This window comes from Meiothermus sp. Pnk-1 (assembly GCF_003226535.1).
GTDB lineage: Bacteria > Deinococcota > Deinococci > Deinococcales > Thermaceae > Allomeiothermus.
The window spans coordinates 1-55,677 of the sequence record NZ_QKOB01000007.1 but is presented as its reverse complement, the minus strand read 5'-3'; the positions used below and the strand labels follow the sequence as shown (position 1 = coordinate 55,677).

Here is a 55,677-nt window from a genome sequence, read left to right as displayed (position 1 = left end):
ATGGTAGACGACCGGAATTTGACTGCTCATACCTACAACGAGGAGCTTGCCAAGCTCATCTTCTCTCGTCTACCCGGTCATCTGGCCCTTATGCGCCGCCTCCTCGAGGCCCTGGGGAGGAATGTGTGAGCGTGGTGGGCCAGCTTCGCCTATGAGCGACTTTGGTGAACAAACCTCTTCCTTGCGAGACCTGGGTCGCCAAGCAGTTCGGAGTGCTGCTGCTTTGGTGGTTCGTCAGGTGCTGGTGCAGGGATTAAATGTTGTAGGTGGAGTTTTGCTCGCGCGCCTGCTAACTCCCGATGAGTTTGGTCTTTATGGTATCGTCACATTCTTTTTGGCTTTTCTCATCGCATTTGGTGGTACTGGCTTAGCATCTAGCTTAATCCGACAGCCGAGCGAGCCAGACGAGCTGGACTACAGATCGGTGTATGCTGTTCAGCAGATCTTTGTTGTCATTTTGGCGGTGGCTTTGTGGGCTGCTTCACCATGGATTGCTCAATTGTACCGGTTGTCACCGGATAGCGCATGGGTATTTCGCCTGGTTGCCGCATCGTTACTGATGACATCTTTCATGGTAATCCCACAGGTACGCCTTGAGCGCCGCCTGGCGTTTGACCGGCTTGCGCTTGTGGAGATAACCCAAGCCCTTGTCTACAACACCACGGCGGTATTTCTGGCCTGGCGAGGTTATGGGCCACTATCTTTTGCTATAGCGCTGTTGCTTCGCTCGACTGCTGGAGCAATCCTGGCAAATTGGATCAGCCCCTGGAAAATGGGGTGGAGTTGGGACTGGAGTAGAGCTCGCAAACATTTAGGGTTTGGCTTGTTTCTACAAGGAGGACAGGTCGTATCTCTAATTAAGGACTCGATTACTCCTGTCTTCGTTGGTCTTTATTTAGGGGCTGGGTCGGTAGGTTACATCAATTGGGCCCAGATGGTCGCAAACTACTCTGTAATGACCCTAATGGTGTTTCAGCGCCTATATATGCCTCTGTTTGCCCGGCTTCAACATGATCGAGTATTGCTGACCAGAGCGGTTGAGAGAGTACTGTTTGCAACCAATGCTCTCACAGCCCCTATTTCCATCCTTACTCTAGTTCTCATAGAGCCCATCACCCGAATAATATTCGGGGAGAAATGGCTGGCAGCCCTGCCAATTTTCTACCTACTTTCGCTTGCCAACTTGGTGGTGGCCACGTCAACCCCATTACAGGGTTTACTCAACGCTTTGGGTAGATCCAAAACAACATTTTTGTTCACGGTTATATGGGCCCTTCTCACCTGGTTTCTAGGCCTCCCGCTCATTCACTGGTTTGGGGCTCTGGGCTTTGCTTTGGCGAACGTAGGTGTTCAGCTTAGCAATTTTGGACTTTTCGTGGTTGCCCAAAGGCTGGTTGCGGTTAAGCTTTGGCGTGCAGCCTCCCTGCCTTGGGTTCTGGCCATTTTGGTGGGAATGGGAATTTACCTTTTGGAGCTACTCGTTAACATACAAAACTTGTATGCCTTAGTGGGGGTGTTTGCTTTGGGGTTAGGGGTATACTCAGGACTTGTGGTTTGGAGTCGGGGAGAGGAATTGCGAAAGATTTACACGTTCTTTGGGAAGGGTGATAACGGTGGAAGACAGGGCTAAGATTTCTGTTTTGATCAACACCCTTAATGAGGAGAAAAATTTGCCACATGCCTTGCGATCTGTAAAGCCGTGGGCAGACGAAATTATAGTCGTGGATATGTATAGCACGGATCGCACGGTAGAGATAGCGCAAGAGTTTGGAGCGAAAGTTTTTTTGCATGAACGTGTGGTGGAATTCGAGATAGCCCGAAAGCTGGCCATAGAAAAGGCAAGCAACGATTGGATGTTTTTTCTAGATGCCGATGAGTTGGTGCCTTTTCCTTTAGCCCGGTGCTTATTGCAAATAGCCCACGAGGACGCGGTGGACGTGGTAAGGGTTCCCCGACTAAATTATCTGATCGGTGCGGCAATGCAATATTCCGGTTGGGGTCCCAACCAGGATAAACAGTATCGGCTCTTCCGAAGGGGGAAGCTCGGCGTTAGGGCAAACATGCACGATCATATAGAGGTTTTTCCCGGGGCGAAGGTGCATGAACTGTCTTTTCCTTCTGATGGGGCAATCATACACTTTAGCTACCTCGACTTTGAGCACTTTATCGCTAAGCTAAACCGCTATACCAACGTCCATGCCCTTCAAGCTGCCAAGACTGGAGAGCACCCCCACATTGTCAAAGCCCTATTCAAGGCAACAAGAAAGTTCCTCGCATACTATTTACTGCGAAAAGGATATAGAGATGGGTGGCGCGGGATATATTTAGCCCTGCTAATGTTCTTTTATGAAATAGCGACATTTGCTAAGCTTACCCAACTCCGGCTCGTGGGAGATAGGGAGGATATTCAAAACATGTACGCAAAGGAAGCAGAGAGGTATCTATCTGAATACGTGGAGTGTTGATGGAACATGAAAGTTGTCTTCTTCACACCAAGGCCATTCTCCCTAGCGTTTGGAGGCACAGAAGTTCAGCTGCTTGAAACCAAAGCTGCTCTCGAAGCCTTCGGAATTCATGTGGAATTTGCCGATTACTTTAGTCGCGACCAACTTGCTGGTAGAACCATTGCCCACCTATTTGGAAGTGACTATGTCCTTGCTCAAATCACAAAGCTCTTAACTGGTAAGAAAGTGCCTTATGTGACGTCTTCCATATTTTACCCAACGGGCACATCTCGAATGGCCCACTACTGTTTGGGCTTTTTGCCTTTATCTGTATCCTCGCTTAGAAAGGCTGTGCTAAGTGGAGCCCGCTACGTATTGCCCAATTCTTACAGCGAAAGCCGCTTACTACAGAAGCTATTTGGGTTGCCGGAGCGCTCCATAAAGGTGGTACCCAATGGCGTAAGAGATGATTTTATCGGACAAGATCCAGATGGATTTAGGCGTAAATATTTACCAGAGTTGACTAGTAACGATCGGTTTGTATTGAGCGTTGGACGCATTGAGCGGCGTAAAAATTCCTTGAATCTTCTTCGGGCTGCTGCTCGAATCAAAATCCCTTTGGTGTTTATTGGTGAGCCAGTGGCGCTATCAAAGGAGAAAGCGTATGTGCAACGATTTCAGGAAGAGTTAGAACGCTACCCTGACTACATAAAGCACATACCTTTTTTATCGAATGGTAGTAACGATCTGGCTGATGCATATGCTGCTGCCCATGCCCATGCTTTGATCTCGTGGATGGAAACGCCGGGACTGGCAAACCTAGAGGCTGGAATCAATGGGGCTAACTTGATTGTGGGAGAGTCCCCCCCTGTACGGGAGTATTTGGACAGATATGCCACCTTTGTCAATCAGGGTGACTTAAATCAAATAAGCCAAGCAATTGAACGAGCCCTTACACAATCCAGAAATATATACAATCAAAGTGCATACATCAGCAAAAACTACTCATGGAAGCGAGTGGCTCAACTAATGATAGATGTTTATAAAGAGGTACTAGAGTAATGGTGCTTCGGCGCTTTTGGTCTGTGCAAGGGCTAAGTGTTAGGCTGCTCCTGGCCATCTGGCTTATATACTTGGCATTGGGCAATCTTGCTCGAGTTGGTGATTTTTCTTGATGGCGATGAGAGGATTACAGCTTAACAGCTTGGGAAGGTGGTCCTGAGACAATGCTGATTGCAATAGCATTAGTTCTCTTATCAGTCGCCTCTTATCTTGTGTGGCCTAGCCGTTGGAATATTCCGGCTCATCTACAGATTGGCTTCTCTATTACCGCATATATTGTGCCGGTGGTTTTTGTGGGTGTGCTGGATTCCTACCCCTCTGAACTTGTAATGCTATACGAGCAGATATTGGTTTGGGGTATGTTGTTTTATATTGTGGGCATCGTTATAGGCTTTTATACCCCCCTGCTAAAAATAATGCCTTTACGCCATACCTTAAATGCTTCCACAAAAGAACTCTTGCGTTTCGTGGCTCCCAGGGTACTGTGGATAACGCTTATGGCTCTTGCAGGGGTAATGGTTAGTTTTGCTGTGATGGGGTTTATACCTATGTTTGCCGAAGACCCCCTTATGGCAAAGTTTTTTCGTGGCCCCTACCAAGAAGCCTATCGCCCGGTGGCTCCCCTCTATAGGGCTTCAATGTTCTTGCTGTATTTGCTGATCCCACTGAACCTAGTTTTATGGTTTCATATGAGCAAGAAAAGATTTCTGCTGCTTGCCTTGCTAAGTTTTGCAGTCATAGCGGCTTCACTTGTGCGCGGCCAGGCTATTTATGGCTTTCTCATATTCGTTGGCCTTTTGGCTGCTCGAAACCGCGTAGGCTTTCTTCTGTTCTTGGTATTTGTGGTGGCGGTTTACCCTTTGGGAAGCGCCTCTTATTATCTGCTAAAGGCAGTATTTGGTTTAGACGCATTGGGTGGGGTATACCAAGACACTGGTATCTGGCAGATCATAGCCTCGGGTGCACCAGATATTTCGGATCAGCTCACCTTCCTCGCTGCTTTCATCGAGCGTGGCTCATACACATATGGGCTAACCTTTGTGGGTGGGCTTGTGCCGTACAATTTTACTTGGAGTCCAGCAGTATGGGTACTGGCACTGGTCAACCCGGGAACCTCAGTTAGCGAGATTGCTTCGGGAGGATTTCGTTTGGCGGTGCCACTGTGGGGTTACGCTTCGTTTGGTTGGGTGGGGGTAATTATAGTTCCACTGATCTCAGGCTTTATTTGGGGCAATGCAACGCGCTATGCCAAGAAATATGTGGAGAACCCAAGCTCGCTGCTTCACGCAGCTCTTGCGCTAACGGTATACCTGACTATCGGTGTGCAGCTATCGCAGTTTTATTTGCTTAGCATGTATTCTTTACCCGGGATAGCTCTGGCGCTGTTCCTTTTGTATAGGTTCAAGTGGTTTGCAAGGGCTAAGCTGAACGCCTATCGTGGTTATGGACATAGTGGTTAATACCCGTACCCTGGCCTCCAAATTGACTGGAGTGCAGCGCTATACCAGTGAAATCGTTGACCGTCTGGGCGCCGGAATCGAGCGCATTGCGCCTCGGCCTGCGCTAGACGGGATTGCAGGTCATGCCTGGGAGCAGTTTGTTTTGCCAACCCAGCTTAGGGGAAGGCTTTTGTGGAGTCCAAGTAATACCGGCCCGCTGCTAGTCAGGCAGCAGGTGGTAACGGTGCATGATGTAGTGCCGCTTGATCATCCCGAGTGGCTCAATCCCAGATTCGCTGGCTGGTATAGGTTTTTGCTGCCTAAATTGCTGCCACGGGTACGGCGCATTATTACGGTTTCTGAATTCAGCAAAACCCGCATCCTAGAACATATCAGGCTGGAACCCTGGAGGGTAGTGGTGATTCCCAATGGCGTTGACCCGCGCTTTCATCCTCGAACACAAGAAGAACACGACCAGATCAAGGAGCGCTTGGGGCTGCCTTCATCCCACTTTGTGCTTAGCTTGGGCTCTTTGGAGCCCCGAAAGAACCTGGGCCGTCTGCTCAAGGCTTGGGCTCTAGTATCTACCCGCCTGCCGGAAGAGGTATGGCTGGTAGTAGCAGGAGCTAAGGGGAAAGCCCAGATCTTTCAAGAAGTTTCCTTGGAAAAGCTGCCACCCAGGGTACACTTTGTGGGTCATGTCCCGGATGAGTATCTGCCTGTACTATACAGCGCTGCGTCAGGGTTTGTGTATCCCTCTGTTTACGAGGGCTTTGGTATTCCACCTCTTGAGGCAATGGCATCAGGTACTCCTACCCTCACGGGCAACCGCACAGCCCTTCCCGAGGTTGTGGGGGACGCGGCTTTGACAGTAGACCCATTCGATGTAGAAGCTATAGCGGATGGCCTTTGGCGGTTGGTGACGGATGCGGAACTCCGGCAGAGGTTACGGCAAAGGGGCCTCGAGCGGTCCAAGCAGTTTGGTTGGGATAGTATAGCTAAGCACACTTGGTCGGTGCTTCAGGAAGCGGCTGCAGAGTAAAAGGGCAAAGACAATGCAGGGTTGGAATGTTGCTTTAGTAGTCCCCACTCTAAATGCAGGTGGTGAATGGGAGCGTTGGTTGGAAGCCTTCCGTGCCCAGACCTTTCGCCCTAGGCATTTGCTCATCATAGATTCTGGCTCCCAGGACAAAACTGTAGAGCTGGCTTTGGCCCATGGTTTTGAGGTTCGAAGAATTCCCCGTGAAGACTTTGATCATGGCAGAACTCGTCAGCTAGGCACTGAAATTTTAAAGGAAGCCGATTTGCTTATTTACATGACGCAGGATGCCATCCTTGCCCACCCAGAGGCCTTGGAGCGGTTGGTGGAGACTTTTGGTGATTCCACGGTGGGGGTAGCTTATGGTCGCCAGCTTCCACGCCCTGGGGCAGACCCCATTGAGTCACATGCACGCCTATTCAACTACCCGTCTCGCTCCGAACTGCGCAGCCAGTGGGACATTGCTTCCAAGGGTCTCAAAGCCGCGTTCAACTCGGACTCTTTTTCTTGCTATCGACGCAGTGCACTGGAGCAGATAGGGGGGTTCCCTAATAGGGTTATCCTGGGAGAGGACGTATATGTGGCTGCAAAGATGCTCCTCGCGGGTTGGAGGGTAGCCTACGTGGCCGAGGCTCAGGTTTATCATTCGCATAGCTACACGCTTGGACAAGAGTTTAAGCGCTATTTTGATATTGGGGTTTTTCATGCCAGAGAGCGATGGATAATTGAGGCTTTGGGGAAGGCAGAAGGAGAGGGGCTGCGTTTTTTATGCTCAGAGATGACCTACTTACGACAGAAGGCCCCGCTAAAAATCCCATCGGCTTTGCTGAGAACCCTACTTAAGTACGCAGCTTACCGTATGGGTTGCCTAGAGCACCGCATGCCTCAGCGTTTAAAGCGTTACCTGACCATGCATAAAGCATTTTTTACCCATGAACGCCGGTGATGCCATGAGGGCAAGTTATATAAGCGCTAAGCCTGAAAAGCAAATTGGCCTTCTCACCTTGGCCTCACCACGCCGGACTGTCACCGCACTGTTTGGCGCAGATTTGCTTTTGGTAGCAACCTCACTGTTTTTGGCGGTCTGGTTGCGCTACCTCTGGGACCGCACCCTCTTCTGGGATGTCTATCTTCCCCTGTGGCCGGCGGTGCTGCTGTTCCCGCTGGCCTACGGCCTGGCGGGGCTGTATGGTGTAGGCATCGCTCCCCCGGAGGAGCTGCGCCGGCTCTCTTACTCCACCAGTTTGGTCTTCGTGATCTTGGGGGCGGCTACCTTCATGTACAAGGCCGGGGCGGACTACTCCCGAGGGGCCTTTGTCTTCGCCTGGGGCCTAGCCTTGGTGCTGGTGCCGTTGGGCCGGGCGCTGGTGCGGGAGTTGTGGGCCAGGAAGCCCTGGTGGGGCGCGGCGGTGCTGGTGTTGGGGGCGGGCCAGACCGGCGAGGCGGTGGTGCGGGTCTTGCGCAAACAGCCCGCGCTGGGCCTCAAACCCGTGGCCTTGCTGGACGACGATCCGGCCAAACAAGGGCGGGAAGTGGAGAGGGTGCCGGTGGTGGGGGGCCTCGAGCGGGCCGGGGAGTTCGCCCGCATGGGGGTGCGGCACGCCGTCGTGGCCATGCCGGGGGTAGGGCGCGGCCGCCTGCTGGAGCTCTTGGAGCGGCACGGGATGGACTTTCCCCACCTGATCCTGATCCCCGACCTGTTTGGCCTGTCCAGCCTGTGGGTGACCTCGCGCGACCTGGGGGGGGTGCTGGGGCTCGAGGTGCGCCAGAAGCTCCTGTTGCCGGGGCCTAGGCTGGTGAAGCGGGCGATGGACCTGGGCTTGGTGATGGTTTTTGCTCTGCCGCTGCTCCTTTTGGTCGCCCTTCTCGGCCTGTTGATTCGCCTGGACTCGCCAGGGTCGTTGTTCTATGGCCACTCGCGGCTGGGATTGGCTGCGATTCGCTTTAGGGCGTGGAAATTTCGCTCCATGGTGCAGGATGCGGACCGCAAGCTGGCCGAGTACCTAGAGCGCCACCCGGAGCTGCGCGCGGAGTGGGAGCGCGACCAGAAGCTGAAGAACGACCCCCGGATCACGCGGGTGGGCAAGTTGTTGCGCAAGACCAGCCTGGACGAGCTGCCCCAGCTCTGGAACGTGCTCAAGGGGGAGATGAGCCTGGTGGGCCCCCGGCCCATCGTCGAGGAGGAGGTGGGTCGCTATGGCCCCCTCTTTGCCCTATACACCAAGGTCCGGCCAGGCCTGACCGGGCTGTGGCAGGTCTCCGGGCGCAACGACACCACCTATGACGAGCGGGTGGCCATGGACGCCTACTACGTGCGCAACTGGTCCCCCTGGCTGGACCTCTACATCCTGGCCCGCACGGTTTGGGTGGTGCTGTTCGGCAAGGGGGCTTACTGAGGTTGAGGGGGCTAAGGGCTGTTCTCTGGAGTGCCCCGTGGCTGCTGCTTCCGCTCGAGCCGGCCTGGGCCGGGGGGGTATTGGCCCTGGTAGGGGTGTGGAGCCTGGTTCGCGGGGGGCGGGTTTGGCTCTGGGGGCCTCTTCTGCTCTTTGCCCTACTGGGCTCGCTGGGCCAGCTCCTCTCGCCAAAAGAACTGTTTTCCCTGCCGCAGCCGGCCTTCCTGGGGACGCCCCCCGCTGGCCTTCCCCCTAACCAGATCCTCCCCTTCGAGCTGGGCGGGCTGCACGGCTGGAACCCTAAGGACGGGCCTGGGGGGCGGGCCGAGCGGGTGGAGGGGGGCTTCTGGCGCCTGCCGCGGCGGAACCCGGCCACGGGCCGCGAACAGGCCGAGTTCCTGATGGACCGCTGGTATCCCCTGAAGCCCGGCCAGACCTACACCCAGAGCTTCTACCTGCGCCACGATGGAAAGGAGGCCCGCTTCCAGATCACCTTTTTCACCGAGCGGGGCCATCATCCGGTTCCCACCCAGGTAGAACCGGTAGCCCCCGGGGTTTGGCGGGTTTGGGGGAGCTATATCGCCCAGGAAGGGGACCGGTCCGTGCGGGCTATTGATCTTCTCAATGGCGGAGGGGACTGGACTTATATCGAGATAGGCTTTGCCCAGCTCGAGGAGGGAGCGGCCCCTACCCCCTACCGCCCTGGCGTGATGGATCAGCCCAGCCTTTGGCAGCGGGTGTCCTGGTGGATCGGAACGGCGCTGCTGTCCGGGTTGGTGTTGCAGGGAAGTCTGTTCCTGCTGCAGCGGGCGAAGGCGGCCTGGGTGGCCGCAGCCCTGGCGGCGGGCCTGGCGCTCCACCTGGGGTATGGGGTGGTTCAACTCTCCCACCTCGAGGGAGCCGCGAGGGTCAGCGGCCTCTCCTCGCAGCCGAACTTCTTTGGGCACGGGGCGGTGATGGCGGCGGCGCTGGCCTGGCTGGTGGGGGGCTCGAGGGTGGGTGGCCTGACGCTGGTGCTGGCGGCGGGGGCGGTCTGGGTCTCCGGCAGCCGGGCGGCCTTTTGGGCCTGGGGGCTGTTGCTGGGGGCTTGGTGGTGGGGCTTGGGGCGCTGGCGCTGGGCGGTTCTGATCCCGCTGATGCTGTTGGGGGCGGCGCTGTCCGATCACCCTGAGTGGTTGGGGCGGTTGCAAGATGCGGCCAAGATAGACTCGAGCGCCGAGTCCCGGCTGCAATTTTGGCATATCGCCTGGCGGGCTTTTCGGGAGCACCCCCTAGGGGGGGTGGGGTTTGGCAATTTCCCCCTTTACTACCAGATCCATCTGCCTCCGGGGGCCATTGAAACTTATGTCCCCCACGCCCATAACCTGCTCTTGCAACTGCTGGCCGAGGGGGGGCTGCTGGGCTTGGCTGGGTTTGGGGTGCTGTGGGGGGGCGTGGCGCTCCTCCTGATCCGCCTGCGCGCCTGGAAAGGGCTCGCCTTGCTGGGGGTGGCCCTTTTGCTCAACCTCTTCGACTACACCTTCTTCAACGCGGCGGTCTACTACCCCCTTTGGGTGGGCCTGGCCTGGACTATCCTGCAAGCCGCACGGGATGGGCGCCTAGTGATGCCTGCACGGCGGGATCAGAACCATCCCGATACACTGACAGGGTGAGAGGCTGGCTTACCCTAATCACCCTGTTGGGCCTCGGCCTGGCCCAGACTTTGCCCACCTCGGGGTTTTTCCGCATCACCGCCACTCAGTCCAGCGCAGCGGCCACCCCCGGGGCCTGGCGTTACTCCATCAGCCCCAAGACCGATGAAGCCCGGCTGCTGTGGCGTCAGCACCTTCCCTTTTGGCAGCAGACCCTGCGCCAGGGGGGGAGGGTGCAGCTGGGGGCATACGCCTTGCGCTTTGTGGGCGGAAAGCTGGTGCTCGAGCCAGGCTGCCCGGCGCCCAACCCCAGCTGTTTTACCCGCACCGCGAGCGCGTTCCCTGCTTGGCAGCAGGAGGCGATTTTGCTGGACTTCTCCAACGCCCTGGTGCAGGCCATCCGCGAGGGCACCCGGCGGGCTAAACCTTACCCCACGACCCTTACCGTCTCCAAGCTGGTGCGCATCCAGCTCAACTCCGATGGCACCTACTCGGCCACCCCCAGCGGTTGGAGGCCATAGCGCTCAGGTGAACAGGGCAGAGACCGATTCGCCCCGGTGAATGCGCCAGATGGCCTCGGCGAACAGGGGGCCTACGGAGAGGGTTTGCAACTTGCGGCTTTGCTGGGTGGCGGTGGCGCAGGTGTTGGTGGCGGCCACTTCGATCACCGGGCTTTTCTCGATGCGCTCCACGGCGGGCCCTACGTACACCCCGTGGGTCACGGCGGCGTAGACCTGCTTGGCCCCGGCCTCCAGCACCGTGTCCACGGCTTTGACCAGCGAGCCCGCGGTGGAGATCTCGTCGTCGATGATGAGGGCGTTCTTCCCCCTCACGTCGCCCACCAGGGCCCTGGCCGCCACCTCGGTATCGGAGAGGCGCTGCTTGTCGATGAAGGCCAGCGGGAGGGCCAGCCGGCGGGCCAGCGAGGAGGCCCGTTTGAGGTCCCCGGCGTCGGGGGCCACGATCACCGAGCGCTCGAGGTCTTCCACCCGGGTGGCGAAGTAGTTGGCGATCACCGGCTCGGCGGAGAGGTGGTCCATGGGGATCTTGAAGAAGCCGTGCACCTGGGGGGAGTGCAGGGTCATGGTGAGCACCCGGTCGGCCCCGGCGGTCTGGATGAGGTCGGCCACCAACCGCCCGGCGATGGAGATGCGCGGGGCGTCCTTTTTGTCCGAGCGGGCGTAGGAGTAGTAGGGGATTACCGCGGTGACCCGGGCCGCGCTCGAGCCCTTGGCCGCGTCGATCATCATCAGGAGTTCCATCAGGTGCTCGTGCACCGGTGGGGTCAGCGACTGCACGATGAACACGTCGGCGGAGCGTAAGCTCTCCTCGAAGCGCACGAAGAGGTTGTCGTTGGCGAACTTCTCGGTGGTGGATTTGCCGAGCGGAATGCCCAGGTTTGTGCAGATTTCGCGGGCCAAAGCGGGGTTGGACTGGCCGGTGAAGACCATCAGGGGCTGATCCATGCCGTGTAAGAGCATAACAAGCGGAGCGCCAAACGCCAAACGCCTAGAGGGGGTCGATCTCGCGCTGCACGCCGGTGGTGATCTCCGGCCCGGCTTGGTGGAGGTAGACGTTGATCTCGCTCCTGAGCCCCCAAGGCCCGGGATAGACCCCAGGTTCTACCGTAAACGCCAGGCCAGGGATGAGGGGGCGGGTGTCGTGGGTCTCGAGGGCGTCCAGGTGGGTTCCGTTGCCGTGGGGGGCGGCAAAGCCCAGGTTGTGGCCGGTGCGGTGCAGGATGTAGGCCCCCAACCCGGCCCCCTCCAGCACCTCCCGGGCGGCTTGGTCCACCTCGAGCCCTTGGGGGTGGCGGCCCTCCCGGTAGGCCTGGGCTATGTACTCCACCGCCCGGTCGCGGGCTTGGGTGACCGCTTGGAAGGCTCGGTGGACCTCCTCCGGCACCTCCCAGCCGGCCATCCAGGTCACGTCGGCGTAGGGGCCGGAGGGCTCCTTGCACCACAGGTCGATGAGGACCACCTGGCCGCGCTCGAGCCGGGCCAGGCCGGGGGTGTGGTGGGGGTTGGCGGCGTGGGGACCAAAGGCCACCATCGGCGGGTGGTCGAAGGTAAGCCCCCGGGCCGCGAAGACCTGGCCGATCTCGGCCTGGACCTCGAGCTCGCTGGGCGGATCGTCTAGGCGCGAACGGATGAAGTGCAAAGCCCGCTGGAGGGCGCCCTCGATCCCCTGGGCGGCTCGTTTGTGCGCGGCCAGGGCTTCGGCGTTCCAGGTCTGAAACTGCAAGAGGATCTCCGCCGAGGAGACCACCTCGAGCCCCATCCCCCGCAAGAGTTCGATAGTCCCGGCGTCCACCCGGGAGAGGTAGGGGATGCTCCCGCCGGGCTGGTACTCCATCGCCACCCGGCCGTAGGGGGCCACCACCTCCTCGAGGGCGGCCTTGAAGGACGCGAGCGAGTGGAACACCCGCTTCTTGCCGGGCAGGGGAGGGAAGAGGCTTTCCTCGATGGCGTGGACGATCAGGGTGGGTTCGCCCCAAGCCGGGATCAAGTAGGCAAAGCGCCGGGAGAGGTGTAGCTGGGAAAGCCCCAGAAAATCCAGGGCCAAGGGGTTGCTGCCAAAGAAGCTATAGAGTAGCCAGGCCGGGGTTTTGCCCTGGCGCAGGACCGACTGAACCTTGGCGATCTCCATAGGGGCTATTCTATTCGGGTGTGCCGGGACACCTTTCCCCCAGGGTCGTGTGATACTTTTTAAAGTTAGGAGGATCGCATGGTCCAAGAGCCCAAGGCTTTCCAGGAAAGCGGCGGGGTAGAGCCGCCCGTTTTGACCATCACCGAGAACGCCGCCGCCAAGGCGCAGGAAATCTTGCAAAAGTACAACAAGCCCCAGGCTGCCATCCGGGTCTTCGTCAAGTCGGGCGGATGCAGCGGCTACCAATACGGGATGGCGGTAGATGAGCGTGAGCTCGAGGGCGACACCTTCGTGGAGATGCACGGGGTGCGCCTGGTGGTAGACCGGATGTCCTTGCCCTTGCTGATAGGCTCCCAGGTGGACTGGGTGGAAAACCTGATGGGCGGCGGCTTCACCGTCAACAACCCCAACGCCACCTCTTCCTGTGGCTGCGGCCACTCCTTCCGTACCGATGGGGCCAAGGCCCCCGCAGGCGCGGGGGGCTGCGGTGGCCATTAGGGCTCGCCCTTCCTGACCCCCTCCGACCCCGGAGGGGGTTTTCGCGTTGAGCCAAGGGCCTGAAGGCAGGGCTGGATGCCGGGCCGGTGGTTACGAAGGAAAGCGAGCCTACAATTCCGATCCGATCCACCGTTCGGTGGACGCCAATCAACCAAAAGCCCTATAGGTCATCAGATTGACGGTAATGCTCCTCTGGCTATAATGATGGCGGCAAAGAAAAAATGCCATCTGTATAGCTTCAAGGAGGCCTGATGAACCGTTTGAGTAAGTTCGCCGTGCTGGGCTTTGCCCTAGCCGGGCTGGCCTGGGCCGGTCCGCAGGACAACAGCCTGATCGTGGGGGCTTCGCAAGAACCCCGGGTGTTGGCGGGAGATTTCCTCAATGTGATCTCCAACCAGGCCATCAAGAGCGAGATGGAGCAATATCTGATCGCTCCCCTGATCGGCACCAATGCCGAAAGCGAAAACTTCCCGGTGCTGGTGACGGAGCTGCCCACCGAGCAAAACCGCCGCCTGCGGGTGACCGATATCGGTGGGGGTAAAAAGCGGCTCGAGATGGACCTGACCCTCAAGGAAGGGCTAAAGTGGTCCGACGGCCAGCCCCTCACCACCGACGACATCAAGTTCTACTACGACGTGGGTAAGGCCCCCGGCATGCCGGTGTTGAACCCCGACTACTGGCAGCGGGTGAAGTTGAGCGTGAAAGATGCCCGCAACTTTACGGTAACCTTTGAGCCCGCCTACTACTACGACACCTACGGCTCGCCCATCGGCTACGCCCCGGCCCACGTCATGAAGGCGGAGTTCGACAAGGCCCTGGCCCAGGTCAAGGGGCTCAACCTGGACAAGGACGCCGAGAAGATCAACGAGATCTACCGGGCTTTCTTCAACAGCTTCTCCACCCCGCAGGCCATCAACGCCCGCAAGATGGTCTACTCCGGGCCGTTCCGGGTTAGCCGCTGGGTGCCGGGGAACAGCGTGGAGATGGTGCGCAACCCCAACTTCACCGCCCTCACCCCTCAAGGGGGAGCCGATAAGTACGTGCAGAAGGTCACCTACCGCTTCATCCAGAACACCAACTCGCTCCTGGTGGCCATTCTGGGGGGCGGGATCGACGTCACCTCCTCGGTGGCCCTGACCTTCGACCAAGCCCGCTCCCGGCAGCTCACTAGCCGGGCCCCGGGCCGCTTCGACATCTGGTTCGTCCCCGGGCCCATCTGGGAGCACATCGACGTAAACAAGTTCAGCAACTGCCAGCAGGTCAAGGATCTGGGCCTTGACGACGTGCGCACCCGCCAGGCCCTCCTCTACGCCATGAACCGCGAAGGGCTGGTCAAGGCCTTCTTCGACGGCCTGCAGCCGGTGGCCCACACCTGGATCGCCCCGGTGAACCCTCTGTTCAACCCCAACGTGACCAAGTACGAGTACAACCTCAAGAAGGCCGAGGACCTCTTGGCCCAGCTGGGGTGGAAGAAGGGCCCGGACGGCATCCTGCAGCGCACCGTGGGAGGGCGCACCGTCCGCTTCGAGATCGAGTTTGTCACCACCGCGGGCAACGCCATCCGCGAGCGCACCCAGCAGTTCCTCGCCAACGACTTCAAACAGCTGGGCATCTCCGTCAAGATCAACAACGCCCCCAGCGCGGTGGTCTTCGCCGACGACTTCATCCAGCGCGCCTCAGAATGCCGCTGGACGGGGCTGTTCGAGTTTGCCTGGGTGTCCAGCCTGGCTGAGGGCGGCGACCTCTTCCAGTACAAGAACCTGAACACCGGGGCCATCTCGGTGCCGACCAAGGACAACAACTACCAAGGGCAGAACATCGGCGGCTGGCGCAACGACGACTTCGACCGCCTGACCAGCCAGGGCGTGCTCGAGTTCAACGAGGCGCGCCGCAAGCAGCTGTTCGCCCAGGCGCAGGAGATCTGGGCCAAGGAGCTGCCGGCCCTTCCGCTGTACTTCCGCTCCAACCCCTACGTGGTGCGCAAGGGTCTGGTGAACTACGTCTCCTCTGCCTACTCCGGCGGCAACGGCTACCCCGGCTGGAACGCCTGGGAGATCGGCTGGGAGAGCCGCGGCGCGGTGAAGCGCCTCGACCAGGCCAAGTACGCCAGCGCCTTCAACCAGTAAACCCCGATCGCCCTGTAGGCCCGCAGGCACACCTGCGGGCTTTTCTCTGCCCAACCGCCGCAGACCTCGAGGCGCGTTGAGCATTTTTACCGAAATGGGGGCATAATCTGAACGTGGAGGTTTGAGGCTTGTGTTTGCTTACACGGTACGAAGGCTACTCCAGATGGTGCCGCTGTTGTTTGCGGCTTCTGTCGTGATCTACGCGCTATTGGCGTTGCAGCCGGGCGATCCGCTGGACGAACTAAAGCGCAACAACCCGCGCATCACCGCCGAACAGCTCGAGCAACTCCGCCGGGCCTATGGGCTGGATCAGCCCATCTATATCCGCTATTTCAAGTGGTTGGGCCGGGCGGCGCAGGGAGACCTGGGCCAGTCCCGCACCTACGGGATTCCTGCGGGGGAGTACATCTTCGGGCAGCGGCTGCCTAAGACCCTGCTGCTGTCGGGGTTGGCGTTTATCCTGGCCCTGGCGGTGGCGATCCCGGTAGGCATCTTTTCGGCAGTGCGGCAGTACACGGCAGCGGACTACGCTATCACCTTCATCTCGTTCTTGGGGTTTTCCATCCCCATCTTTTTTTTGGGCATCCTGCTTCTGTATTTCTTCGCGGTGGTGATGCCGGAGAACCTGCGGCTGCCCACCGGAGGAGTGCCCCCGTACTTGCCCTCGGACATAGGCAGCACGGTGAGCCTGGGCGAGTACGTCGTGCAGTGGATTCGCCACCTGATCCTGCCGGTGCTGGCCCTCTCGCTGATCCAGATGGCGGCCTGGACCCGCTTCATGCGGGCCAGCCTGCTCGAGGTCCTGAACCAGGACTACGTGCGCACCGCCCGCTCCAAGGGGCTCTCCGAGCGGGTGGTGCTGTATAAACACGCCTTGCGCAACGCCCTGATCCCCATGGTCACGCTGGTGGGGCTGGCCATCCCGGGGGTACTGGGGGGGGCGGTCATCACCGAGACCATCTTCTCCTGGCCGGGCATGGGGCGGGCTATCTTTGACGCCTTGTTGGAGAAGGATTACAACGTGGCGATGGCGTCTTTGGCCCTGCTGGCGTTGCTGACGGTGCTCTTCAACCTCATCGCGGACCTGATGTATGCGGTGGTGGATCCGCGCATCCGCTACAATTAGGGGGCTTTATGGCAACGGTTGCAGCAAAACCCCAGTGGGCCCAGTCGCAGTCCACCTGGGCCTTGGCCTGGCGGCGCTTCAGGAAGCACAAGCTCGCCATGGCCTCCTTGATCTTCATTATCCTCCTGATCTTAATGGCTGTGTTAGCCCCCTACATTGCCCCCTACGACCCCACCGCCCAACCCACCCAGGGGGATCTGGGGGCGCAGTACTTCAACCCTCCCTCCTCCCAGCACTGGCTAGGCACCGATGACCTGGGCCGCGACGTGCTCTCGCGGATCATCTACGGCTCCCGGATTTCCCTGTTGGTGGGGTTCACTGCGGCTATTGCCAGCGTACTGATCGGCACCGTGCTGGGTACGCTGGCCGGGTATTTCGCCGGCAAGCCCTTCCGCTTCTACCTGGGGCCCTTGGCCCCGGCCAAAGAGGGTTGGCACCCGCTCCCCTTTGCGGGGTGGCGGGTGATCTCCTGGGGGCTTTACTACCTGGCGCTGTACCTGATCGCAGACCTGGCCTGGAAACTCTCCGGCGATGACGTCCGGGCGTACTTGGGCGGGGAGCGGAGCTTGGGCAACCTGCTCTCCGGGCTGGGCCTGCTGGTGGCCTGGGGAGCGGTGGCGGCGGCGGCCATATGGGGTATGTGGGGGACCATCCGGCTCGACTTGGACATCGTGATCAGCCGGGTGATCGACTTTGTGCTGACCATTCCTACCCTGCCCCTGCTGCTGGTGCTTTCGGCGCTGCTGCGCGACCCCAACGTGGTGGTGGGGCAGTGGGCGCAAGCCGCTTTCGGCGAATCGGCCTCGGTGTTCATCATCATCGCCATCCTGGTGGTGCTGGGCTGGACCGGGACCGCCCGCCTGATCCGCGGAGCGATCCTCTCCTTGCGGGAGCAGGATTTCACCGCGGCAGCCCAGGCCATGGGGGCCAGCGAGAGTCGGATCATGTTCCGCCACCTGGTTCCCAACGCGCTGGCGCCGGTGATCGTGAGCGTGACCTTGGGCGTGGGTGACGCCATCGTGACCGAGGCGGCCCTATCCTTCCTGGGCTTTGGCGTCCAGCCCCCGGTGGCGACCTGGGGTAACATGCTCTCCAACGCCCAAGAATATATTTTCTCGGCCCCCTGGCTGGCGTTGGCGCCGGGTTTTATGATCTTCGTCACGGTGCTGGCGTTCAACTACATGGGCGACGGCTTGCGTGACGCCCTGGACCCGCGTAGCCGGTTGTGAAGGATCTCTCCGTAGCCCCTATCTCACCGGGAGAGGGGTTCGACCTTCTCGCATGGGGGCTCTTACGTCCAGCATAGGGCGTTGAGCGTTTTGCGTTTTGCCTTTAGCGTAGGGGGGATGCGCCGTCTCCTGTTCGCTTGGATCAGCCTGCCGCTGTTGTGGCCGCAACTCAGCCTGGACCTGAAGCCCGAAGCCCTGTTCCGGTTGCACTGGGGGAGCACCGGGAACCTAGGAACCGCCGGGCTTAGCCTGCAAGCCAGTACCACCGCAGCCCGGTTTACCCTGCAGGGCAAGGGGGCGGTGTGGGTGGACCTCGAGCCCCAGGCCGACCTCCTGGAAGGGTATCTGGACGCCCGGCTCGAGCCCTACCGGGTGGTGGTGGGCAAGTGGGCCCGCTACGGCAATCCGGAGGACCTGACCCCCTTTGGTCCGGAGGGGGCTTGGGGGGTATACGGAAGCTATGCGCTGGCCGAGCCGGTAGGCCACCTTTCGCTCGAGGCCGCCTACTTGTGGGGTGGCCGGGTCTATCTGGGAGGCCGGAGCGGAGGGTTCTCGGCGGGGGCCTTCCTGGGAGGGTCGGGCTTCACCCCGCGCCTGGGACTGGAAGGGGTGTACGGGGGGCTGTATTGGCAGGGCGACCGGGGGGTGTTCGGCCACGGCAGGTGGGCCGTTTCCCCTCAGGACGCCCTCGAGGGCTCCTTCTGGTGGAACCCCGGGCGCAAGCTGCTGCTCGGCCTGGCCTACAGCTACGCCGATGGGGTACGGCTGGGGCTGGACGCCAGCTTCCAGCCGCTAGGGGCTTACCGGGTGTGGCTCGAGGTCTGGGGGAGGTAGGCCAGCGCGGCGATGTCCTCGGCGATGCGCCGGGCTGCTCCGGGCACCCCCATGGCTTTTTCCCCTTCCTCCTGCGCGGCTCGGTAGGCCTCGGGGTGAGCGAGCAGGGTCCGGGCGGCCTGGGCAAGCTCAGGAGGAGAGGGAGGGGTCAGGGTGAGGGCCCGGCCCAACAGCTGCTGCTGTGCCCGGGCAAAGCTCGCGGTGTACTGCGGGCCCGGGGTGGGGAAGCCGATGAGGGGTACTCCGTGCCCGGCGGCCTGCTCGGCGGCGCTGCCGGAGGTTGAGAAGGCCAGCCTGGACCCCAGCAGGGCCGATTTGAAGGCTCCCTGGGTGAGGAAGACCCGGGTGCCGTCGGGGTGGCTCAGGGTGTGGGTGATGCCGGCCTCCCGGCCAGCGAGCCGCTCGAGCCTCCAGCCCGGGGCGCGTAGCCGCTCCAGGTCCAGCCCTGCCCAAGCCACGAGCGGGGTCAGCCCCGGGAGGCGCAGCGCGCGCACCGCCTCCAGCATGATCGGCAGGCTGAAGTAGGCATCGCTCCGGGAGCCGGGGAGGAGGAGGAGATAGGGGGGGGAGGGCTCGAGGGGGGCCTCGCCCTCGAGGGCGTCGAGCAGGGGGTTTCCCAGGTACACCGCTTGCCGGACCCCCCGCGCCTGGAGCCAGGCCGCGCTCTCGGGGTCGCGGGGGTAGACCCGCGCGGCCCGGCGCATGAGTAGCCGCTCGGGGAGCAGAAAGCGTTGGGCGGGGAGGTGTTCGATGGCCTCGAGGCCCCTTCCCCCCGGGTAGCGCACCGAGACCAGCGGCTGCACCTGGAAAAGCGGCCTCCCCCCGTAGCGGCTGCCCAGAAAAAGCCCGTAGAGGTCGCCCACCACCAGCGTGGCCGCCCCCGCAGCCACCGCGCGCAATGCCCGCACCTGCGCTTGGGTCATCGCCAGCCAGCCGGCGCGCAGATCGGCCAGGAGGGCCCGGGGGTTGAGGCGCACGAACCCCCCCGAGGGCATCTCCCGGCGCGGCCCCAGCACCGGAAAACCGGCCCGCTCGTAGGCGTTTCCCCGGCCCACCAGCGGGAGGGGCAGGGGCTCGAGGCCTAAGTGCGCTAGCTCCCGGGCGATGGCCACCCCGATGGCGTCCTCGCCGTGGCCGTTGGAGAGGATAAGGATACGTGGTCCGTTCATGCTGCCCCCCACGGCGTGTAGCCCGCCCCGACAAAGTACAGCCCCTGGGGAGGGGCGGTCGGCCCGGCCTGGGAGCGGCGGCCGCCCTTGAGCAACTCCCGTACGCTCTGCGAGTCTCGTTTACCCAGTCCTATCTCGACCAGGGTACCTACCATGCTCCGCACCTGGCCCCGCAGAAACCCCGACCCTACGAACTCGAGGTGGATTTCCCGCTCGTTTTTGGCATCCTGGGCGATATCGGGGGTGAGGACGGTGAGGTGGGCCCGGTAGATTTGCCGTACGGTGGGCCGCTTCTCCTTGACCGCAAAGGCTTGGAAGTCGTGCTCGCCCACCAGGTGCTCAAGGGCGTGGCGCATGGCCACCAGGTTCAGGTTTTGCGGTAGCCACCAGGCGTAGTGGCGCAAGAGGGGGCTGGGCATCTTGCGGTTCAAGATACGGTAGCGATAAGCCCGCCAGCAGCAGCTCTTGCGGGCGTGAAACCCCGGCGGTGCCTCCTGGGCGGCCAGGGCCCGCAGGTCGGGCGGCAGCAGGCCGTTGAGGGCGAAGGGGATCTTCTCAGGGGGAATGGTATCGAGGGTATCGTAGTGGAAGGGCATCGCCAGGGCGTGAACCCCGGCGTCGGTGCGGCCCGCGGCCACCACCTTGGGGATGGCGCCGGGGATCTGCGCGAGGGCCTGCTCGAGGGTGTTTTGCACGGTACGCTCGCCCTGGGCCTGGGTTTGCAGCCCCGCGAAGTGCGTCCCGTCGAATTCGACGATGAGCTTGATCCGCCGCACGTCTTAAAGCCTAGCAAAGCTCAAGCCTTGGAAGGCGGTGGCGCTTCGGCGGGGTGCTGCCCCACCACTACCGCTTTAGCCACCACCCGGATGTGCACCCGGTCGCCGGGCTGGAAGCTGCTGCCGGAGGCTTCGTGCACCAGGTACTCCCGGCCCGCCAGCCGCACCCGGTAAGTGAGGTCGTGGCCCTTGAACTCCCGGGTGAGCACCTCGGCTTCGCCGCCCGCTTCCAGCCGCAGGTGCTCTGGGCGCAACGAGAGCATCACCGGCCCTACCGCCCCGCCGGCCAAGGGGACCTTGCCCAAGGCGGTGGTGGCCTCGAGGCCCCGGGCCTCCCCCGGCAGCAGGTTGGTGCGGCCCAAAAACTGCGCCACGAAAGGGGTAGAGGGGCGTTCGTAGACCTCCTCCGGGGTGCCGATCTGCTCGAGCTGGCCCCCCCGCATCACCGCCAGCCGGTCGGCGAAGGAGAGGGCTTCTTCTTGGTCATGGGTGACCAGCACCGAGGTGATCCCGCTTTGCTTGAGCAGATGCCGCACCTCATCGCGGGTGGCCTGGCGCAGCCCGGCATCCAGGCTGGAGAAGGGCTCGTCGAGGAGCACCACCTTGGGCCCCGGCGCGATGGCCCGGGCCAGGGCGACCCGCTGCTGCTGCCCGCCGGAAAGCTCGCTGGGCTTGCGGTCTTTGAAGACGGTCATCCCCACCAGCTGCAAGACCTCGAGGGCCCGCGCTCGCCGCTGCCGTGGAGGCAGGCCGCGCAGGCCGAAGGCCACGTTGTGCAGCACGGTGAGGTGGGGGAAGAGGGCGTAGTCTTGGAAGACGAAGCCGATGCCGCGCCGCTCGGGCGGAAGGCGGGTGATGGCCTGGTCGTCCAGGTAGACGGCTCCGGCGTCGGGGTGCTCGAACCCGGCGATGAGGCGCAGGGTGGTGGTTTTGCCGCAGCCGGAGGGCCCCAACAGGGCGAAGACCTCTCCCCGCTCGAGGCTGAAGCTCACCCCCTGCACCACCGGGGGCAGATCCGGGTGAAAGCGTTTGGTGAGGTTCTCTACCCGCAGGCTCACGTTTTTCTCTCCTGGGCGAGCAGCAGCCCCACGAACAGCGCCGAGAACAAGGCGATCAACAGGGCATAAGGGGCGGCTTCGGCGAACATCGCCTCCGAAGTGTACCCCCAGATGCGCGTGGCTAGGGTGTCAAAACCCACCGGGGCCAGAAGGAAGGTGAGGGGAAGCTCCTTGAGGCTCGAGAGAAACACCAAGGCCATGCTGGCCAGCACCCCCCGCTGGAGGAGGGGCAGGCTGGCTTTCACAAAGGCCCCCACAGGGCTATAGCCCAGGCTGCGGGCGGCTTCTTCGAGCCTCGGGCTGGCCTGGTAGAGGGCGCTGCGGATCGGTCCGATGGCCTCGGCCAGAAAGTGCAAGGAGTAAGCCAGCACCAGCAAAGCCAAGGTCTGATAGAGAAAGGGAACCGCCCGTAGGCTGAAGAAGATCAGGGCCAGGGCAAACGCCAGCGGCGGCACCGTGTAGCCCAGGTAGGCGGTGCGCTCGAGGGCCCGCGAGAAGGCCGAAGGAAAACGCACCCCCAGATAGGCCAGCGGCAGGGCCAACAGGGCGGCTAGGATGGCCGCCGGAGCCGAAGCCTGGGCCGAGTGCAAGAAGCTTTGCACGATCCCCTCCAGACCCCGGTTGTAGTCGCCGGGCCAGCGGAACACCCAGTACGCGATGGCCGCACCCGGCACCCCCAACGCTGCCCCCAGCGTGAGGGCCACCAGGCCCAAAGCGGGCCAGCGCCACCCCCCGAGCGCTACGGCGCGTTGTCTCCGGGCACTCCCCAACCCGACCCGGCTCAAGGAAAGCCCCCGCAGCGACCGGGCTTCGGCCAGGAGAAAGCCGGCGGTGAGCACCAACAGCATCAGCGAGAGCCAGGCCGCGTAGATGCGGTCGAAGGAGGCCGAGTACTGCAAATAGATCGCGTAGCTGAAGGTTTCGAAGCGCATCAGGCTGACCACCCCGAAATCGCCCAGCACGTGCAGCCCCACCAAGAGCCAACCGGCGTACAGGGCGGGCCTTAGCTGGGGGAGCACGACCTTGAAAAAGACCTCGAGGCCGCGATATCCCAGGCTGCGGGCGGCCTCCTCGAGGCTGGGGTCGAGCCCCAGCAACGCCGAGCGCAGGTTCAAGAACAAGTAGGGGTAGGTGAAGAGCACCAGCACCCCCAAGGCCCCCCAGTACCCCGAGGGCCGCGGCCAGGGGATACCCGTGAGGGCGTGGATGAGCCCGCCCGGCCCGCTGGCGCCCAACAGGGCAAAGGCCCCCACGTAGCCGGGGATCGCCAGCGGCAGGGTGAGCAACAGGGCCAAAAGCCGCTGGCCGCGCAGGTCGCTGCGCGCGGTGAGCCAGGCCAGCGGCAGCGCCAGCAGGGTAGTCCCCGCCATGACCCCCAGGGTGAGCCAGAGGGTGTTGCCCAGCAGGTGCAGGTTGCGCTCGCGGAGGACCAGTTGGGCCAGGGTCTGGGGGTCGGCCTCGAGGGCCCGCAGCAGCAAATACACCAGAGGCAGCAGGACTCCCGCCCCGGCCAGCACGGCCGGGACGAGAAAGTATGGGGGGATGGGCCGGGTTGCCTGTTTTCGCCCCATACGGCGTGCTTCTAGCATGGCCAAAGACTCCTTACTTCAAGAAGGCCAACAACTCGTGGAGGTCCCTTGGCGGCCCCCGTGCCAGAGGATGGCCTCCTCGAGCGTCCGCGCCCGCCCGTCGTGGAGAATAGGCTTCGTCGCCCCACAGCGGGGGCGGGCGCCCCTCCTGGCCGCTCGCCTCCCCGTCTGGCCGTCCGTCGGCCAGCCCCTTTCCCGTATCGTGCCACAGGAGGTCGCGGTAAGGGTGGGGTGTGGCAGCTGGAGCACCCCATCTGGGCAAATGGGGCCTGGCCTGGGGATCGCTCGGGTTGGGGCGATCTGGGCGGAGAACGCCGCCGCATCATGTCGTTGCGATAAGCGGCGGCAGCCTGCTCGAGCTGGGCATAGGCGCTGGCGCAAAAAGCGGAAACCGCCAAGAGCGATGTTCGCATACCAAAACCTTGGGTATGGCCGCCCGGAGAGTCTTCCGGATCTCAGAGCAGCCCCACCTCGCGCAACAGCTTGAGGGTGCCTTCCAGGTCGGTGAGCTTGGCGAAATCGATCTTCGGGCTCAGCTGGATGGCCTTAGCGAAGGGCAGCATGGTCCTGGGCAGGGCAATCCCGGCGATCACCGGGTACTCCCGTACCTCGTTGACGAAGTAGGGTTGGGCTTTGCTCGAGAGCAGGTAGTTGAGGAAGCGGGTGGCATCGGCTCGGTTTTTGCTGGTGGCGAGGATGCCGGCGCCGGTAACCAGGGCCAGCCCGCCCACGTCGCCAGGGGCGAAGTAGTAGGTGGCTACCCCGGCCTTGGCCTCGCGTGCGGCCAGCTCCTTCTTCGCTTCTTCCTCGCTCTCTCCCTTGCCCTCATACTCGCCCTCACCCACCCCGGCCAGGATGCGCTGGATGTAGTAGTGGTTGGTGAGCGCCACGTCGATCTCCCCGGCCTGCATGGCCTCGAGCATGGGCGGGTTGGAGGGGTAGGCCTTGGCCCCGGCGGCGATCATGGCCTGGAGCCAGGCCTTGGTGGCGGCCTCGCCCTTCACCGCCCGCATGGCCGTGATGAAGTCCTGGAAGCTCGAGTAGGTGGGGGTCCAGCCGATGCGCCCTTTGAACTTGGCCACCTTGGGCAGGTCCATCACCGAGGCCGGGAAGTCCGAGTCCTTGACCTTGGCGGGGTTATAGGCCGCCACCCGGAAGCGCACCGAAACCGGAACCCAGCGCCCATGGGAGGGTACGAACTCCTGCGGCTGACGGGTCAGGCTGGCCGGGAGCTGGACCAGCAGGTTGCGCTTGACCGCCTCCTCGAGGGCCCCCGAGGTGTTGGCCCAGAACACGTCGGCGGGGCTGCGGCTGCCCTCCTCTTGCAAGGCTGCCAGGATCTCCGCGTCGCGTCCGTAGCGCACGTTGACCTTGATCCCGGTGTCCTTTTGGAACTGCTGCACCAGCTTGTCTACCAGGGCTTGGCTGCGCCCGGTGTAGAGGGTGAGGCTCTGCTGGGCCTGGGCGACCCCCAGGGCCAGCGCCACGGTAAGAAGCGCGGAAACGGCTTTTTTCATAAGTTTCCTCCGCGCGCCTCGAGGCGCGCAGGAAAAGTGTAAAGACCTAGGGGATCAATGTCAAGTATTCCAGTCGGATTTTATAAGTTTATAATAGGAACTATTCCTACAAAATGATCTTTGCCTGGTTCCACGTGTCGCCGGAGGCTAGACTATAGGACGTGATTCGCCCCTCTCCTCAACTCGTGCGCGCGGCTGGACAGATCCTTACCGTTTCCTATCCGGTGCTGGCCCTCTCCGCCGGGGCCAGGGCCATCTACCAGCTCTTCTTCAAGCCTGGGGTAAGCGATTACCTTCCGCCCAGCTTGTCCGCCGTCGCGGCGCTGGCCTACCTGTTGGCCACGCTGGGCTTTATCGTGCGCCGGCCCTGGGCCTGGTACATGGCGGTGGGGCTGCTGGGGTTCGAGACCCTGGGGGTGCTGATCGTGGGGACCTGGAGCGTGATCGAGCCGGCCTTCATCGGGCGGACGGTGTGGCACCTGTACGGGGTGGACTATGGCTTTTTGCCGCTGATCCAGCCGGTGCTGGGGCTGATTTGGCTGTTCTACCCGGAGAACCGGGCGCTGTACTGGCGGCCGGCGCAGAATGCGCAGCGCTCGAGGTGAAGCGCAAAACGCCGAAAGGTCGCACGTCCCATGCCGATGGGGGCTGTTGGGGGGCGCTCGAGCGACCGCAAACCCTGCGCCTACTTCCCCAACACCGCGCGAACCCAAGGCGCCACGTCGGTCAGGCTCGACATGGGCGGGAGCGTAGCGGCCAGGGGGCCGACCACGATCAGGGGGACCGGGTTGCGGGTGTGCTGGGGGTGCCAGGGTTCTTCCGCGTTGCCGTGGTCGGAGGTCAGCAGAAGCGTGGCGGAGGGGTTGGCCTCGAGCCAGCCCCGCAAAAACCGGTCCAGCTCGAGGAGGCGCTCGGGCAACAGGTGGGGCTCGCGGTGGGCGAAGTAGTCTAGCGCCCAGTACTCGAGCACCACCCAGTCGTGTCGCTCGGCCAGCTGGGCCAGCCGCTCCCCGGCTTTCTCCGGCTCGTCCCAGAAGGCGGGGGCGATGGCCAGGGGGTCTTCGAGCGAGCGCAGCTCAAGCCCCGCCGAGCGGGCCGCGTAGGCGAAGGCCGAGAGCAGGTTGCGCCGCGAGGTCTGGACCCGCTCCAGGTACTCCTGGCGGTAGCCGTTGGCGTGGAGGACCTCGAGGCCCCTGGCCTGGCTCCACACCTGCAAGCTCTCTTCGCGCAGCAGATCTTGTAAGCGGCGTAAAGGGTGTGGGCCTTGGTGGTAGCCCAGCCACCGGGCGGCGTTGGTGCCGGTGAGGAGCGTGGTCTGCCCGGTACCCGACTGGGGCAGTCCCTCGACCCCGAGCGTGGCGTCCAGCACCCGGTAAGCCCTGGTCGGGGCGGCAACAAAAGGCTGGCGCGAAAAGCCGCGGGTCAGCCATCGCAGGGTGGGCAGCTCGAGGGTCTGGAGCGGGCTGCGGGGGTCATCGCTCAGCCCCAGTCCGTCCACGAACAAAAAGGCCAGCACCTCCCCATTGTCTGGCGGGGGCTCGCCCATTTGCAAGCAGCCTCACAGCCGCCCCCGCTGCGGGGGGGGTATGGTGAGGGCCGAAGGGGGAAACGTATGCCTATACGCTCAGCCGAAGCCACCTGGCAGGGGACCCTCCGCGAGGGTAAGGGACGTCTGAAACTGGGCAGCGGGGCGTGGGAGGGGCCCTACACCTACCGGATGCGCTTCGAGGATGAACCCGGGACCAACCCCGAGGAGCTGATCGCGGCGGCCCACGCCGGTTGCTATGCCATGTTCCTCTCGGCGCTTCTGGCCAACAACCAGACCCCCGCCGAGCGGCTCGACTGCACGGCCAAGGTTCACCTGGGCGAAGGTCCTGCCATTACCAAGATCGAGCTCCACCTCGAGGGGAAAGTGCCCGGGCTGGATGAGGCCAAGTTTCGCCAGCTGGCCGAGCAGGCCAAAGCCGGATGCCCCATCTCCAAGGCGCTGGCCGCGGTGCCGGAGATCGTTTTGGAAGCCCGGCTGGTCTAAACCGGGAGCTTTTCTCAGGGCAAGCGCACGGTCTCCTTGACGGATGGGGGAGTATGCGCCGCCTCCGCTTCGGGCCTGCCCGGCGCCAAGGCTTCTGCCAAAAAGGCCCAAAACACCCCCAGGAACAGCCCCAGCGCGGCGGCGATCGCGGCGTAGAGCAGGGGTTTGGGCGAGGCCGGGCGCAGGGGCTCAGTCGGGGGGATTAGGATCTGGATCTGTATGGCCTGGCCGACCAGGGCGCGGATCTCCTGGGGGTTTTGGGCGAGCCGCGAGTAGGTCTCGATCCGGGCTTGGGCCTGGGCCAGCTGGGAGCGCAGGTTGGCTTCCTGCAGCTTGAGCGAGGCGTAGGCTGGGCTAGACGCGCGGGCCACCAAGGGGTTCACCCCTTGCGACTCCAGCGCTGCGGCCACCGCGGCGTCGGCGCCTGCGGTAGGGGAGGTGTTGGCCAGGGCTTTTTTGATCTCCTGGAGGCCGAGCTGGGCGCCCTCGGCGTCGATGCGCGCTTGGGCCAGCAAAGCGGCCAGGTTGCTGTTTACCGTCTGGGTCAGCCGGCCCTCCAGAAAATCGCGGGCGGTGGCGAGGAGCTTTTCGGCGGCGCGCTTGGCCTCCTCGGGGCTCGAGCCCTTGGCCGAGAGCTTCCAGACGCCGGTCTTATCGTCGAACTTGGCCTGGTAGCGCGAGGCGGGGTTGGCCACGCCGAGGGTTTGGGCCAGCTCCCGGGTCGCCAGCAGGTCTTGGAAAGAGCCCGCCAGCCCGCTCAGCGAGGGCAGGTTGGCCAGGATCTGGCCGGAGAGCTGTTGCTGGCTGGTTACCGAGAGGCTGAGGTTGACCTGGCTGCGGTAGGTTTTGGGGAGGATCGTGCTGATGGCGAAGGTGACCAGGGCAGCTCCCAGCGGGACGGCGAGGATAGTCCGGGCGTTGCGCTTGAGCACCAGGTACAGATCGCGCAGGGAGATTTCGTCTTGTCCTTGGGCGGTCTCGTTCACGGCCCTATCGTACACAAGATTCCTGAGGATGGGGTTGGGCTGAGCGTGTAGGCTTAGGGGGATGAGCTGCGACTTCGTTCTGGAGATCGAGGGCCGTCCCCCGTTGGTTCTAGGGGTGGACCCGCGGCCTGAGCTACACCCCGCCGAGCCAATCGCCGCGATTCGCTCCTATACCCTCGAGCTGATGGAGGCTTTGGCCGGGAGGATTGCCGCCGTCAAGTTCCAGGCCGCCTTCTTCGAGGCTTTGGGGCCAGAGGGGTTCGCCTTGCTGCACGAGCTGATCGCGGGGGCCCGGGTGATGGCGGTGCCGGTGATCGTGGACGCCAAGCGCGGCGACATCGGCTCCACCGCCGAAGCCTATGCCCGGGCCTACCTCGAGGCCTACCCCGGTTCGGCCCTCACCGTAAACCCCTACCTGGGGGAGGACGCTATGGAGCCTTTCTTCCGGGCCGCCGCGCGGTCGGGGGGGGCGGTGTTCGTCCTGGTCAAGACCTCGAACCCCGGCGCGGGGCTGTTCCAGGACCTCCTCGTAGGGGAAAAGAAGCTCTACCAGGCGGTCGCGGCGTGGCTCCACCGGCAGGCCGAGCGCTATCGGGTGGGCCAGTGGAGCCGGGTGGGGGCGGTGGTCGGGGCGACCTACCCCGAGCAGGTGAGCGAACTGCGCTCTGCGCTGCCCCACTCGCTTCTCCTGCTCCCCGGCCTGGGGGCCCAGGGGGGTACCCCCGTGAGCGGCGCGGGCCTACTGAACTCGGCCAGCCGGTCGCTTTACTACCCTGGGGGCAAGCCGGACATCCAGGCGGCGTGCTCCCAGGCCGATGCCTACCTGAAAGCGCTGGCGTGAGCCTTGGTTTTGCCGCGAGGCATCCTGCCGGGTAGCATAGGAGAGGTGGACGTTCTGCAGATGTACCGCGAGACCGGAGCCCTGCTCGAGGGCCACTTTCTCTTACGTTCAGGCCGCCACTCCCCCATGTTCTTGCAATCCACCACCCTCCTGCAGCACCCGCTGTATGCCGAGGCGGTGGGGGAGGGAATCGCCGGGCTATTCGAGGATCTGGAGGTGGATTTCGTGATCGGCCCGGCCATGGGCGGGGTGGTGTTGGCTTTCGTCACCGCCAAGTACCTGGGAGGTCGGGCCCTCTTTGCCGAGAAGGAACCCCAGGGTGGAATGTACGTGCGCGAGGGGCTCACCATCCATCCGGGCGAGAAGTTTTTGGCTGTCGAGGATGTGATCACCACCGGAGGTTCGCTAAAGCGGGCCATAGCGGCGGCTAGGGCCAGGGGGGCAGAGTGCGTCGCGGTAGGCGCGATTGTGGACCGGAGCGGGGGCCAAGCCGACTTCGGCGTGCCCTTGCGGGCCCTCACCGCCCTCGAGTTCCCCACATATGACGCGGCGGACTGTCCCTTGTGCCGGGCCGGGGTACCCTTGCAGGAAGTGTGAGTATGTCGAGAGCCAAAAGTCGAAAGGCGAACGTCGTACGGTTCACGCCCTATGCCCAAGGTTGCTCGAGCCCACTACGTAGGACGTTCGACGTAGGACGTTTGACCCTCTTCACCTGCTTAGCCGTCATGGCCGTGCTGATCTTGGGTACGTTCCCCGCCCTGGCCCAGGGGGCCGCCCTCGAGCAGGCCCGCCAGGCGGTGCGGGACTGGCAGGCCGGCAAATACAACACCGATCCGGCCCAGGCCATCGGCAAGCCGCTGGACGAACAGCTCAGGATCCTCGAGCGGGCCTTGGCCTTCTCCCCGGTACCGGGAGGGCTCGAGATCAACCTCGACCAACCCGAGCTTGCCCAAAACCCCGACGGCACCACGGTGGTCCGCTTCCCCGCCGCCGTGGGGGGGCAGGGGGGCAACGTACAGGTCTCGCTGCGGGGGGACCGGGTGGTTGGGATTGGCTGGGTCTCGGACGCCAGCCTGATCCCCGCTTGGACCTCGAGCCCGCTGGCCTGGTGGGCCTTCCTAGGGCTTTCCCTGCTGTGGCTGGCGCTACTGTTTTTGCCTGGCAGGCTGCGTGGCCTGTGGCAGGAGGGCTGGGCCTTGGTGCGGCAGTACGGCAGGCTCTATCTGGGCATCAACATAGGGCTGTATGGCCTTTTCGTGCTGGGCTCCTTCACCGCCTACGCCTCCCCCCAGGTGGCCATGCTGGTGCAAAAGTTGGTCGGGGGGGCTTTGCAACAGGTGGGCCTGGGCGGGCTGCTCACGGCGGGGCCGCTCGAGGTCGCCCTGATCATCTTTTTCTGGAACTTCACCCGGGGTCTTTTGCTCACCACGGCCCTTCCGGCGCTGGCTTTGGGTATCCCGGCGCTGCTGCTCAACGGCCTGCGCTATTTCTTCTTCGGCCTGGCCTTGTCCCCCGCGCTCTTTCCCGCGGGCCGTTATCTCTTCCACGTCCCCACCCTGCTCATCGAACTGCAGGCGTATATCCTGGTGACGTTTGGCGGAATGGTGCTGCTTTCCAAGGTGCTGCGGCGCGAGGGGTATGGGGCGGGCTTCCGGGCCCTGGCGCTCACCGTCTACCTGGGGGCTTTCTTCTTGGTAGTGGGGGCTTTCTACGAGTCGTATTCGCTGATTTACCTGATGCGCTGATAGGCCATGAAGATCGCTGTCCTTGGTGCGGGAGCCTGGGGTACCGCGCTGGCCGTTCTCGCCGCCAGCCGCGGGAACGAGGTTGCGCTGTGGGCCCGGCGGGCCGAGCAGGCCGAAGCCTTGGTGGCGATGCGGGAAAACCGCGATTACCTGCCGGGGGTAGTCCTGCCCCCGGCGATCCGGCCCACCGCCGATCCCCAGGAAGCCCTCTGGGAGGCCGAGCTTGCGGTGGTGGCCATCCCCTCCAAAGGCTTGCGCGCTACCCTGGCCGCGCTTCCCCTGGCCCCGGCTTATGTCTCCGCGGTCAAGAGCCTCGAGTACAGCGAAGGCGGCCTGTTGCGCATGACCCAGGTGATCCGCGAGATCACCGGAGTTTCGCGGGTGGCGGCCCTCTCCGGCCCTAACCACGCCGAGGAGGTGGGGCGTTTCCTGCCCGCCGCCGCCGTGGCCGCTGCGGCAGAGGAGGGGCTGGCGCGGCTGGTGCAGCAGGTCTTCGCCGGCCCCAGCTTCCGGGTCTATACCAGCGACGACCTGATCGGGGTGGAGCTGGGCGGGGCGCTCAAGAACGTGATCGCCCTGGCCGCCGGGATGTCGGACGGGTTGCGGCTGGGCGATAACGCCAGGGCTGCCCTGGTGACCCGCGGCTTGCGCGAGATCGTGAGGTTTGGCGTGGCCCAGGGGGCCGAGGCCGAGACCTTCTACGGGCTTTCCGGGCTGGGCGACCTGGTGGCCACGGCCACCAGCCCCCACTCGAGGAACCGCGGGGCGGGCGAGAGGATCGTCCAAGGGGTCAGCTTGGCCGACCTCGAGGCCCAGAAGCAAGCCGTGGAGGGCATCTACACGGTCAAGGCGCTGCATGCCTGGGGCAAGCAAACCGAGGCCGAACTGCCCATCACCGAGTCGGTGTATCAGGTCATCTACGAGGGGGCGGACCCCCGGCAGGAGCTATCCGAGTTGATGGGAAGAGAGGCCAAGCCGGAGTAGAACTCGCTAGTTTCGATTCGAAACCTCGAGACCTTTCTATTTGAGGGTCAATCTTTGGCTTTTCAACGATATCTGAGTATTTACTTGAGAAAAGCCTAAGTTGACATTTTGATTTCGAATAAATATAATATCGAAACAACAACGAAACATCAAACCTCTTTGATGCGTTGTCGTCACCAGTGCGCTTTTGAGGAGGTGGACATGCAGTATAGGGCGAAAGTATTGGGGCTATTAGCTATTCTAGGACTTTTGGGTCTGAGTTTAATGCTGGGACAAGGCCAGGGGGCTAAGCCTGCCAAGCTGGTGATCGCTGCGGTGGCGGGGGACGAGGATTTGGGTCTAAAGGCGGTGGCTCCGATGTACGAGAAGGAGACCGGGATCAAGCTCGAGATCGTCGAAAGCCCCTATCCGCAACTCTACGAAAAGCTGGTGACGACGTTCCAGGCTGGGGGTCAGACCATCGACATGGCTATGATCGACGATCCTTGGATGCCTAAGTTCGGCACCGAAGGTTGGCTCGAGCCGCTCGATGCGCTGGGCTTCACCCGTGATCCGGACATCCCTTCAGTGGTCTACGACGTGGGCACCTGGCCTCCTCCCAAAGGGCCGGTTCCCCCTTCAGAGAGGAACAAGCAAAGGCGCCTTTACGGCATGACCATCGTGGGCAACGTGGAGCTGTTCACCTACCGCAAGGACAACTCCGCTGCCCCCCGCACCTGGACGGACGTGCTCAACACCGCCAGGCGGCTCAACAAGCCGGGCTACGCCGGCTACGTGATCCGCGGCGCGGCCACCAACCCCATCGTGGCCGACTGGCTGCCCATCTTGTGGTCTTTCGGCGGGGATGTTTTCGACAACAACTGGAAGTGCACCCTGACCTCGGCCAACGCCGTGCGGGCCGCCAACTTCCTGGTCAAGGACCTAAAGGCCGTGGCCCAGAGCGGACCGGAGAACACCGACGCTGCCGACCGCTCGCGCTTGTTGATGACCGGCCAGGGCCATCAGTCGACCATCTGGCCCGGCGAGGTCACGGGCTTTACCGAAAACCCCAAAGTCTCCAAGACCATCGGCAAGTTGGCCTACATCAAAATGCCCGGGGGCCCCAACGGGCAGCCGGGCCGGGGCATGATGGGCAACTGGCTTTTGGTCATCCCCAAGGGCTCGCCCAACGCCAAGGCCTCCGCCGACTTCATCAAGTGGCTGATTTCGCCCAGCACCCAGAAGGCCTATGTCGATGCCGGGGGCATCCCCTCGCGCCTGAGCATCCTCAAAGACCCGGCAATGAGCCAGAAGCATGCCTACTTCGCCGCCCTAGCCGACTCGCTGGCCTCCGGGCCCAACTGGCGGCCCCGCACCGACCAGTGGAACGCGGTGGAGACCTCCATTGGCACCAACCTCAACGCCGCCCTGGCCGGGCAGCAGACCGCCGAGCAGGCCATGCAGAAAGCTTGTAGCGAGATCGACGCCATCATGAAGAAGGCCGGGTACTGAGGCGATGGCCAACCTCGGTGACTCAATGCATCCCGCGCTCCCCCGCAAAGGGGGGCGCGGGGGCCTCAGCCGCCAGGAGCGCCTAGCGTACTGGATGCTCTTCCCGGTGCTGGGGGTGATTTTCTGCGTCGTCACCTATCCCTTCGCGGTGGCCTTGGTGCAGTCGGTCACGGCTACCCGTGGGGGGAAGTTCGTGGGCCTTTTGAACTACCAGAGCAGCCTCGAGAACCCCCTGCTGTACGCCTCTCTCAAGCAGACGGCCATCTACGCGGCAATCGTGCTGCCCTTAGAGATCGTGCTGGGCTTGTTGCTGGCGCTGCTGGTGCACCGCACGGTGCGCTCGAGCTGGCTCAAGCTGGTGCTGTACCTGCTGGCGATCACCCCCATCGTCATCCCGCCGGTGGCGGTGGGGGTGATCTTCCGCCTGATCTATGCCCCCAACTACGGGGTGCTGAACCACCTGCTGATCATGGCGGGCTGGATTCACCAGGAGATCAACTGGCTGGGCCAGCCCTACACGGCCATGCTCGCCGTGGCCAGCGTGGACATCTGGCAGTGGACGCCCTTCGTGTACCTGGTGCTCTTCGCCGGGCTCCAGACGGTGCCCAGGGAGTCGGTGGAGGCCGCCCAGGTGGACGGCGCTACCTCCTGGAGCCAGTTCTGGCACATCGAGCTGCCCTACCTGAGGCCCCTACTACTGCTGATCCTCTTCTTCCGCCTGGCCGACGTGCTGCGGGTCTTCGACCACGTCTTCATCCTCACCGGCGGGGGGCCGGGGACCACTACCCAGTTGCTGTCGCTGTACCTCTACCGCATCGCCTTCAAGTTCTTCGACACCGGCGAGGCGGCGGCCCTAGCGGTGATGGTGATGGTGGGGATCAGCCTGCTATACTCGTTCATCACGCGACTGTTGCCGCTGGAGAGGGACTGATGCGCGGGCGTGCTTTGCTCTGGCGGGTGGTTGCCCTACCGGTTCTGGTAGCCTTCGGGCTGGTCTACCTCTTCCCGCTGTACTGGCTGGTCGCCACCTCGCTCAAGGGGCAGGGCGAGCTGCTGGGCCACATCGTGCCCACGCTGGTGCCCCAGGCCCCCACCCTCGAGGCCTTCCACACCGTGCTGGTGGAAAAGGGTAATTGGAAGCTCCTGCGCAACAGCGTGCTGGTTTGCGGGGCCACGGTCCTGACCACGCTCACCCTGGGCCTGTTGATCACCTACCCTATCACCCGTCTGCCGGTCTCGAGGAGGCTGCGGGTGGGGGTGCTGAACTGGGCCTTGAGCCTGCGCTTTTTGCCGCCGGTGGCGGTGGTGGTGCCCTATTTCGGGGTGGTGCGCACCCTCCAGCTCTACGACAACCCTTTGGCCCTGGTGTTCATCTACACCCTTTTCAACCTGCCCTTCTCCATCTGGATGCTCAAGAGCTTCCTGGCCGAAGTGCCCTTAGAGCTCGAGGAGGCCGCCTTCGTCGACGGTGCGACCCGGCCCGTCTCGTTCTTCCGGGTGGTGCTGCCGCTGATTGCCCCTGGGCTGCTTGCGGCGGGCATCATCATCTTCGCTTTCGCCTGGAGCGAGTTTTTGTTTGCCCTGATCCTGACTCAGACCCCCAGGGCCCAGACCTTCCCGGTGGGCGTGCAGGCCTTCGTTACCCAGTTCAACCTGATCTGGAACGAGATGGCCGCAGCCGGGCTGATCGCCCTGCTGGTTCCCCTGATCCTGATGATCCTGGCCCGGCGCTACGTGTTGGCGGGGCTCACCTTCGGGGTGATCCGCGAGAAATAAGGCTTTGGAGAGACCCCTATGAACGAACCGTATCTGAACGGCGCGACCCTCATGACCACCCCCACCCCGCGTCAGCTCGAGGTGGCCCTCAAAGCCGGTTTTGCGGGCATCGAGGCCAGGGCCGAGCGCCTGCGGGACAAGGACAACAAAAGCGAGCTCGAGGCGACGGTATCCGCTTTGAGGTCGGGAGGCGGGAGGGTCGTGAGCCTCAACGGCCTGGGGCTTCAATCTCTGCCCGGCGGGAGGCTCGACACCAGGAAGCTCGAAGCCGACCTGCCCGAGCTGCTCGACATCGCTGCGGCCTTGGGCGCGGGGCTGCTGCTGGTCGTCCCGCTGCGGGCTAGGGGTGTTTCCTTCGAGGCCGCGCTTGAGGGCCTGCGCGAGGGCTTGGCCCTGGCTCAGGCGGCTGCGAAACCATACGGTATCGAGCTGGGCTTCGAGTTCTTGGGCTTCGCCGAGTGCCCGGTGAATACCTCCGCCAAAGCCCTCGAGCTCGCGCGCTCCCTTCCCGAGATCGGTTTCGTACCGGATTCCTGCCACGTGTATGCCTCAGGGAGCAGCTTTGGCGATTTCCCCGCCGACCGCCTGCGCCTGGTCCACCTCAACGACTGCGCCCGGCCCGCGAGTATGTCCATCGAGGATGGGGACCGGGTGCTTCCGGGGGAGGGGCGGATTCCCCTGAAGCGCTACCTCCAGGAGCTGCGCTCGAGCGGCTTCGACGGGCCGTGGAGCTTGGAGACCTTCAACGAAGCGCTGTGGAAGGAAGACCCTGAGCAGGTGGCAATCCGCGGGTTCAGGGCCCTCCAGGGCTTGCTGCTCGGGTGAGGGGCAGAGGGGCGATGGTCGGATTTGAAATGAAAGATGAAGCTTTCGCTTTTCTTTCGCTATGGCCCAGTAATATTGACATACGAAAGCCGAGCTTCTTAGAATACCGACTACCGACTGGCCAGGGCGTCTTCGTAGCCAGCCGCACAGCGGGTCCGTTCTTTTTTGGCGATGCCTGGCGGCAGGTTAGCCGCTCGAGACCGGCTGTGCAGTCAGGGTGCAGGAGTTCAGGGGGAGATATGAAAGGGCAAAAGCGAAACCATGACCGCGCCGGGCTTTGGGCACTCCGCATCTTGCCGGGACTGGAGGTCAGGGCGTGAGTACCCTTCGCCTCACCGTCGCCCAGGCCCTGGTCAAGTTCCTGGCCGCCCAGTTCGCGGAGCGAGACGGGAGAGAAGAGCGCCTCATCCGGGGGGTCTGGGCCATCTTCGGTCACGGCAACGTATCTGGCCTGGGGCAGGCTTTGGAGGAGTACGGCGACGCGGTGGGCCTACCCACCTACCGACCCCAGAACGAACAGGCCATGGTGCACGCGGCCATCGCCTATGCCAAGCACAAAAACCGCCTGTCCACCTTCGCCTGCACCGCCTCGGTGGGGCCGGGCTCCACCAACATGCTCACCGCCGCGGCCACCGCCACCGTCAACCGCCTGCCGGTGTTGCTCCTACCCTCCGACTACTTCGCCAGCCGCCTGCCCGATCCCGTCCTGCAGCAGCTCGAGCACCCCCTCGAGCACGACGTGAGCGTGAACGACGCCTTCCGGCCCCTCTCCCGCTTCTTCACCCGCATCACCCGGCCCTCCCAGCTCCTCTCCGCGCTGCCCGAGGCCATGCGGGTGCTCACCGATCCCGCCGAGACCGGAGCGGTCACCCTCTGCCTGCCCGAGGACGTGCAGACCGAGGCTTACGACTGGCCGGTGGCGTTCTTCGCCCCCAGGGTCTGGCGCATCCGCCGCCCCACACCCGAGCCGGAGGTGCTGGAACAGGTGGCCGAGCTCATCCGCAGGGCCAGACGCCCGCTGATCGTGACCGGAGGGGGCACGCTCTACGCCGAAGCCCACACCCAGCTCGCCGCTTTTGCCCAGGCCTACGGCATTCCGGTAGCGGAGTCGCAGGGGGGCAAGGGGGCTTTGCCCTGGGATCACCCCATGAACGTGGGCCCGGTGGGTGCAAACGGGGGAACCGCCGCCAACCGCCTGGCCCGTGAGGCCGACCTGGTCCTGGCCATCGGCACGCGGTTGGGCGACTTCGTCACCGCCTCCAAGACCGCCTTTCAGAACCCGGAGGTGAAGTTCGTCGGGTTGAACGTGGTGCCCTTCGACGCCGGTAAGCTCTCCGGGGTTTCGTTGGTGGCCGATGCCCGGCGCGGGCTCGAGGCCCTGACCGCGGCCCTCGAGGGCTTCGCGGGCACTTCGGCCCCCTACCGCGAAGAGGTCGCCCGGCTCAAGCGGGAGTGGGACGCCCTGGTGAGCGAGTACCGTACCCCCCGGCCCGAGAAGAAGGAGATGGCCCAGGCCGAGGTCATCGGTCTGGTGGGCGAGGCCTTCGGCGGCAAGGCCACCGTGATCTGCGCGGCGGGGAGCCTGCCGGGCGATCTGCTCAAGCTCTGGCGCTGTGAAGACCCCAAGGCCTATCACCTCGAGTACGGCTTCTCCTGCATGGGCTACGAGATTCCCGCCGGGCTGGGGGTGGCGCTGGCCGAGCCGGGGCGCGAGGTGGTGGTCTTCGTGGGGGACGGCAGCTACCTGATGATGAACTCGGAGATCGTCACCGCGGTGGCCGAGGGGCTGGATTTTACGGTCGTGCTGATCGACAACCGGGCCTTCGGCTCGATTCGCGGCCTGCAGATGTCGTTGGGCTCGCCCTCCTTCAACAACGAGCTGCGGCGGCGCGACGCTAGGACGGGCCGCACCGACGGCCCCCCGGTGGCCGTGGACTTCGCCGCCCACGCCAGGGCCATGGGGGCGACGGTGTGGAGCCCCAGGAACTACCGCGAGTTGGCAGAAGCCCTCAAAGAGGCCCGCAAAGCCAGGGGCGTGCGGGTGATCGTGGTTGCGGTGAGTGTAGACGACCGCCTGCCGGGCTTCGAGAGCTGGTGGGACGTGCCGGTGGCCGAGGTCTCGGGCCAGCCTGCGGTCAGGAAGGCCCGCGAGGCGTACGAGGCCTACCTGAAGAAGCAGCGGCGCTATTTCTGACAAGACCTCCGGGAAAGGAACTTTAGACAATGGCTATCCGTTTCGGCAATGCACCGTGCAGTTGGGGCACCATCGAGGGGTGGGGGCAGGGCATCGGCTACGCGCAAATGCTCGATGAGCTGGTAGAAACCGGTTACCGTGGCACCGAGTTGGGCGACTTTGGCTACATGCCCACCGAACCCGAGCGCTTGCGGCTGGAGCTTACCTCGCGCGGCCTGACCATGCTGGGGGCCTACGAAGGGGTCTACCTGCTCGAGCCCAGCGAACACACCGCGGGCGAAGCGCGCGTGCTGCGCACGGCCCGCCTCTTGAAAAGCGTGGCCGAGGTGGGCGATGGCTGGCAGCCCTTGGTGGTGCTGGCCGATGAGCACAGCCGCGACCCGGTGCGCTTCGAGAACGCCGGGCGTATCCGGCCTGAGCTGGGCCTCAGCGCCCAGCAGTGGAAGGCCTTTGCCGCGGGGGCCATGCGCATCGCCCGGGCCGTCTACGACGAGACGGGTTTGCGCACGGTCTTCCACCACCACTCGGCGGGGTACGTGGAGGCGCCCTGGGAGATCGAGGCTTTCCTCGAGCACACCGACGGCGCCGTCATTGGGCTGGTGTTCGACACCGGGCACTACCTCTACGGAACGGGCACCAACCAGCCAGAAGCGGTGCTCGCGGGCCTCGAGCGCTTCTGGGGGCGCATATGGTACGTGCACTACAAAGACTGCCACCCCGTCGTCGCCGGCGAAGCCCGCAGCAAAGGCTGGAACTACAAGGAGGCCGTCGGGCGCGGGGTGTTCTGCGAACTGGGTAAGGGCCAGATCGACTTCGCTGCGGTGACCCGCAAGCTGATTTCGCTGGGCTACGACGGCTGGATCACGGTGGAGCAGGACGTGCTGCCGGGCATGGGCGAGCCCAAAGAGAGCGCCAGGCGCAACCGCGAGTACCTGCGCCAGGTCACGGGGTACTGAGGGGATAGGCATGTACGACCTCATCACCATCGGGCGTTCCTCCATCGACCTGTACTCCAACGACATCGGGGCCCCTTTTCCCGATATCCGTACCTTCGGGGCCTACATCGGCGGGAGCCCGCTCAACATCGCGGTCGGGGCCAGCCGCCTTGGGCTCAAGGCCGCGCTGCTGACGGCGGTGGGGGAGGACAAAATAGGGGAGTTCATCGTCGAGAGGCTCAAGCGCGAAGGGGTGGAGACCCGCTTCATCCCGCAAAAGCCCGGAACCCGCACCTCGGCGGTGCTGCTGGGCATCGAGCCTCCGGATAGATTCCCCATCACCTTCTACCGTGAGAACGCCGCCGACATCCAGCTTTCGATCGATGATGTGCTCAATACGCCCATTGCCCAGGCCAAGGCCGTGCAGCTTTCTGGGCTTGCCCTGGCCAAAGAGCCCAGCCGCAGCGCCACCTTTTTTGCCGCCGAACAGGCCAAGGCCGCGGGGGTCACGGTCTTTTTGGATCTCGACTTTCGGGCCGACGGCTGGCACGACCCCCGCGCCTATGGGGTGCAGATCCGCGCCTTATTGCCGATGGTGGATGTGGCCATCGGCACCGAGGAGGAGGTCAACGCGGCCATGCTGCGCCGGGCCGAGGACATCACCATCCGCCACTCGCAGATCACCGCGCCGGAAATCCAAGGCGATGTGGAGGCCAACATCCGGGCGCTATTGGGCAGGGGGGGAGAGGCCCTGGTGGTCAAACGGGGGGCCAGGGGGGCCGATGTGTACCTGCCGGACGGCAGCGTGGTGAATGCCCCGGGCTTCGAGGTGGAAGTGCTCAGCGTGCTGGGTGCGGGGGATGCTTTTGCGGCGGGTTTGATCTACGGGCGCTTGCAGGGCTGGGACTGGTACAAGAGTGCGCGCATGGGCAACGCTTGTGGAGCCATCGTGGTGACCCGGATCGGCTGTGCGGACTTTGCCCCGTATCTCGACGAAGTGCTCGAGTTCATCCGCTCGAGGGGTGGGTTTTGATCAACCCGGAGGTTCACATGGGTAAGACCTATGGCGTCGCTTTATTGGGTGCAGGACGGATGGGCATGGAACACGCCCGTACCATGCTGGGCGTGGCCGAGGCCCGGGTGCTGGCGGTGGCCGATCCCAATGCCCAGGCCGCGGAGGCGGCCAGGGGCTTGCTGCGGGCGGAGAGGATCTACGCCGACCCCGAGGAGGCCATCCACCACCCCGGCGTGGAGGCGGTGGTCATCGTCACGCCTACCGACACCCACGCCCGCTACATCGAGCTCTCGGCCCAAGCCGGCAAGGCCATCTTCTGCGAAAAACCCGTGGCCAAGGACCTGGGGGAGACCCGGCGGGTGCTGGGGGTCGTGGAGCAAAAAGGCCTGCCCTTCCAGATCGGCTTCCAGCGCCGCTACGACCCGCCCTACCACCAGGCCAAGGAAAAGATCGAGGCGGGGGAGATCGGGGAGGTTGAGCAGTTCATCGCGGTGATGCGCGACCCGGCTCCGGCCCCCCTCGAGTACCTCCAGGGCTCGGGGGGCATCTTCATCGACCAGTCCATCCACGACATCGACTGCGCGCGCTTTTTGGTTGGAGAAGTAGAGGAGGTCCACGCCTGGGGCGCGGTGCGGGTAGACCCCAGAATCGGCGAGATCGGCGACGTGGACACCACCAACCTCTCCTTGCGCTTCGCGAACGGCGCGCTGGGGGTCATCCAGAACTCCAGGCGCGCGGTGTATGGCTACGACGTGCGCACCGAGGTCTTCGGCTCCGGGGGCAAGCTGGTGATGGACGCCACCCCCAAGACCCCTCTGTGGCAGTACGGCAGCGGGGTCAGGGCCGACCACTACCACTTCTTCATGGACCGCTTCAAGGAAGCCTACCGCCTCGAGCTCGAGGCCTTTTTCCGGGCGCTGGCCACCGGCAAGCCGCCCACGCCGGGCCCCAAAGACGCCATAGAGTCGTTGCGCATCGCCCTGGCGGCGACCAGGAGCCTCAAAGAGGGGCGCCCCGTGCGGCTGGAGGAGATCGCATGAGCTCGCCCAACCACCGCAGGCCCCGCTCGGGCGTGGGGAGCCTCGTCGAGGTGAACCCGGCCTCGGCGGGGTGGAAGTACCTCTCCTTCCAGGCCGTGGCCCTTCCGGCGGGCCATACCCAGCAGGGCAGCTCCGACGGTCGGGAGGTGGCCCTGGTGCCGCTATCGGGGGAGATACGGGTCGAGGTCGGGACCCGCTCCTTCGCGCTAAAGCGCCAGGATGTCTTTTCCGAGCTGCCCTCGGTCTTGTACCTGCCGCCGCGCACCGAATACCTGGTCCAGGCGCTTACGGAGGCCGAGTTTGCCCTGGGGGGGGCCCCCGCGGAGGGACGCTATCCCGTGCGGCTGTTCAGGCCCGAGGAAATTCGCGTGGAGATGCGGGGGGGAGCCAACGCGCTGCGCCAGGTGTCGCACATCCTGGGGCCACACCTTCCCGCCGAGCGCCTGCTGCTCTACGAGGTCTACACGCCCTCGGGCTTTTGGTCGGGCTGGCCGCCGCACCGCCACGACGGGCGCATGGGCTCGCTGTACATCGAGGAGACCTATTACTACAGGATCAGCCCTAAGACCGGCTGGGCCATCCACCGCAACTACAGCCCCGAAGACGGCCTGGACGAGCTTCTGCTGGCCAAAGACGGCGACCTGATCCTCGCGCCCAGGGGTTATCATCCGGTTGTGGCGCCGCCCGGGTCCAACGTCTACTACCTCAACTACATGGCCGGCGAAGCCCTCGGCGAGGCCCGGGCCACACCGCCCGTGGACGACCCCGACTGGGGCTGGATGCGGGAGGATTGGGCGGGGAAGCCGCTGAGGCTGCCCGTGGGGGGCCGCTCGGAAGGGGGATGAGGGGTGCGACAAGATGGAAAGCCCGGCCCGTGGCGTCTTTTTCAGCGGGTTTTATATGAAAACCGAGGATCGGCGTAGCAAGATCATCGAGCTCCTGGAACGGAAGGGCTCGGTGCAGGTGGACGAGCTGGTCGGGCTCTTTGGGGTCAGCCACGTCACCATACGCAAAGACCTCACCGAGCTCGAGGGCCGCGGCCTGCTGCACCGCACCCACGGCGGGGCCACCGCTGCGCACAAAAGCCTGTTCAACCCCTCTTTTCGCGAAAAAATCCACCTTCAGCAGGCGGAAAAGCAGGCCATCGCCCAGGCGGCGCTGGAGTATATCGAAGAGGGCGACACCCTCGTCCTCGATGCCGGGACCACCACGCTGGTGCTGGCCCAGCTGATGAAGCGCCGGTTTCGCTCGCTCTACGTCATCACCAACTCGGTGCCCATCGCCCTCGAGCTCTCCGAGACCCGCTGGGATTTGCTGCTTTTGGGCGGGCAGGTGCGCCACCACAGCATGGCCCTGATCGGCCCGGCGGCGGTGCGGACCCTGGAGGTCTACCACGCCGACAAGGCTTTTATGAGCGCTACCGGGGTTACGGCGGTCAAGGGCTACACCACCCCCAACCCCTACGAGGCCCAGACCAAGCAGGCCATGATCCGGTCGGTGGACACCGCCTACGCCCTGGTGGACTCCAGCAAGCTGGGGCGGGCGACGCTGGCCAGCTTCGCCGCGCTGGAGGAGATCGACCTGCTCATCACCGACGAGGGCGCACCGAAGGACTTCTTGCAGCACCTGGAGCGCCAGGGGCTGAAGTACCAAGCCGCCGAGCTCGAGCGAACCGCATCCAGGGCGGGGTAATGATCAGCCCTGGTATTGCTCCTCGCTTACGGGCTCGAGCCAGTGGGCGGTTTGGCCCTCCTGGGCCTCTTGGATGGCCAGGTGGACCATGGGGGTGTGGGCGGCGGCCCCGTGCCAGTGCTTGACCCCTGGGGGGAACCAGACCACGTCCCCCTCGCGGATCTCCTGCTTGGGGCCGCCCTCCTCCTGGACCCAGCCCACCCCCTCCAGGACCACCAGGGTCTGCCCCAGGGGGTGGGTGTGCCAGTGGGTGCGGGCCCCGGGGGCAAAGCGCACCCGGGCCACCCGGACCCGGGCCGGGGGTGGGGCCTCCAGAAGGGTTTCCACCTCCACCGGGCCGGTGAAGTAGGCGGGGTCGCCCTGGGCCTTGGGGTGCGTGCCTTTCCGATGTATCTGGATCATGTTCATCTCCTCCCTTAGCGTACGGGTTCCACCCGCACGGCGTCTTCCTGGGCGAGGGCCAAAAGGGCCAAGCTCAGGATCAGGATGGGTATCGCCCGCATGGCTCACCTCTCCTTAGGCAGGGCTACGCCGGTCAGCTTGGCGCACAGGGTCAAGAAGGCCTCCTGGAGCACCACATTATCGGTCTGAGGATGAGGGCGTGCTGCGCGCAGGTGGTGGAAGTAACGGCCGCTGACCTTGGCCCGCGGATCGTCGCTTACGGCGAGCCACGCCTGGGTGGCCACGCCCGCCTCGAGGCTACCCGGGGCGGTGGGGCCGCCCATCCTGGTGGGCACCCAGCCGGGGTCCACGGCGTTGGCGTAGACCTCGGGCCAGAGGCGGGCGAGGGCCTTCGCCAGGAGGACCAGGTAGAACTTGGACTCGCCGTAGCCAATCTGCCCCTTGGCCAGGGCCTCGAGGTCGGGCCTCGCCTGGAGGTGGAGGTCGGAGCTGACGTAGACCAAGCGCTGGGGCCTGGGGATGAGGGCGGTGAGGAGGTAGGGGGCCAGGGTGTTTACCCAGAGGATCTCCCCCTCCGGGGCCTGGTACACCCCGGCGTTGTGGACCACCGCATGGAAGGGCCCTGCGGCCTTGGCGGCCTCCGCCAGGCGGAGGACTTCCTCAGGGCGGGCCAGGTCCCCCACCAGCACCCCCTCGGCGCCGGGCACCTGGGCCAGGGCCTCCTCGGCCCGCCTGGGGTTGCGGGCGTGGAGGACCACCCGGTGCCCCAGGGCCACCAGCTTCTGCGCCAGAAGCCGCCCCAGGCCGTCCGCCGAGCCGGTGATGAGGATCCGCTGACCCACTACGCCTCCTCTCGGGGCAGGATCCGCACGGTGGCCGCCCGGGCCCGGGGGCTCACCATGGGTTCCAGGTAGGGGCTTCCCCCGTACTTTTCCCGGTAGGCGGCGTCAATGGCCTTTTGGAGGGGATCCTCGGCCGGGACCGGCTGAAAGACCACCTCCCGGACCATCCCCGCCACGTGCACCCGCCCGGCCCCCTGGCGCACCGCCGCTTGGTACCAGCTAGAGCGGGGGCCGTGGTAGGCCCGGGCGTAGACGGCCTCCCCCACCACCACGCACCAGACCCAGGTGGGGGTGCCGTAGGTGACCCCGTCTTCCCGAAAAGGGGCGACGTGGAGGTCGTCGGCCGGGGCGATTTGGGCCAGCTCTTCCGCCGTCCAGCGGCCGGCCTTAGGCTTTTGGAATCCACTTCCTTGGGTGGCCATACGCTTCACCTCCTTTCACGCGTTCAACCTTTTGGGGGCGATTCCACATAGGTCATGCGCTCCAGCTCCTCGGGGTAGCGCTCGCCCACGATCCGGATCTGGGCCGACGCTTCCTCTAAGGCTTGCAGGTCCTCCGGGGCGAGGGCGACGTTGACCGCGCCGATGTTTTCCTGCAACCGAGGAAGCTTGGTCGTGCCCGGAATCGGCACGATCCAGGGCTTCTGCGCCAGCAGCCACGCCAGGGCGACCTGCGCCGGGGTGGCCCCCTTGCGCCCGGCGATGTTTCGCAGCAGCTCCACCAGCGCCTGGTTGGCCTGCCGCGCCTCCGGGCTAAAGCGGGGGATCCGGCTGCGAAGGTCGGAGGGGGCAAAGGCGGTGGTTTGGTCAATCGCCCCGGTTAGAAAACCTTTGCCGAGGGGGCTGTACGGGACAAAGCCGATGCCCAGCCCCTCACAGATAGGCAGGATTTCCTGTTCGGGCTTGCGCCACCAGAGCGAGTACTCGTACTGCACCGCAGTTACCGGACAGACGGCGTGGGCGCGGCGGAGCGTCTTTGGCCCCGCTTCGGACAGGCCCCAGTGCCGCACCTTGCCTTCTTGGATCAGCTCCTTGACCGTGCCCGCCACGTCCTCGATGGGGACGTTGGGATCCACCCGGTGCTGGTAGAGCAGGTCAATGGCTTCCACCCGCAAGCGCCTGAGCGAGCCCTCCACCGCCCGCCGGATCTGCTCGGGCCGGCTGTCGGTGCCGTTTGCGGGGTTCGGACGCCCGTTCGCGTCGTGGCGGAAGCCGAACTTGGTGGCGATGGCCACCTGACCCCGGAAGGGCTCGAGGGCCTCCCCCACCAGCTCCTCGTTGACGAAGGGGCCGTAGACCTCGGCGGTGTCGAAGAAGGTCACGCCCAGCTCCACGGCCTTGCGGATCAGGGCGATCATCTCGCGCCGCTCCGGCGACACGCTGTAGCCGCCGGTCATGGTCATGCAGCCCAGTCCGATGGCCGAAACTTCCAGCTGGCCCAGTTTACGCTTTTGCATCTCGTCCCTCCTCTAGGGTGGTTCTCAGGCTTCTGGGATGCTGTGGTTGAGCTTCAACAGCGATGGGCTCATTCGTTTACTCCTTTACCAACGCGTTTGGCGTACGACGTACGACATAGAACATCCGTGCAGGAAATCGAGTTGCCGGCGCACACGGTATAACGGCATGGCGGCTCGAGTCCCCCATCATGGGCGCAGCAACACCTTGATCGCCCGGCGCTCGTCCATCGCGCGGTAACCCTCGGCGACCTGGGCTAGGGGCAGGGTCAGATCGAAAACCTTGCCGGGGTTGATCTTCCCCTTCCAGATCAGCTCGATCAGCTCGGGCAGGAAGCGGCGCACCGGGGCGGGCCCGCCGTGCAGGTGTACGTGGGAGAAAAAGTACTCCTGCCCCGGAATGGCCACGTCGTGGAGCACGCCGACAAACCCCACGTGACCTCCTGGGCGCGTAGCGCGGATGGCCATCATCATGGATTCCTGGGTGCCGACCGCTTCGATGGCCGAGTGCACCCCCAGGCCGTCGGTCAGATCCTTGATCCGCTCTACGCCTTCGTCGCCGCGCTCCTCGAGGATGTCCGTAGCGCCGAACTCCCTGGCCAAAGCCTGCCGCGATGGGTTGCGGCTCCCCAGCAAAAAGATGCGCTCGGCGCCCATCTGCTTGGCAGAGAGCACCGCCAGCAGCCCGACGGCTCCATCCCCGACTACCGCGACCGCCTTGCCCGGCTGCACCTGGGCCGCCACCGCAGCGAACCAGCCGGTCCCCAGCACATCGGAGGCCGCCAAGAGGCTCGGGATCAGGTCGTCGGGGGGAATCTCTGGGGTGGGGACGAGGGTACCGTCGGCCAGGGGGATGCGGGCGTACTCCGCTTGCGCCCCCGTGGGGGCGCCGGGTTGCCGGTTGACGCAGGAACTATGGTAGCCAGCTTGGCAGATGGGGCAGGTGTTGTCCGAGGCAAAGAATGAGCCCACCACAAACTGCCCCGGCCTGATGTTCTTTACCGCGCTGCCCACTTCCTCGACGATGCCCACGTACTCGTGGCCCATGGGGGTGGGCTGGGTTAGGCGGTCGAAGCCACGGTAGGGCCACAGGTCGGAGCCGCAGATGCAGGTGGCGGGCAACCGGATGATCGCGTCGGTGGGCTCGAGGATTTGGGGATCTGGGCGCTCTTCGGAGCGCACGTCACGGGGGCCGTACATGACCGTTGCACGCATGGTGGTTTACCTCCCACGCAAAGCCGGAAGTTGCGCCGGCCAGCGATGCCAGTATGGCCCCGCTTACCCCGCAGCCGGTTGTCTGTTTCTGGGGGGTTCTTGCCTAAAACTCCGGGGACCTCTTCCTCTATGGAGGATGGGATAAGGGATTTGGAGATTTAGGCAAATCGGGCCGGTTGCGCTGCCTACAATGGGGGTAAGTCAGGGCGGCAGCGTGCCCCAAAGGGAGAACCGCGATGAGCCAAGCGAAGCCCCTGTCCCATTTGGAAAACCCCACGGAGCCGGATCCGTCCGACCTGCTGAAGCTGGCTGGGTTGATCCGCGCGTACGCTCCCTACGACGGCGTGTTTGCGCTTCGGCTTCCCGGCGTATACGTCAGCCGCCACTCGCGCCCTTACAAGGCCCCCTTGCTCGCTTTGTCCACCCCGGCGCTGTGCATCGTGGCACAGGGGGCCAAAGCGGCTCTGCTGGGATCGGAGAGATACGAGTACAACCCGGCCCAGATGATCGTGTTCTCGGTGGATTTGCCCCTGTCGTTTCAGGTCACCCGGGCCAGCCCCGCCGAGCCCTTCCTCTGCCTTCGCCTGGATTTAGACCCCCGCCAAATTGCCGAGCTGATCTTGAAGGTATATCCGCACGGCCTGCCCGCGGTCTACGGGAATAAGGGGGTGTATATCGGCGGAAGCGACGCGGGCGTGGTGAAAGCGGCGCTCCGGTTGCTCGAGCTGATGGCCAGCCCGCAAGATGCCGAGCTGCTCGCCCCATTGGCGGTCGAGGAGGTCCTGATCCGCCTGCTGCGCAGTTCGATAGGGAGCCGGGTAGCCCAGATCGGCCTCGCCGAGTCAAGCGTGTACCGTATCGCCCGGGCTATTCGCTGGATACGGTCTAACTTCGACCAGCCGATGCGCGTCGAGGCACTGGCCAGGATGGTGAACATGAGCCCCTCCTCCTTCTACCAGCACTTCAAGGCCGTCACCTCGATGAGCCCGTTGCAGTTTCAGAAGATACTGCGCCTTCAGGAGGCCCGGCGCCTGATGCTGACCTCGAGGATGGATGCCGCGACGGCCGCCCGGCAGGTGGGATACGCCAGCCCGTCGCAATTCAGCCGGGAGTATCGCCGCCTGTTCGGGAGCGCGCCCTCGAGGGACATCAACCGGTTACGGGAGCAAGGTGAACTGCTCTCCGCGGAGGCCTGATGTTGGCCTTCCGTACCGCGTCGTAGAGATGGCCGTACGTCTTGGGTCGTACGCTATACGCAAAACGCAAGACGTGACTTAGGTCATACGTCGTACGCTATACGCTAAATGCTGGGGACGAGCAAAGCTCGTACACCCAGAGGTAGATTCCCTGTCGGGACGAGCAAAGCTCGTACACCCGGGGGACCGATCCCCTTCGTTCGACGTACGGCGTGGGACGTACGGAGGGCTGTATTTTTACGACGGTATATTTTGCCGCTCGGCCAGGAACAGCCAGGTCTCGAGCACGCTGTCGGGGTTGAGCGAGAGGCTCTCGATACCCTGTTCCACCAGCCATAGGGCGAACTCGGGGTGGTCGGAGGGGCCCTGGCCACAGATGCCGATGTACTTGCCCATCTTCTTGGCGGTTTGGATGGCCCTCGAGAGCAGGAACTTCACCGCCTCGTCCTGCTCGTCGAAGAGCTCGGCCACCAGGCCGGAGTCGCGGTCGAGGGCTAAGGTGAGCTGGGTGAGGTCGTTGGAGCCGATGGAGAAGCCATCCACATGCTGCAAAAACCCCTCCGCCAGGATGGCGTTGGAGGGCACCTCGCACATCATGATGACCCTGAGGCCGTTCTTGCCTCGCTCGAGCCCGTGGGATCGCAACACCTCCAGCACCGCCTGCAGTTCGCCCACCGTGCGCACGAAGGGGATCATGATCTCCACGTTGGTCAGACCCATCTCGTCGCGCACGTATCTCAGCGCCTCACACTCCATGGCGAAGGCTCCGGCGAAAGCCTTGGAGCGATAGCGTGAAGCCCCCCGGAAACCGAGCATGGGGTTTTCCTCCTTGGGCTCGTAGCGCTCCCCGCCCAGGAGGTGGGCGTACTCGTTGGACTTGAAGTCCGAAAGCCGCACGATCACCGGGTGGGGCGCGAAGGCGGCGGCGATCGTCGAGACCCCCTCGGCCAGCTTGCTCACAAAGAAAGCGCGGGGGTTCGGGTATCCCGCGCTGCGCCGCTCGATCTCGGCCTTGAGGTGGGAGGGTAGGTTAGGGTAGTCGAGTACCGCTTGCGGGTGCAGCGCGATGACGTTGTTGATGATGAACTCGAGCCGGGCTAGCCCCACCCCGGCGTTGGGCAGGCTGGCGAAGCTGAAGGCCCGCTCCGGCGTGGCCACGTTCATCATGATCTTGACCGGGATCTCGGGCATCTGGTCGAGGTGGATCTTCTGCACCTCGAAACGCAACTGGCCGCGGTATACCCTACCGGTATCCCCCTCGGCACAGGAGACCGTCACGGGATCGCCGTCTTGCAGCACGCGGGTGGCCTCGCCGGTGCCCACCACCGCTGGGATGCCCAGCTCGCGGGCCACGATGGCCGCGTGGCAGGTGCGCCCGCCCCGGTTGGTCACGATGGCCGCGGCCCGCTTCATCACCGGCTCCCAGTCGGGGTCGGTCATGTCCGCCACCAGCACGTCGCCCGGCTTCACCCGGTGCATCTCCTGGGGGCTCTGGATGACCCGCACGGCTCCGGCCCCGATGCGGTTGCCCACGCTGCGCCCGCTCACCAGCACCTCGCCGCGCTCCAGCAGGGTGAAGCGCTCGATCACCCGGCCCATGCGGCTTTGCACGGTCTCCGGGCGGGCCTGGAGGATGTAGAGCTGGCCGTCCAGGCCGTCCTTGGCCCACTCGATGTCCATCGGGCGGCCGTAGTGCTCCTCGATGAGGAGGGCCTGTCGGGCTAGCGATTCGGCCTCCTCGTCGGTGATGGAGAAGCGCATCCGCTCGGCCTCGGGCACCGGGACGGTCTGAATGGGCTCGTCGCCCTCGGCGTAGACGATCTTCTGCATCTTGGTGCCCAGGTGCCGCTGCAAAATGGCTGCCCTTCCCGCTTTGAGCGCGGGCTTGTACACGTAGAACTCGTCGGGGTTCACCGCCCCCTGCACGATCAACTCGCCCAGGCCGTAGCTCGAGGTGATGAACACCGCGTCGCGGAAGCCGGATTCGGTGTCGAGGGTGAAGATCACCCCGCTCGAGCCCAGATCGCTCCGCACCATCCGCTGGATGCCCGCCGAGAGGGCTACTTGCTGGTGGGCGAAGCCGTGGTGGACCCGGTAGGCGATGGCCCGGTCGTTGTACAGCGAGGCGAAGACCTTCTTCACGCAACGGAGGACGTTCTCCACCCCCCGCACCCCCAGGTAGGTCTCCTGCTGCCCGGCGAAGGAGGCCTCGGGCAGGTCCTCGGCGGTGGCCGAGGAGCGCACCGCCACCGAGAGCTCCGCTCCAGAGCGGCTTTCCAGCCTGGCGTAGGCTTCTTGGATGGCGGCCTCGAGCGCCGCGGGCATCTCGCCCTCCTCCACCCAGCGGCGGATCTCGGCCCCGGTGCGCGCCAGCGCTTCTACGTCGTCTACGTCCAGCTGTTGTAGGCCCTCGCGGATTTTTTCCTCGAGCCCGTTATGCTCCATGTACGCGCGAAAGGCTTGCGCGGTGGTGGCGAACCCTTCCGGCACCTTGATTCCCAGGTGGCTGAGCCGGCTGATCATCTCCCCGAGCGAGGCGTTTTTACCTCCAACTAGGCTTAGGTCTTCCATACCGAGCGTGTCGAACCAGCGGATATACATACCTCCCCCTTCCTGGCGCTTTTCCTTACTGTACCTCAGTGTGGGTGCGCAAGGGCTCCGGGTGGGTGGTGTGAAAGCGAGGCAAGTACACCGAGCCTGGCGGCGCGAGCAGGGCAAGGAACGGCGGTAGACTAAGGGCAAATGCCAGTCCGCACGGTATTTATTGTTTCCGATCACACCGGCATCACCGCCGAGAGCGTGGCGAGAAGCTTGTTGGCGCACTTTGAGGGGGTGACGTTCGAGTATCAGGCCCGCCCTTTTACCGATACCGAGGCCGAGCTCGAGGCCATCGTGGCCGAGATCCGCTTGGTTTGCGAGGCGCAGGGGGTGCGGCCCATCGTCTTCAGCACCCTGACCAATCCGGGGTTGAGCGCCCTGCTCGAGCGCGCCCCGGCGCTGGTCTTTGACCTCTTCCGGCCGTACTTGAGCAGGCTCGAGGCCGAGTTGGGGGCTCGGGTTCAGCCCCGGGTGGGCCGTTTCCACAGCATCAACGACGCCAGCACCTACTTCACCCGCATTGACGCGGTGGACTTTGCCCTGGCCACCGACGACGGTTTGGGCAGCAAGCACTACGCCCAAGCGGAGGTGATCCTGGTGGGGGTTTCCCGCGCGGGCAAGACCCCGACCTGTCTCTTTTTGGGGCTCCAGTACGGCATCCGTGCGGCCAACTACCCCCTCGCCGAGGGCGACTTCGAGCGACTTACGCTGCCCGAACTGCTCCAGCCCTACCGCTCCCGGGTCTTCGGCCTGACCATTGACCCCCTACGCCTGCACCAGATCCGCACGGCCCGCAAGCCGGGCAGCCGCTACGCCACGCTCGAGCAGTGCCGCTACGAGGTGGAGCGGGCCGAACGGCTTTTCAAAAACAACGGCATTCGCTACTTCGACACCACCACCTCCTCCATCGAGGAGATCGCCACCACCATCGTGCAAAACGCCGGGCTGGCACGCCGGCTAGGCTAAGCCCGTGGGCGACTGTAGCTCACGCCGTTGGTAGCCCCCGAACCCCAAGGTTAGGATGCCAAGCATGGCTAAGAAAGCCCTGGTGATCGGCTCGGGCATCGGCGGCTTGGCGATGGGCATCCGCCTGCAAAGCCTGGGCTTCGATACCACCATTCTCGAGAAGCTGGACGGCCCCGGCGGGCGGGCCTACGTGCGCAGAGTGGGCGGCTTCACCTTCGACATGGGTCCCACCGTCATCACCGTGCCGCACTTTATCGAGGAGTTATTCGCGCTCGAGCGCGGTCGGCCCCGCCTTGGCGAGCCCGACTTTCCGCCCACCATCCTGGGCGACGACAAGCGCGCAAGTGGTGGCCCCCACACCTCCCGCTACGTGCAGATCGTGCCGATTCTGCCCTTTTACCGCATCTGCTTCGACGACGGCACCTTCTTCGACTACGACGGCGACCCGGCGAGCACCCGGGCACAGATTCAAGCATTGGCCCCCGAGGACCTGGAGGGCTACGAGCGCTTCCACCGCGACGCCAAGGCCATCTTTGAGCGCGGCTTCCTCGAGCTCGGATACACCTACTTCGGCGACTTGGGTACCATGCTCCGGGTCGTCCCAGATTTGCTCCGGCTGGACGCGGTGCGCACCCTGCTGAGCTTCGCCAAAAAATATTTCAAGAACCCCAAGATGCAGCAGGTCTTTAGCTTCGAGACCTTGCTCATCGGCGGCAATCCCATGAGCGTCCCGGCCATCTACGCCATGATCCACTTCGTCGAAAAGACCTGGGGGATCCACTTCGCGATGGGGGGAACCGGAGCCCTGGTGCAGGGGTTCGTGAAGAAGTTCGAGGAGCTGGGCGGGACCGTTCGCTACCGCGCCGAGGTCACCAAGATCAACGTGGTCCGCCAAAACGGCAAAAAGGTCGCCACCGGCGTCACGCTGGCCTCGGGCGAGGTGCTGCAAGCCGACCTGGTGGTCTCCAACGCGGATTACGCCCACACTTACCTCGATCTCATCGAGCCGCAGTACCGCTTCTGGAACGCCGACTGGGTGGTGAAGGCCAGGAGGCAGAGCATGTCGCTGGTGGTGATCTACTTCGGCTTCAGGGCCGATGGGCACGAGGGCGAGCGGCTGCGCCACCACAACATCATCCTGGGGCCGCGCTACGAGGAGCTTTTGCGGGATATCTTCGGGCGTAAGATCCTAGCCAAGGACTTCTCCCAGTACCTGCACCTGCCCACCCTCACCGACCCCTCGCTGGCCCCCCCCGGCCACCACGCGGCCTACACGCTGGTGCCGGTGCCGCACAACGGCTCGAGGCTCGACTGGGAACTGTTGGGAGAACCCTTCACCGACAAGATCCTGCGTTTCCTCGACGAGCGCGGCTACCTGCCGGGGCTGATGAGCCGGCTCGTGTACAAGGGCTTCGTCACCCCGGATTACTTCGAGCACACCCTGAACTCCTACTTGGGCAACGCCTTTGGCCCCGAACCGCTGCTGCTGCAGTCGGCCTTTTTCCGCCCGCACAACCGCTCGGAGGATATCGCCAAGCTCTACCTGGTGGGGGCCGGGGTGCAGCCGGGAGCCGGGACCCCCAGCGTGATGATGTCGGCCAAGATGACCGCCCGGCTGATCGCGCAGGACTTCGGCATCGCGGACGCTCCTGCGCGCGGGCTCGAGGCCGAGGCGGCCAGGGAGCCCCTGGCCACCGAGTAGTCAGGACCCGCCGCACGCTCCGAGAGGCCCCGGGCCTGCCCTAAAATGCTTGCCATGCATGCTTCGCAAGCGCCAAAGCGGCAACGTGACCTGGGCCAGTTGCGCCGTCTGCTGGCCTACACCCGGCCCTACCGCTGGGGCTTGGTGGTGGCCGGGCTCGCCAGCCTGATCTCCACCGCTTTCAACCTATCGTTCCCTCAGGTGGTGGGCCGCCTGATCAACGCCTCCTTCCTCGAGGCCAACCTGGCCCGGCTCGACTCGCTGCTCTTGGTGCTGCTGGGGGTGTTCGCGGGGCAGGCCGTCTTCAGCGGGGTGCAAAGTTACCTCGTAGCCCGCGCCGGCGAGGGCGTGGTGGCCGACCTGCGCAAGGCGCTCTACACCCACCTGCTCACCCTCTCCCCCCGCTTTTTCGAGCGCAACAAGACCGGCGACATCACCAGCCGCCTGACCTCGGACATCGCCACCGTGCAGGCGGTGGTCTCAAGCACCCTGGTGCAGCTCTTCACCCAGCCCTTGGTGCTGGTGAGCACCTTGGCGATCCTCTTCCTCACCAACTGGAAGCTCACCGCGCTGATCCTGGCGGTGGTGCCGGTGGTGATCCTGGCGGCGATCTTCCTGGGCCGCCTGATCCGCCGGGTTTCCAAGGAGTTCCAAGACCGGGTGGCCGAGGCCAACGCCCGTGCCGAGGAGACCCTCTCGGGCATCCGGGTGGTGCAGTCGTTCACGGCGGAGGGGCTCGAGGCCAAGCGCTATGGCGAGCTCATCGGCAACTCCTTCCGGGTGGCGCTGCGGCGGGCGCTGCTGGGGGCGGTGCTCAACCCTATCGTCTTCTTTGCCGTCTCCGCCGCGCTGGGCTTGGTGCTTTGGTACGGCGGGCGGCTGGTGGCGCTGAAGGAGATCAGCCCCGGCCAGCTCTTCACCTTCGTGCTCTACACCTTCAACATCGCCGCCACGGTGGGCACCTTTACCGGCATCTTCACCCAGATCCAGAGCGCCCTGGGCGCTTCCAGCCGCATCTTCGAGCTGCTCGACGAGCGCCCCGACCTGGTCGAACCGGCCCAGCCCAGGCCGCTGGAACGGGTGCAGGGGTGGGTGCGCTTCCAGGACGTGCGCTTTGGCTACGGCGAGCGCGGCGAGGTGCTGCGGGGGGTGAGCCTCGAGGCCAAACCTGGCCAGGTGGTGGCCATCGTGGGCCCCAGCGGGGCCGGGAAGAGCACCCTGGTGGCCCTGATCCCGCGCTTTTACGACGTGACCGGCGGCAGCATCACCCTAGACGGCCTCGACGTGCGCGAGGTGGCCTTGCGCGAGCTACGCTCGCACATCGGCATCGTGCCCCAGGAGACCCTGCTGTTTTCCGGCTCCATCGCCGAGAACATCGGTTATGGCCGCCCTGGGGCGAGCGAGGCCGAAATTGTCGCCGCGGCCAAGGCCGCCAACGCCCACGAGTTCATCTGCGCCTTCCCCGAGGGCTACGGCACCCTGGTGGGCGAACGCGGGGTGAGGCTCTCGGGCGGGCAGCGTCAGCGCATCGCCATCGCCCGGGCGCTGCTCAAGGACCCCCGCATCCTCATCCTCGACGAGGCCACCAGCTCCCTCGACTCCGAGTCGGAGATGCTGGTGCAGGAGGCGCTCGAGACCCTCATGCAAGGCCGCACCACCTTCGTCATCGCCCACCGCCTCTCCACGGTGCGCCGCGCCGACCTGATCGTGGTGCTCGAGGACGGCCGGGTGGTGCAGCAGGGTACCCACGAGGAGTTGCTGGCAGCGGGCGGCTTGTACCGCGACCTCTACGAGCTGCAATTCCGCGAGGAGGGGGAAGTGGAACCCTCCCGTGGGTCGTAAGCCGGAGACAATCGTTACTGCCCCTTCAGCGCTTCTTCCAGCGTGTTCCACGCCAGCGTAGCGCACTTGACCCGCGCGTGCAGCTTGTGCACCCCGGCCAGCGCCCTGAGGTCGCCCAGTTCAGGCGCAGGCTCGGCCCCCTCAACGATCATGGCCTTGAACTTGCGGGTGAGCTCGAGGGCCTGCGGCTGATCGGTTCGCTCATCAGCTAGGCTGAGGTCGTGGGCCCTGCCAGGCGGCCTCGGCGATGCGCCCATCTAAGCTCCAGACTGTTGCCGCAGGAGGGGTTGACGCCGGGCATCGAGGGTGCGGAAGTTGAGGGGGTGCTTGTAGTGGCGTCTCCCAGGGGTGGCGCTTGAGGGCGGGGGTGGGGTCGCCGGCCCCGCCCACGGTGTGGCGCCCCCCGGCCAGATCGGCGAACTCGCGCTTGCGGCTGACGATGACCGGGTGCCGGCAGCGCCCCTCCATGCGCCGGATTCCCCGAGTCCGACTTGCCCACGATGAGGATGCGGAAGGTTTGTCTACCGGCCATACTCTCGCCAGTTGGCTGCTCGAGCCCAGCCCAGGTCTTCAAAGTCCTTGAGATTTTCAGTCAAGATGGTCAGGTTATGAGTCCATGCGGTTGAAGCGATCATCAAATCGAATAGGCGTTTGTGGGGGTTGGGTTTTTTGGGTAGGGATAGTTTAGTTGCTTCCCGTACGGTTTTGAGCGCTGCGTTCTCTTCAAAGGGCAAGATTTTGAATTGAGCAAATAGCTGATGTATACTTTTTTCTTGCCTTGGGTCTATCGCAAACTCGCCTGTTGCATATTCCACTTGGACAATGGCTGAGGTGACCATTTGTTCAGGGGATAGGTATTTTAAAAAGTTGATTGCCTCCGGCTCTCTGCGCCGGAGGGATATAAAAAAGTTTGTGTCTAGTAGAATCTTTTTAGGGATTCACATCAGGGCGACGTATGGGGCGAATAGGGTGACGCCGGCCTGTAACCCGCTCAATGGCTTTTACCATTTTGCGAGCTTGTTCATCGGTCAGGGGAGGAAGGCTCATAATCAATTGGTAGACTTCCTTGGCTTTTTTGGATTTGAACACGGGCTTGGCGGTAGCCATACGACCATCATATCTCACGCTTGGTAGGCTCGCCACAGCGCCCACCCGGCCGGGTGTGTCCTGAAAATAGGCAAACAGCCTAAACTGTTGGAATGAGCGAAATACGGGAACGGATGCATCAGTTGGTGGATGAGTACGAGCGGCTGGGAGAGGGGAAGAATATAGCCGAGCAGGAGTTGCTGGTGATTGAGTTTGGCAAACAGATCCAGCGGCTGATGA

Annotated in this window: 53 protein-coding genes and 2 pseudogenes (1 of these 55 only partly in view); 35 read left to right on the top strand and 20 right to left on the bottom strand. The window is 64.0% G+C overall.

Annotated elements, in window-relative coordinates:
* The 10 genes from DNA98_RS11430 to DNA98_RS11385 form a co-directional block, all read left to right on the top strand.
* Positions 1-129, top strand: partial view of an HI0074 family nucleotidyltransferase substrate-binding subunit gene (locus DNA98_RS11430; RefSeq protein WP_110530788.1) — the 3' portion only. 246 nt of this gene lie to the left of the window's left edge; only the last 129 of its 375 coding nucleotides appear in the window; its start codon lies beyond the left edge, outside the window; it ends in the stop codon at positions 127-129.
* A gap of 22 nt (positions 130-151) precedes the next feature.
* The gene (locus DNA98_RS11425; protein WP_158531642.1) at positions 152-1,630 is read left to right on the top strand and encodes an oligosaccharide flippase family protein; all 1,479 of its coding nucleotides are present in this window, start codon (positions 152-154) and stop codon (positions 1,628-1,630) included.
* A gap of 10 nt (positions 1,631-1,640) precedes the next feature.
* Positions 1,641-2,465 carry a glycosyltransferase family 2 protein gene (locus DNA98_RS11420; protein ID WP_158531641.1) on the top strand — a complete coding sequence of 275 codons (825 nt, stop codon included), beginning with the start codon at positions 1,641-1,643 and terminating at the stop codon, positions 2,463-2,465.
* 6 nt (positions 2,466-2,471) lie between these two features.
* On the top strand, positions 2,472-3,506 hold the full coding sequence (locus tag DNA98_RS11415; RefSeq protein WP_110530782.1) for a glycosyltransferase family 4 protein: 1,035 nt from the start codon (positions 2,472-2,474) through the stop codon (positions 3,504-3,506).
* Between the two features lie 164 nt (positions 3,507-3,670).
* Complete coding sequence (locus DNA98_RS11410; protein WP_146237990.1) at positions 3,671-4,966, top strand: hypothetical protein; 1,296 nt, start codon at positions 3,671-3,673, stop codon at positions 4,964-4,966.
* The gene (locus DNA98_RS11405; protein ID WP_110530778.1) at positions 4,950-5,987 is read left to right on the top strand and encodes a glycosyltransferase family 1 protein; all 1,038 of its coding nucleotides are present in this window, start codon (positions 4,950-4,952) and stop codon (positions 5,985-5,987) included. The genes DNA98_RS11410 and DNA98_RS11405 overlap by 17 nt, the downstream gene beginning before the upstream one ends.
* A gap of 13 nt (positions 5,988-6,000) precedes the next feature.
* Positions 6,001-6,930, top strand: coding sequence for a glycosyltransferase family 2 protein (locus tag DNA98_RS11400; protein WP_110530776.1), 930 nt, complete (start codon positions 6,001-6,003; stop codon positions 6,928-6,930).
* A 4-nt stretch (positions 6,931-6,934) separates the two neighbouring features.
* Positions 6,935-8,380 (top strand): undecaprenyl-phosphate galactose phosphotransferase WbaP, encoded by a 1,446-nt coding sequence (wbaP, locus tag DNA98_RS11395; RefSeq protein ID WP_110530896.1) that lies wholly within the window; start codon positions 6,935-6,937, stop codon positions 8,378-8,380.
* 2 nt (positions 8,381-8,382) lie between these two features.
* Entirely contained in the window at positions 8,383-10,029 is a 1,647-nt protein-coding gene (locus tag DNA98_RS18355; protein ID WP_110530774.1) for an O-antigen ligase, read from the top strand.
* On the top strand, positions 10,026-10,529 hold the full coding sequence (locus DNA98_RS11385; RefSeq protein ID WP_110530772.1) for a hypothetical protein: 504 nt from the start codon (positions 10,026-10,028) through the stop codon (positions 10,527-10,529). The genes DNA98_RS18355 and DNA98_RS11385 overlap by 4 nt, the downstream gene beginning before the upstream one ends.
* A 3-nt stretch (positions 10,530-10,532) precedes the next feature.
* Here DNA98_RS11385 and DNA98_RS11380 read toward each other — a convergent pair whose 3' ends face one another.
* Positions 10,533-11,474, bottom strand: coding sequence for a ribose-phosphate pyrophosphokinase (locus DNA98_RS11380; protein ID WP_110530770.1), 942 nt, complete (start codon positions 11,472-11,474; stop codon positions 10,533-10,535).
* Between the two features lie 43 nt (positions 11,475-11,517).
* Entirely contained in the window at positions 11,518-12,657 is a 1,140-nt protein-coding gene (locus tag DNA98_RS11375) for a Xaa-Pro peptidase family protein (RefSeq protein WP_110530768.1), read from the bottom strand.
* A gap of 78 nt (positions 12,658-12,735) precedes the next feature.
* Between DNA98_RS11375 and erpA the strand changes: the two genes are divergently transcribed.
* From erpA to DNA98_RS11350, 5 genes are all read left to right on the top strand, one after another.
* Positions 12,736-13,155, top strand: a complete 420-nt coding sequence (gene erpA / locus DNA98_RS11370; protein ID WP_110530766.1) for an iron-sulfur cluster insertion protein ErpA — start codon at positions 12,736-12,738, stop codon at positions 13,153-13,155.
* Positions 13,156-13,406: 251 nt separating this feature from the next.
* On the top strand, positions 13,407-15,281 hold the full coding sequence (locus DNA98_RS11365; protein ID WP_110530764.1) for a peptide ABC transporter substrate-binding protein: 1,875 nt from the start codon (positions 13,407-13,409) through the stop codon (positions 15,279-15,281).
* A gap of 130 nt (positions 15,282-15,411) precedes the next feature.
* Complete coding sequence (locus DNA98_RS11360) at positions 15,412-16,407, top strand: ABC transporter permease (protein WP_110530762.1); 996 nt, start codon at positions 15,412-15,414, stop codon at positions 16,405-16,407.
* An 8-nt stretch (positions 16,408-16,415) separates the two neighbouring features.
* On the top strand, positions 16,416-17,636 hold the full coding sequence (locus tag DNA98_RS11355; protein ID WP_110530761.1) for an ABC transporter permease: 1,221 nt from the start codon (positions 16,416-16,418) through the stop codon (positions 17,634-17,636).
* 117 nt (positions 17,637-17,753) lie between these two features.
* Positions 17,754-18,470, top strand: coding sequence for a hypothetical protein (locus DNA98_RS11350; protein WP_110530759.1), 717 nt, complete (start codon positions 17,754-17,756; stop codon positions 18,468-18,470).
* On the opposite strand, the gene DNA98_RS11345 is transcribed toward DNA98_RS11350, so the two are convergent.
* The 7 genes and pseudogenes from DNA98_RS11345 to DNA98_RS11320 form a co-directional block, all read right to left on the bottom strand.
* Complete coding sequence (locus DNA98_RS11345) at positions 18,437-19,639, bottom strand: lipid-A-disaccharide synthase-related protein (protein ID WP_110530757.1); 1,203 nt, start codon at positions 19,637-19,639, stop codon at positions 18,437-18,439. The two genes, DNA98_RS11350 and DNA98_RS11345, sit on opposite strands and share 34 nt — an antisense overlap.
* Complete coding sequence (gene truA, locus DNA98_RS11340) at positions 19,636-20,415, bottom strand: tRNA pseudouridine(38-40) synthase TruA (protein WP_110530755.1); 780 nt, start codon at positions 20,413-20,415, stop codon at positions 19,636-19,638. The genes DNA98_RS11345 and truA overlap by 4 nt, the downstream gene beginning before the upstream one ends.
* A 20-nt stretch (positions 20,416-20,435) precedes the next feature.
* Entirely contained in the window at positions 20,436-21,473 is a 1,038-nt protein-coding gene (locus DNA98_RS11335) for an ABC transporter ATP-binding protein (RefSeq protein WP_110530753.1), read from the bottom strand.
* Positions 21,470-23,062: an iron ABC transporter permease gene (locus DNA98_RS11330; protein WP_110530751.1), complete on the bottom strand. Its 1,593-nt coding sequence runs from the start codon at positions 23,060-23,062 to the stop codon at positions 21,470-21,472. Before DNA98_RS11330 ends, DNA98_RS11335 begins: the two co-directional genes overlap by 4 nt.
* A gap of 18 nt (positions 23,063-23,080) precedes the next feature.
* The gene (locus DNA98_RS18530; RefSeq protein ID WP_370444447.1) at positions 23,081-23,173 is read right to left on the bottom strand and encodes a di-heme oxidoredictase family protein; all 93 of its coding nucleotides are present in this window, start codon (positions 23,171-23,173) and stop codon (positions 23,081-23,083) included.
* Between the two features lie 61 nt (positions 23,174-23,234).
* Positions 23,235-23,324 (bottom strand): annotated as a pseudogene (locus tag DNA98_RS18525) (hypothetical protein); the annotation flags it as partial.
* Between the two features lie 193 nt (positions 23,325-23,517).
* Positions 23,518-24,579 (bottom strand): iron ABC transporter substrate-binding protein, encoded by a 1,062-nt coding sequence (locus DNA98_RS11320; RefSeq protein WP_110530749.1) that lies wholly within the window; start codon positions 24,577-24,579, stop codon positions 23,518-23,520.
* Between the two features lie 161 nt (positions 24,580-24,740).
* Here DNA98_RS11320 and DNA98_RS11315 point away from each other — a divergent pair, with 161 nt between their 5' ends.
* Positions 24,741-25,184, top strand: coding sequence for a hypothetical protein (locus DNA98_RS11315; protein WP_110530747.1), 444 nt, complete (start codon positions 24,741-24,743; stop codon positions 25,182-25,184).
* Positions 25,185-25,264: 80 nt separating this feature from the next.
* Here DNA98_RS11315 and DNA98_RS11310 read toward each other — a convergent pair whose 3' ends face one another.
* Positions 25,265-26,092, bottom strand: coding sequence for a metalloenzyme (locus tag DNA98_RS11310; RefSeq protein WP_370444446.1), 828 nt, complete (start codon positions 26,090-26,092; stop codon positions 25,265-25,267).
* 99 nt (positions 26,093-26,191) lie between these two features.
* Here DNA98_RS11310 and DNA98_RS11305 point away from each other — a divergent pair, with 99 nt between their 5' ends.
* Positions 26,192-26,611, top strand: coding sequence for an OsmC family protein (locus DNA98_RS11305; RefSeq protein ID WP_110530745.1), 420 nt, complete (start codon positions 26,192-26,194; stop codon positions 26,609-26,611).
* 14 nt (positions 26,612-26,625) lie between these two features.
* Here DNA98_RS11305 and DNA98_RS11300 read toward each other — a convergent pair whose 3' ends face one another.
* Positions 26,626-27,597 (bottom strand): Wzz/FepE/Etk N-terminal domain-containing protein, encoded by a 972-nt coding sequence (locus tag DNA98_RS11300; RefSeq protein ID WP_110530743.1) that lies wholly within the window; start codon positions 27,595-27,597, stop codon positions 26,626-26,628.
* Positions 27,598-27,658: 61 nt separating this feature from the next.
* Between DNA98_RS11300 and pyrF the strand changes: the two genes are divergently transcribed.
* From pyrF to DNA98_RS11230, 14 genes are all read left to right on the top strand, one after another.
* On the top strand, positions 27,659-28,438 hold the full coding sequence (gene pyrF, locus DNA98_RS11295) for an orotidine-5'-phosphate decarboxylase (RefSeq protein WP_110530741.1): 780 nt from the start codon (positions 27,659-27,661) through the stop codon (positions 28,436-28,438).
* A gap of 45 nt (positions 28,439-28,483) precedes the next feature.
* Positions 28,484-29,035, top strand: coding sequence for an orotate phosphoribosyltransferase (gene pyrE / locus DNA98_RS11290; protein ID WP_110530739.1), 552 nt, complete (start codon positions 28,484-28,486; stop codon positions 29,033-29,035).
* A gap of 101 nt (positions 29,036-29,136) precedes the next feature.
* Positions 29,137-30,183 carry a stage II sporulation protein M gene (locus tag DNA98_RS11285; RefSeq protein ID WP_233493188.1) on the top strand — a complete coding sequence of 349 codons (1,047 nt, stop codon included), beginning with the start codon at positions 29,137-29,139 and terminating at the stop codon, positions 30,181-30,183.
* A 6-nt stretch (positions 30,184-30,189) separates the two neighbouring features.
* Positions 30,190-31,167, top strand: a complete 978-nt coding sequence (locus DNA98_RS11280; RefSeq protein WP_110530737.1) for an NAD(P)H-dependent glycerol-3-phosphate dehydrogenase — start codon at positions 30,190-30,192, stop codon at positions 31,165-31,167.
* A gap of 249 nt (positions 31,168-31,416) precedes the next feature.
* Positions 31,417-32,658, top strand: a complete 1,242-nt coding sequence (locus tag DNA98_RS11275) for an extracellular solute-binding protein (protein WP_158531640.1) — start codon at positions 31,417-31,419, stop codon at positions 32,656-32,658.
* Positions 32,659-32,662: 4 nt separating this feature from the next.
* On the top strand, positions 32,663-33,589 hold the full coding sequence (locus tag DNA98_RS11270) for a carbohydrate ABC transporter permease (RefSeq protein ID WP_110530734.1): 927 nt from the start codon (positions 32,663-32,665) through the stop codon (positions 33,587-33,589).
* Entirely contained in the window at positions 33,589-34,434 is an 846-nt protein-coding gene (locus tag DNA98_RS11265) for a carbohydrate ABC transporter permease (protein ID WP_110530732.1), read from the top strand. The genes DNA98_RS11270 and DNA98_RS11265 overlap by 1 nt, the downstream gene beginning before the upstream one ends.
* Before the next feature lie 18 nt (positions 34,435-34,452).
* A complete protein-coding gene (locus DNA98_RS11260; protein WP_110530730.1) occupies positions 34,453-35,259 on the top strand; it encodes a sugar phosphate isomerase/epimerase in 807 nt (268 codons plus the stop codon).
* A 316-nt stretch (positions 35,260-35,575) separates the two neighbouring features.
* On the top strand, positions 35,576-37,453 hold the full coding sequence (gene iolD / locus DNA98_RS11255; protein ID WP_110530729.1) for a 3D-(3,5/4)-trihydroxycyclohexane-1,2-dione acylhydrolase (decyclizing): 1,878 nt from the start codon (positions 35,576-35,578) through the stop codon (positions 37,451-37,453).
* Positions 37,454-37,482: 29 nt separating this feature from the next.
* Positions 37,483-38,409 carry a TIM barrel protein gene (locus tag DNA98_RS11250; protein WP_110530727.1) on the top strand — a complete coding sequence of 309 codons (927 nt, stop codon included), beginning with the start codon at positions 37,483-37,485 and terminating at the stop codon, positions 38,407-38,409.
* 10 nt (positions 38,410-38,419) lie between these two features.
* Positions 38,420-39,421 carry a 5-dehydro-2-deoxygluconokinase gene (gene iolC, locus DNA98_RS11245; RefSeq protein ID WP_110530725.1) on the top strand — a complete coding sequence of 334 codons (1,002 nt, stop codon included), beginning with the start codon at positions 38,420-38,422 and terminating at the stop codon, positions 39,419-39,421.
* A 17-nt stretch (positions 39,422-39,438) separates the two neighbouring features.
* Positions 39,439-40,443: an inositol 2-dehydrogenase gene (gene iolG, locus DNA98_RS11240; RefSeq protein ID WP_110530890.1), complete on the top strand. Its 1,005-nt coding sequence runs from the start codon at positions 39,439-39,441 to the stop codon at positions 40,441-40,443.
* Complete coding sequence (gene iolB / locus DNA98_RS11235) at positions 40,440-41,288, top strand: 5-deoxy-glucuronate isomerase (protein WP_110530723.1); 849 nt, start codon at positions 40,440-40,442, stop codon at positions 41,286-41,288. Before iolG ends, iolB begins: the two co-directional genes overlap by 4 nt.
* A 55-nt stretch (positions 41,289-41,343) precedes the next feature.
* The gene (locus DNA98_RS11230; protein ID WP_110530888.1) at positions 41,344-42,135 is read left to right on the top strand and encodes a DeoR/GlpR family DNA-binding transcription regulator; all 792 of its coding nucleotides are present in this window, start codon (positions 41,344-41,346) and stop codon (positions 42,133-42,135) included.
* Positions 42,136-42,138: 3 nt separating this feature from the next.
* Here DNA98_RS11230 and DNA98_RS11225 read toward each other — a convergent pair whose 3' ends face one another.
* The 5 genes from DNA98_RS11225 to DNA98_RS11205 all read right to left on the bottom strand — a co-directional run bounded on the left by DNA98_RS11225 (position 42,139) and on the right by DNA98_RS11205 (position 46,047).
* Positions 42,139-42,537 carry a cupin domain-containing protein gene (locus DNA98_RS11225; RefSeq protein WP_174720037.1) on the bottom strand — a complete coding sequence of 133 codons (399 nt, stop codon included), beginning with the start codon at positions 42,535-42,537 and terminating at the stop codon, positions 42,139-42,141.
* 104 nt (positions 42,538-42,641) lie between these two features.
* A complete protein-coding gene (locus tag DNA98_RS11220) occupies positions 42,642-43,379 on the bottom strand; it encodes an SDR family NAD(P)-dependent oxidoreductase (protein WP_110530722.1) in 738 nt (245 codons plus the stop codon).
* A complete protein-coding gene (locus DNA98_RS11215; protein WP_110530720.1) occupies positions 43,379-43,801 on the bottom strand; it encodes a DUF2255 family protein in 423 nt (140 codons plus the stop codon). The genes DNA98_RS11220 and DNA98_RS11215 overlap by 1 nt, the downstream gene beginning before the upstream one ends.
* 23 nt (positions 43,802-43,824) lie before the next feature.
* Entirely contained in the window at positions 43,825-44,835 is a 1,011-nt protein-coding gene (locus DNA98_RS11210; protein ID WP_110530718.1) for an aldo/keto reductase, read from the bottom strand.
* Positions 44,836-45,021: 186 nt separating this feature from the next.
* Positions 45,022-46,047 (bottom strand): zinc-dependent alcohol dehydrogenase family protein, encoded by a 1,026-nt coding sequence (locus DNA98_RS11205; protein ID WP_110530716.1) that lies wholly within the window; start codon positions 46,045-46,047, stop codon positions 45,022-45,024.
* A 236-nt stretch (positions 46,048-46,283) separates the two neighbouring features.
* Between DNA98_RS11205 and DNA98_RS11200 the strand changes: the two genes are divergently transcribed.
* Entirely contained in the window at positions 46,284-47,243 is a 960-nt protein-coding gene (locus tag DNA98_RS11200) for an AraC family transcriptional regulator (RefSeq protein WP_110530714.1), read from the top strand.
* A 237-nt stretch (positions 47,244-47,480) separates the two neighbouring features.
* Here the strand turns inward: DNA98_RS11200 and ppsA are convergent, their stop codons facing one another.
* Positions 47,481-49,844, bottom strand: coding sequence for a phosphoenolpyruvate synthase (gene ppsA, locus DNA98_RS11195; protein WP_110530712.1), 2,364 nt, complete (start codon positions 49,842-49,844; stop codon positions 47,481-47,483).
* Between the two features lie 141 nt (positions 49,845-49,985).
* Here ppsA and DNA98_RS11190 point away from each other — a divergent pair, with 141 nt between their 5' ends.
* The 3 genes from DNA98_RS11190 to DNA98_RS11180 all read left to right on the top strand — a co-directional run bounded on the left by DNA98_RS11190 (position 49,986) and on the right by DNA98_RS11180 (position 54,351).
* Positions 49,986-50,807 carry a pyruvate, water dikinase regulatory protein gene (locus DNA98_RS11190; protein WP_110530710.1) on the top strand — a complete coding sequence of 274 codons (822 nt, stop codon included), beginning with the start codon at positions 49,986-49,988 and terminating at the stop codon, positions 50,805-50,807.
* A 64-nt stretch (positions 50,808-50,871) separates the two neighbouring features.
* On the top strand, positions 50,872-52,509 hold the full coding sequence (gene crtI, locus DNA98_RS11185; protein WP_110530708.1) for a phytoene desaturase family protein: 1,638 nt from the start codon (positions 50,872-50,874) through the stop codon (positions 52,507-52,509).
* Positions 52,510-52,563: 54 nt separating this feature from the next.
* Positions 52,564-54,351, top strand: a complete 1,788-nt coding sequence (locus DNA98_RS11180; protein WP_233493187.1) for an ABC transporter ATP-binding protein — start codon at positions 52,564-52,566, stop codon at positions 54,349-54,351.
* A gap of 14 nt (positions 54,352-54,365) precedes the next feature.
* On the opposite strand, the pseudogene DNA98_RS11175 reads toward DNA98_RS11180, so the two are convergent.
* From DNA98_RS11175 to DNA98_RS17815, 3 genes and pseudogenes are all read right to left on the bottom strand, one after another.
* Positions 54,366-54,536: pseudogene (locus tag DNA98_RS11175) on the bottom strand (SUF system NifU family Fe-S cluster assembly protein); the annotation flags it as partial.
* A 336-nt stretch (positions 54,537-54,872) separates the two neighbouring features.
* Positions 54,873-55,277 carry a type II toxin-antitoxin system VapC family toxin gene (locus tag DNA98_RS11170; protein WP_255418287.1) on the bottom strand — a complete coding sequence of 135 codons (405 nt, stop codon included), beginning with the start codon at positions 55,275-55,277 and terminating at the stop codon, positions 54,873-54,875.
* Between the two features lie 4 nt (positions 55,278-55,281).
* Positions 55,282-55,458 carry a hypothetical protein gene (locus DNA98_RS17815; protein WP_158531639.1) on the bottom strand — a complete coding sequence of 59 codons (177 nt, stop codon included), beginning with the start codon at positions 55,456-55,458 and terminating at the stop codon, positions 55,282-55,284.
* Between the last annotated feature and the right edge of the window lie 219 nt (positions 55,459-55,677).

What these genes read in the sequence shown, in the direction of transcription:
- iolB (WP_110530723.1), top strand. Translation starts at nt 40,440, where the DNA reads ATGAGCTCGCCCAACCACCGCAGGCCCCGCTCGGGCGTGGGGAGCCTC.
- crtI (WP_110530708.1), top strand. Translation starts at nt 50,872, where the DNA reads ATGGCTAAGAAAGCCCTGGTGATCGGCTCGGGCATCGGCGGCTTGGCG.
- DNA98_RS11265 (WP_110530732.1), top strand. Translation starts at nt 33,589, where the DNA reads ATGCGCGGGCGTGCTTTGCTCTGGCGGGTGGTTGCCCTACCGGTTCTG.
- DNA98_RS11280 (WP_110530737.1), top strand. Translation starts at nt 30,190, where the DNA reads ATGAAGATCGCTGTCCTTGGTGCGGGAGCCTGGGGTACCGCGCTGGCC.
- DNA98_RS11410 (WP_146237990.1), top strand. Translation starts at nt 3,671, where the DNA reads ATGCTGATTGCAATAGCATTAGTTCTCTTATCAGTCGCCTCTTATCTT.
- DNA98_RS11270 (WP_110530734.1), top strand. Translation starts at nt 32,663, where the DNA reads ATGGCCAACCTCGGTGACTCAATGCATCCCGCGCTCCCCCGCAAAGGG.
- DNA98_RS11225 (WP_174720037.1), bottom strand. Translation starts at nt 42,537, where the DNA reads ATGATCCAGATACATCGGAAAGGCACGCACCCCAAGGCCCAGGGCGAC.
- DNA98_RS11210 (WP_110530718.1), bottom strand. Translation starts at nt 44,835, where the DNA reads ATGCAAAAGCGTAAACTGGGCCAGCTGGAAGTTTCGGCCATCGGACTG.
- DNA98_RS11250 (WP_110530727.1), top strand. Translation starts at nt 37,483, where the DNA reads ATGGCTATCCGTTTCGGCAATGCACCGTGCAGTTGGGGCACCATCGAG.
- DNA98_RS11355 (WP_110530761.1), top strand. Translation starts at nt 16,416, where the DNA reads ATGGCAACGGTTGCAGCAAAACCCCAGTGGGCCCAGTCGCAGTCCACC.
- DNA98_RS11425 (WP_158531642.1), top strand. Translation starts at nt 152, where the DNA reads ATGAGCGACTTTGGTGAACAAACCTCTTCCTTGCGAGACCTGGGTCGC.
- DNA98_RS11305 (WP_110530745.1), top strand. Translation starts at nt 26,192, where the DNA reads ATGCCTATACGCTCAGCCGAAGCCACCTGGCAGGGGACCCTCCGCGAG.
- DNA98_RS11200 (WP_110530714.1), top strand. Translation starts at nt 46,284, where the DNA reads ATGAGCCAAGCGAAGCCCCTGTCCCATTTGGAAAACCCCACGGAGCCG.
- DNA98_RS11180 (WP_233493187.1), top strand. Translation starts at nt 52,564, where the DNA reads ATGCATGCTTCGCAAGCGCCAAAGCGGCAACGTGACCTGGGCCAGTTG.
- DNA98_RS11230 (WP_110530888.1), top strand. Translation starts at nt 41,344, where the DNA reads ATGAAAACCGAGGATCGGCGTAGCAAGATCATCGAGCTCCTGGAACGG.
- DNA98_RS11380 (WP_110530770.1), bottom strand. Translation starts at nt 11,474, where the DNA reads ATGGATCAGCCCCTGATGGTCTTCACCGGCCAGTCCAACCCCGCTTTG.
- DNA98_RS11260 (WP_110530730.1), top strand. Translation starts at nt 34,453, where the DNA reads ATGAACGAACCGTATCTGAACGGCGCGACCCTCATGACCACCCCCACC.
- DNA98_RS11345 (WP_110530757.1), bottom strand. Translation starts at nt 19,639, where the DNA reads ATGAACGGACCACGTATCCTTATCCTCTCCAACGGCCACGGCGAGGAC.
- DNA98_RS11415 (WP_110530782.1), top strand. Translation starts at nt 2,472, where the DNA reads ATGAAAGTTGTCTTCTTCACACCAAGGCCATTCTCCCTAGCGTTTGGA.
- DNA98_RS11405 (WP_110530778.1), top strand. Translation starts at nt 4,950, where the DNA reads ATGGACATAGTGGTTAATACCCGTACCCTGGCCTCCAAATTGACTGGA.
- DNA98_RS11215 (WP_110530720.1), bottom strand. Translation starts at nt 43,801, where the DNA reads ATGGCCACCCAAGGAAGTGGATTCCAAAAGCCTAAGGCCGGCCGCTGG.
- DNA98_RS17815 (WP_158531639.1), bottom strand. Translation starts at nt 55,458, where the DNA reads ATGGCTACCGCCAAGCCCGTGTTCAAATCCAAAAAAGCCAAGGAAGTC.
- DNA98_RS11320 (WP_110530749.1), bottom strand. Translation starts at nt 24,579, where the DNA reads ATGAAAAAAGCCGTTTCCGCGCTTCTTACCGTGGCGCTGGCCCTGGGG.
- DNA98_RS11190 (WP_110530710.1), top strand. Translation starts at nt 49,986, where the DNA reads ATGCCAGTCCGCACGGTATTTATTGTTTCCGATCACACCGGCATCACC.
- erpA (WP_110530766.1), top strand. Translation starts at nt 12,736, where the DNA reads ATGGTCCAAGAGCCCAAGGCTTTCCAGGAAAGCGGCGGGGTAGAGCCG.
- DNA98_RS11400 (WP_110530776.1), top strand. Translation starts at nt 6,001, where the DNA reads ATGCAGGGTTGGAATGTTGCTTTAGTAGTCCCCACTCTAAATGCAGGT.
- DNA98_RS11330 (WP_110530751.1), bottom strand. Translation starts at nt 23,062, where the DNA reads ATGCTAGAAGCACGCCGTATGGGGCGAAAACAGGCAACCCGGCCCATC.
- DNA98_RS11350 (WP_110530759.1), top strand. Translation starts at nt 17,754, where the DNA reads ATGCGCCGTCTCCTGTTCGCTTGGATCAGCCTGCCGCTGTTGTGGCCG.
- wbaP (WP_110530896.1), top strand. Translation starts at nt 6,935, where the DNA reads ATGAGGGCAAGTTATATAAGCGCTAAGCCTGAAAAGCAAATTGGCCTT.
- ppsA (WP_110530712.1), bottom strand. Translation starts at nt 49,844, where the DNA reads ATGTATATCCGCTGGTTCGACACGCTCGGTATGGAAGACCTAAGCCTA.
- iolC (WP_110530725.1), top strand. Translation starts at nt 38,420, where the DNA reads ATGTACGACCTCATCACCATCGGGCGTTCCTCCATCGACCTGTACTCC.
- DNA98_RS11375 (WP_110530768.1), bottom strand. Translation starts at nt 12,657, where the DNA reads ATGGAGATCGCCAAGGTTCAGTCGGTCCTGCGCCAGGGCAAAACCCCG.
- DNA98_RS11365 (WP_110530764.1), top strand. Translation starts at nt 13,407, where the DNA reads ATGAACCGTTTGAGTAAGTTCGCCGTGCTGGGCTTTGCCCTAGCCGGG.
- iolG (WP_110530890.1), top strand. Translation starts at nt 39,439, where the DNA reads ATGGGTAAGACCTATGGCGTCGCTTTATTGGGTGCAGGACGGATGGGC.
- DNA98_RS11205 (WP_110530716.1), bottom strand. Translation starts at nt 46,047, where the DNA reads ATGCGTGCAACGGTCATGTACGGCCCCCGTGACGTGCGCTCCGAAGAG.
- pyrF (WP_110530741.1), top strand. Translation starts at nt 27,659, where the DNA reads ATGAGCTGCGACTTCGTTCTGGAGATCGAGGGCCGTCCCCCGTTGGTT.